Source organism: Symbiobacterium terraclitae (assembly GCF_017874315.1).
Lineage (GTDB): Bacteria > Bacillota > Sulfobacillia > Symbiobacteriales > Symbiobacteriaceae > Symbiobacterium > Symbiobacterium terraclitae.
The window spans coordinates 114,732-158,868 of sequence record NZ_JAGGLG010000005.1 but is presented as its reverse complement, the minus strand read 5'-3'; the positions used below and the strand labels follow the sequence as shown (position 1 = coordinate 158,868).

The window sequence follows — 44,137 nt, the reverse complement described above, 5'->3', positions numbered from 1 at the left end:
TTCCATTGTAACAGAAGGGCGGCTTCTTTTGTATTTAGACAAAAAGAAAAGGGGGCTGTCCCTAAGTCATCCTCGATGACTTTTGGGACAGCCCCTTCGTGCTATGTTCCAGACTGCCGCCTATCCCGGCACCAGCGCCAGGTAGACGCCCACGGGATCCTGAATCACGGCGTAGGTGAACTCGCCGCGCACGGCCTTCACGACCTTGCCGCCCTCCTCCTCGATGCGGCGGAGGCTCTCCTCGAAGTCGCCCACCGGGAGGTAGAGCATCCAGACGGGCGGCAGGTCAGCGTTCGCGCCGCGGGCGTGGCAGATGCCGGCCGCCCCCTTCCCGTCGCTGCCCAGCATCGCGTAGTCGGCGTAGGGCTCGTCTCCGTCCTTCATCAGGATCTCCTGCACCGACCAGCCGACGACTTCTTTGTAGAAGTCACGGGTGGCATCTGCGTTGGGAACCGTCAGGTCGAGCCAGGCGATGCAGCCCACGGGACCGTCCTCGTCGGCGGCGGGGGGCACCGCCTCGGCCGGGATCACCGGGATGAGCCCGAAGGCCGCCCCGTTCGGGTCGAGCACGACCCCCCACTGGCTGCGGCCGCTGTCGTCCTTCATGTGCATCAGCACCTTGCCGCCCAGCTCGGCCGCACGCGCCACGCTGGACCCCACGTCGGCCACCTGGATGTGCGGCATCCACTGGAGCGGGAGGCTCTCGTACTCAGGGGCGCGCCGGCCCAGTCCGATGATGGGCAGGCCCAGGTTGTTCATGAGATCCTCGGCGCGCCAGAGCGGGCGCTCGCCCGTGCTGAGCACGCGGCTGTAGAAGCGCATTTCCTTCTCGTGTTCGGGAACCGCGATGTCGGCGCTCATGACCCCTCCGACGCGTGGGACGAACCGTTCGCTCATCGTCTTCCACCCCGTTCGCTGGCGTTGGCGACAACGGCCACACTCCTACATTCCTGATCGCCGCCTGAATAACCTGCCCTGGCAGGACCATCCTGAATCGCGGTGCGCCTCCCGACCCGCACAGGCTCGTCCGGGAGCAAACGCGCACTCCACCCTGCCGCACGGAGAGGTTGACAGACTTCGGCGCCACCTCTATTCTAGCACTAGAATAGAGGTGGCGCCCGTGACCAATGCTGAGGTTGCGATTCTCTCCCTCGTGGCCGAGCAGCCGCGCCACGGCTACGAGATCGAGGCCGTCATCGAGGAGCGCGGCATGCGGGAGTGGACCGAGGTCGGTTTCTCCTCGATCTACTACGTGCTGAAGAAGTTGGAGGCGCGCGGGCTCGTGAAGCGGACCGGTGCCGACACGGGCAGCCGGGGGCCGGCCAGGGTCACCTACCGGGCCACGGCGGCGGGGCACGCCGCCCTCCGGGCCGCCACGCTGGCGGCGCTGTCGGTGCCGCAGTCGGGGAACTCCCCGTTCCTGCTGGGCCTGGCCAACCTGCCCGTGCTCTCGCCGGACGAGGTCCGGGAGGCGCTCGCCCGCTACCGGGCGGCGCTGGAGGGGAAGCGGCGGGACCTGGAGGCCCGCCGGTCCGGGGCCGGCCCGGGCGCCCCCTTCTTCGTGACCGCCATGTTCGACCGCTCGCTCGCGCTCATCGCCGCCGAACTGGAGTGGCTCGCCGCATTCGAATCCCAGTATGCCCGGGAGGAGGACCCCGCCATGGCCCAGCCCGTCAGCCCCGAGAAGGTGCTCTACAGCGCCAGGAGGGAGCCCGAGATCGTCGAAGTCCCGGAGACTTGGTGCCTCACCCTGACCGGTTCCGGCGCGCCGGAGGGCCCTGCGTTCCAGCAGGCCGTCGAAGCGCTCTACGGCCTGGCCTACACCCTGAAGTTCCAGCTGAAGGGAGAGGGGAGAGACTTCAAGGTGCCGCCCCTCGAGGGCCTATGGTGGGTCGACCGGCCGGAGGAGTTCGCCCGGACGCCCCGGGAGCAGTGGCAGTGGCAGCTGCTCATCCGCATGCCGGACGGGCTGACCGAAGAGAAGGTCTCCGTCGCCCGCGCCCAGGCGGCGGAGAAGAAGAAGAACCCCCGAATCCGCGATGTGCGCTTCGAGCGGTTCGCTGAGGGCACCGCGGCCCAGGTGCTCCACGTGGGGCCGTTCTCGGAGGAGGGCCCTGTGATCGCGCGGCTGCATGCCTTCATCGCCGAGAAGGGGTACCGGCTCCGGGGCCGCCACCACGAGGTCTACCTGTCCGACTTCCGGCGGACCGCGCCGGAGAAGCTGAAGACCATCCTGCGGCAGCCCGTGGAGCCGGCCACCTAGGAACACGGGGCCGTTCCTAGAGCTTGAGTTCCACCTGCGCCCTGCCGCGCAGATACAGCCGGAAAACCGCGAGGGCGATCAGAACCCAGGAACCCATGAAGATCAGGGTGGATGATGCCCCCTTCCACTCCGTCAGGAATCCGAGAAGGGCGGCACCCAGCGGCACCAGCGAGCGATGGAGGGCGACGCTCGTCCCCGTGACCCGTCCCTGGAGGTGGTCGGGCGTCAGCGTCTGCCTGACCGTGTGGTAGCCGATGTTGCCGACGGTCACGCTGAACGTGACCAGAGCGAGGCTCAGGGACAGCGCAGCGTCTGACCGGGCCATCCCCATGGCCGCCAGAGCGAGCGCAGCCACGCCTATGATGTCGACGACACGCATCTGCAGCCGGCGCACGAGCACGGGCGAGAGGATGCTTCCGAAGACAGCCCCTGCGCCGGCTCCGATGAGTACCAGCCCGGTTCTGCCCGCACTGGCGTGGAACTCCGTCCTGAGCTTCAGGAGTGTAACGATGATGACGCTCCCCAATATGACGTTGAGTGCGCCCACAAACAGAGTAAACGCCCAGATGGTGCGGTTCCCTACCAGGAACCGCAGTCCTTCGCGGGTCTCGGACCAGACGGCCCCGCCCCTCGGCGCCTCGGCCGGTCGCGCGGGGACGAAAGGCAGCGCGATCCACAGCGCACCGAATGAAAGCATGTCAACGAACAGTGATCGGATCGCGCCTAACCCGTTGATCAGGAGGCCCGCCAGCGCCGGCCCGACTGCAGCTTCGGCGGCATGGCTGAGCTGCAGGGCTGCGTTGGCCTGCGACAGATGGGCTTTCGGAACGACCCGGGGAATGGACGAGTACCAGGAGGTCCACTTGAGCCGGTGGAGCGACAGGGAAAGGAAACCGACAAGGCATAACAACGGAAAGCTGAGCCGCCGACCGAACTGCGCGGTCGGTACCAGGAGGAGGACCAGCGGTCCCAACAGGGCTACCAGGGCGAGCGTACGCCGCGGTCCCAGCCGGTCCGCCAGCACGCCTGCTGCGATCCCCGTAACTGCGGTAGCGGAGCTCTCGATGGCGCGGAAGACGCCGACCTGAAAGGCCGACTCCGCGAGGTTGAACACCAGCCACGGCAGTGCGACCGAGTAGATCTGGTCGCCGAGGCCCGTAACCAGTTGTGCAGCAGACATCACACCCACCGACTGCCGGTAGTTGGGAGACGCTGTCGATTCGTTCACGATGTCGCCTCACATCCCCGCGGCATGGCTTGTCCGCCCGCCGATCACCACGAAGTCGTGCACAATATTGTGCACCAACCACCTGTATTATGCGCCTTAATACCCCCGGTTGTAAAGCGTGAACATTCCGTCTTGAGGCGACGCCGGGTTCAACACGACGCCGCCTTCTCGGGCTCCGCTTCCGCCAGGACTCCGAAGGGCGGCGTCCACGCGGTCAAGTCAACGAGCGGGTTTCCGGGACGACCGACAGGCATCCCGGAAACCCGCTCGCCTAGTTCATCACCCGGCCGCCGTCCACGACCACCGTCTGGCCCGTGACGTAGGCCGCGGCGGGGGAGAGCAGCCAGCAGACCACCTCGGCCACCTCCGCGAAGGTGCCGAGACGCCGGAGCGGGGTCTGTGCCTTCATCGCCTCCAGCGCCGGCGCCGGCAGGGCCCGGGCCAGCGGCGACTCAATGGGACCCGGCGCCACGCAGTTCACCCGGATGCCCAGGGGCCCCCACTCCCGGGCGGCCGACCGGGTGAGCCCCACCAGTCCTGCCTTCGCCGCGGCGTAGGCGGGGCCGAACGCGCCGCCGTTGAAGCTGACCACCGAGCCCACGTTGACGACCGCGGGCTCCCGGCCGGCCCTGAGCAGCGGCAGGGCCGCCCGCATCACGTGGAAGGGCCCGCTCAGGTTGGTCGCCAGGACCTCCGTCCACTCCGCCGCCTCGATCTGCTCCCAGGGGCGCACCGGCGCCACCCCGGCGTTGTTGACCAGCAGGTCCAGCCCGCTCCAGGCGTCGGCCACGTGCGCCACCAGCTCCTCCGCCTCCTTCGGGCGGGAGAGGTCGGCGGCGAGCAGCAGCGCCCGCCGGCCGGCGGCGCGCACCGCCTCTGCGGTCTGCGCGGCGCCGGGCAGGTCCCGGTGGTAGTGGACGGCCACGTCGGCCCCGGCCTCCGCCAGCCGCCGGGCCACCGCGGCCCCCAGCCCCTTGGAGGCCCCGGTCACCAGGGCCCGCTTGCCGTTCAGTTCCATGGAATCTCCGCCTCCCGGTATGCCTTCGCCGTGAAGAGGAAGTCGGCCAGGCGGCCCTTGTGGGGCGCCCCGGGCTCGGTGTGCCAGGGCGGGATCGGGCCGACGAAGAGCTTCTGGATCGTGGTCTCCGTCAGGCAGCGCCCCGCCAGTGCCCGGTCGCGGGTGAGCAGCGTCACCGCCAGCGAGCCCCGCAGGAGCGGCAGCGGGTCGGCGCCGGCGGGCAGCTGGGCCGCCGTCGCCCACGGGGCGGGCAGCTCGACGCCGAAGCGGGGGTCCGCGGGGTCGACGCCCAGCAGCAGCGCGGGGCGCACGAAGGTGAGGCCGTCGACCTCCACCGTCTCCGCCGGGGTCTGCTGGGCGGCCGCCGGATCCTTCCAGGCGGGCACCCGTGCCTCCGGGTCCAGCGGGTCCAGGAGCGGCAGCCGGTCCAGCCGGTCGGCGACCGCCTCCAGGAGCCCGGGGGCCTCGCCCCGCAGCAGCAGGGCGCTGGCGCAGGTGCACTTGCGCCCGCCGTCGTGGAGGATGCAGTCCACGAGGAATGAGACCATCCCATTCCCCGTCGGCGCCCGCACGGCGCCGGCGTCCACCAGCACCTTGGACCGGCCCGGACCGTTGAAGAGCACCCTGGGGTCGCGGCCCAGCAGGGCTGCCAGGGCGGGGCCGCCGTAGGCGACCGTCCGGTCGCAGTGCTCCACGAGCGCGGGCACCAGGTCGTGCCCGCCGGGCAGGAGGGCGACCCGCTCCGCCGGGAAGCCCGCCTCCCTGAGCGCCAGCAGCACCCGCCAGGGGGTGAACGGGTCGTCGGCGCCGGGGCGGAGGGCCACGGACCAGCCCATCGCCAGGGCCAGCACCCACGTCAGGTGGACCGCCGGGTGGTTGGAGGGGGCGACGAAGCCAAGCACCTGCCCGGCCGGCACCCAGCCGCAGGACTTGCCCGGGGCCGGCTCCAGCCGGTGGGTGAGGAAGGGGTCCAGCCCGCCCCCCGGCGACTGCCAGCGCAGGGCGTCCCGCACGTGGACCATGCCGCTGGCCAGTTCGGTGAGAGCCTGCCGGCTGTCTGCGATGGGCGCACCGGTGGCCAGGGTGACCAGGCGGGCGTGCTCGTCGGGCGAGCAGCCGCCCAGCCCGGCGGTGGCCAGCAGCCGGCCTGCCGCGGCGATGGCGTCCCAGAGGGCGGTGAGGTCCCTTCCCGGCTCCGCCGCCGCCCGCAGCTCCGCCACCGCCCGGTGGACCATCAGCGACGGGGCGGACGCCACCCGCGCCAGCGGCGCGCCCCGGTAGTCCCGGAGCAGGCGGGCATCCAGGCTGGCGCGCTCGCGCCCGGCCCGCCAGAGGGGAATCTCGTACACCTCAGTACACCCCCTCGACCCTGGCGCCGCCCCCGTCCAGCGGGGCGACCTCGGCCACGTGATCCCAGAGGGCGCCGCCCTCCCAGTCCACCCGCACGGCCCGGTCGCGCTCCAGGTGCCACGGCAGGAAGAGCTCGCGCGTGAGCAGGGAGATGCGCACCTGCCCGGCCTCGCCCGGCGCCACCCGCCGGGCGGGATCCCGGGGGTCGACCACCCGCACCACCGCGTCCGGGCCCGGCGGGGCGAAGACGCAGCGGTGGGCGTCGCCCTCCCGGCGCGGCCGCTGGCAGGCGATGCCCATCAGGGTGTTGCCGTACCAGCCCACCAGGCGGGCGTCGGGCAGCAGCTCCTCCTCCAGCAGCCGCAGCCCCTCGGAGGAGAGCGAGGTGCCGAACCAGATGATGCCCTTCACCTGCGCAGCCAGCAGGGCGTAGGTTTCGGGGCGCTCGCACAGCGCCTGGAGGAGGGGGGGCGTGGTGGAGAGCACCTCCACCGGCTGGCCCTCCAGCACGGCCAGCGCCTGGTCCACCAGGTGGGCCGTGTAGCGGCGTGCCTCGTCCGGCCGGCCCTCGCGGTAGAGCCGCTTCACCCAGCGGGGGTCCAGGTCGACCGTGAAGTAGAGGAAGTTCCGCAGCCGGGCCAGCCGGGCCACGTTGGTGCCGACCAGGTGCGGACCCGTGGGCCCCAGGTGGAGCCAGCCCTTCCGGCCGTCGCCCCGGGGGAAGCCGTGGTCGTCCAGCATGCGGTCGACCCGCCGGATGCCGCGGGTGCGCTCCGTCGCGTCGACGATGCGGGTGGGCGGTCCCGTGGTGCCGCCGGTCTCCCACACGTCGAAGGGCTCCCGGCAGCCCCGGGGGATCAGCTCCCAGGCCGGGATGCGCCGCCACTCCGCCGCCACGGCGGGGAAGCGGGCGAGGTCCTCCAGCCCCTGCACCTCGGCCAGGGGGTCGAAGCCGAGCTCGGTCGCCTTGCGAAGCCAGTACGGGCAGCCGGTGGCGGGGTCGAAGTGCCAGCGGACGATCGCGCGGACGTGCGCGTCAAGCGCGGACGGCGTCATCATGCCGCATCACCTCCTCGGGCGGGGGGAGCGCGGCGCCGGCCGCGGCCAGGGCCCGCTGCGCCTTGGCCATGCACTCCTGCCACTCCGCCGCCGGGTCGCTTCCCGGCACCAGCCCGGCGCCGGTGCGCACCAGGGCCGTGCCGCCGTGCAGGGCCATGCTGCGGATGGTCAGCCAGAGCTGCAGGTCGCCCCCGGGCAGCACCGCGCCGACGGCCCCGGCGTACCAGCCCCGGGGGACCGGCTCCAGCCGGTCGATGAGCGCCCGCGCCTCCGCCCTGGGGATGCCGCCCACGGTCCCGGCGGGGAAGCAGGCCGCGACCAGGTCGGCCGGCGTCGCGCCGGGCCTGAGCGTGCCGGAGAGGCGGGAGGCCAGGTGCACCAGGCCCGGGTGCCGCTCCAGCTCCATGAAGGCGTCGACGGTGACGCTGCCGGGGATGCAGACCGCCAGCAGGTCGCGGCGCGCCTGCTCCACGGCCACCCTGTGCTCCTCCCGATCCTTGGGGCTGGCGGCGAGCTCCGCCGCGCGGTCGGGGGTCCGGGTGCCGGCCAGCAGGTGCATGCGGGCCCGGCGGCCCTCCAGGATCACCAGCGGCTCCGGCGAGAGGCCCACCAGCGCCTCCGCGCCCGGGCCGCCGTGGATGAGGAAGGCCAGCCCGGCCGAGGCGCCGGCCGTCAGCCGCCGGTAGACCGACAGCGGAGACAGGGAGCACGGGGCGGCGAAGGGGACCGACAGGATCACCTTGGTCACGCTGCCGGCGCCCATCGCGGCGAGGGCCTCGCGCACGGCGGCAGCGTAGTCCCTGTACGGCCAGAGGGGGACCGCCCGGACCGGGCCTGTCGCAGGATCTGTGGCGGGCGGGGCTGCCGGCGCGGCACCTGTGGCGGTGGGGCTGGAGGCCGCATGGGAGAGGCCCGCGGCAGGCGGGAGTGCAGCGGAGAGGCCCACTCCTTCTGGGGGCGCAGCGGAGACGTCCGTGCTGGGTGGGGTCACAGCGGAGACGGGCGCGCCAGGTGGGGGACCAGACGGGCGGCCGGTCTCGGGCGTGAGCGCAGCTGAGCGGGCGGTCACGGTGACGGCGGGCAGGGCCCCCCGCACCCAGAGCTCGCCCCCCTCCCTGTCGAAGAGCGCCGCACTGCCCGGGATCCAGAATCGTCCCTGCCCGTCCCAGTCCAGCCGGCCCACCGCCGCGGCCAGGAGCGGCGGGGCGTCCTCGGGCAGTCCGACCCGCTCCGCTGCCCTGCACGCCTCGGCGATGCTCCCGGCCCGGGCGGCCGGCGCCCACGCCACCAGGGTGACCCTGCGGCCCTGCCACGTCAGCCCGTCCAGGAGCGCCACGGGGCCGACACCCAGCGTCCCGGCCAGGTCAGCCGGCGTCCAGGGGGGCAGGGGCAGGCGGCGGACGTCCTCAGGCCGGGCCATACGGACCGCCCCCTTCGATCGCCAGGGCCCGGACCGGTGCCGCCTCGGCGCCGATCACCTGCATGGGCGCGGCCATCAGCCACACGATCGGTCCGGTGAGAGCCTTGAGGTTGCAGAGGTACTCGAGGATGGGTATGCCGGCCTCCAGCAGCCGGCGGTGTACCGGGAAGGCCCGGTCGCCCGGCTCCTCGGTGAGGAAGTCCAGCCCCACCAGCACCGCGCCCTGCTCGACGCACCAGTCTGCGGCGCTGGGGGCGAGGTAGGGGGGCTTCTGCCAGAAGTCTGGGTCGCCCCAGTGGCGGTCCAGGTAGTCGGTGCGCAGCAGGAGCCTGAGGCCGGGCCGCATCAGCCCCCGGGCGGCCGCCGCGAGGTCGTCCGCGGTCACGGCCTCGTAGAGTCCCCGGTGGGTGAGGTCGAGCACCAGCGCCGGCCCGATGAAGAGGCCGGGGTCCAGGTCGCTCACGTCCTTCCCCCCGGGCACGAAGTGGCTGGGCGCGTCCACGTGGGTGGCGTTGTGGGGGTTCAGCACGAACTGGCTGAAGCGCCGCCCGTGGCCCGTGGGGTCCGTCTCGGGCGTCATCAGCGGGCGGATCTCCACCTCCTTGTACCAGGAGGTTCCGTACGCCGGCATGCCGTGGCTGTAGCCCAGGGACAGATCGATCACGCGCATGGGGCGGGAGCCACCTCCTCGACGGTCGGCTATGTCGGGGGCCGCACCCGTGCCCGCCGGAGGGGCCGGTCGGCCGCTCGCCCATTCTATGCAGGCGCGGCGGCGGCGGTCCCGCGCATATGCATGTGCGAGGAGGGGATGGTGCCGTGGCGGTGGAGGTGGGGCTGCTGCTTCCGGGGGAGTGGGCCTGGCTGGCGGCGCGCTCCGCGGAGACCGCCCTCGCCCACGTGGAGCCGGCGCTGTGGGCGTGGACGAACCCGGCCGCGGTGGCGGCGCGGGTGGAACAGAACCTGCGGGCGCTGCTTTCCCAACCCGGGAGCGCCGCGCTCGTGGCACGCGCGAGCGGCAGCCCCGTTGGCTACCTGGTGGTGGCGCTGATGCCTGACGAGCTCACCGGGGTGCCGACGGGGCTGTTCTACGACATCTACGTGGAGCCCGCCCACCGGGGAACGGGGGTCAGCAGCCGCCTCACCGCCGCCGGTGAGGCGCACTGCCGCGCATGCGGGGTGCGGGTGATCAGGCGGTACATCCATCCCGAGAACACGCCGTCGCTGCGCCACGCCCTGCGGGACGGCTGCCGGGTGGAGCGGCTGGCGCTGGTGAAGGTGCTGTGAGGCTGCCTGGGCGGGCCGATGTCCCGGGGGCGCATGCCGGTGGCTCTGGCGTGGTGGTGGTGGGGAGGCAGCGTGCTGGTGGCGGGCCGCGGCCCCGGGGGAGCTTCGCGGGGTAGCCCTCAGCGGCGGCTTCGGCGATGTGCCGATCGCCGGTAGCAAGCGTGCTGGCGGGCACTCTCCGCAGAGATGCCGATGGGCTGGCGTCATGGGCGCTCCCATGGCGGGTGCTTTCCGCCGGCAAGGCTACGGCGGGGGGCTGCGCGGCGCCTTGCCGAGGCCCTATGGCCGGGCGGCAGAAATATGGGGAAAATTTCCCCATATTTTTCACGAAATGCAGGGAACTCCTCCCCCTATCGCGGGCTTCTGGCACCCAGTTCAGCCGTTTAGGACACCTTTCCGGGCTCGGACGGGGGCAAATGGACAGGGTTTGCCGGGGCTCGGCAAAGGTGTAGCGCCGCTCAAGTTGACATAATGGGCAATATGGGGAGATTTTCCCTGTATCTCGTGAAAATTATGGGGAGCAGTTCCCCCTATCTGCTGCGGTGGCATCGGCCCCGGGCGGGCGTCCTATCCCACCGTTGCCCGGGTTTTCCCCGGCCGCACGGCGGCGTCCCCCCATGAGGCGCGCAGAACGAAAGGAAGTGGTGCAGTGCTTGACCATCGCTCGGCGGGCCTCTCCGACGAGCAGGCGGTGGCGATCTACCGCTGGATGCTCCTCACCCGGCGGCTGGACGAGCGGCTGAGCCTGCTCCAGCGGTCGGGCGCGATCCCGCTGGCCGTCTCCAGCCGCGGGCACGAGGCGGCGCAGGTAGGGGCGGCGACGGCTTTCACCCGGGGACAGGACTGGTGGTTCCCCTACTACCGGGACCTGGGGGCGGTGCTGGTGGCCGGCAGCACGCCGCTGGACGTGATGCTCTCCGCCTTCGGCCGGGCGGCGGACCCGTCGTCGGGCGGGCGCCAGACGCCGTACAACTGGGGCGACCGGCGGCTGAACATCGTCGCGCGGTCGGCGCCGGTGGGGGTGCAGATCCCCCAGGCGGTGGGGGCGGCCCAGGCCGCGGTCCGGCGTGGCGACCGGGTGGTGGTCTACTGCAGCTTCGGCGAGGGAGCCGCCTCGCAGGGCGACTTCCACGAGGGGCTGAACTGGGCCGCCCTGTACCGGCTGCCCGTCGTCTTCCTCTGCCAGAACAACGGCTGGGCGATCTCCGTGCCGGTTTCGCGGCAGCTGGCCGGGGGCAGCGTGGCGGCGCGGGCGGCGGGTTACGGGATCGAGGGGATCTGCCTGGACGGGGGCGACCCCTTCGCCGTTCACGCCGCGGTGCGCCGCGCCGTGGCCCGGGCGCGGGCGGGCGGCGGGCCGGCGCTGATCGAGGCCCGCGTCCACCGGATGGATGCGCATACCTGCGACGACAACCACACGAGGTACCGGTCTCCCGAGGAACTTGCGGAAGTGCAGCGTGCCGACCCGCTGCCGCGGGTGGCGGAGTACCTGCGGCGGGTGGGGCTGCTGCGCGAGGGCGGCGAGGCCGCGCTGGAGCGGGCGGTCGCCGCGGCGATCGACCGGGCCGAGGAGCAGGCCCGCGCGGCGCCCCTGCCGCCGCCGGAGCACGCCCTTGAGCCGTGACAGGCACGTGCTTCGGTGCCGCCACAGATGGACGGCGTGCCTGCGACGGCGAACTCGACGGGGAAGGCGGTAAGGACGGGGGTACGGGGGTGGCGGCAAGGACGGGGGTACGGGGGTGGCGGCAAGGACGGGGGTGGCGGGCTCGGCGGGGACGGCGGGCGTGCGCGGGGCGGCGATGCGCCACGTGCGGTTGGCACGCGGGGGGTGGCGTGCGCGGGGCGGCGATGCGCCGCGTGCGGCTGGCCCGGCAGCGGCCGGGGGTGAGCAGCACGGCGATGCGCCCGTGGCGCTTGACACGGCCCCCATCACACCCGCACCTGCTCCAGCGCCTCCTTTACCTTGCTCAGGAAGCCGATCATCTCGGCGCCGTCCACGGCACGGTGGTCGGCCGTCAGGGCGAGGTACATCATCGGCCGCACAGCGATCTGGTCGTTGTCGAGCACCACGGGGCGCTTCTTGATCGCCTCGAAGGCCAGGATGCCGACGTTGGGCGGCTGGATGATGGGGGTGCCGAACAGCGTGGCGCCCCACCGGCCCGTGTTGGTGATGACGAAGGTCTGGCCCGACATGTCGGCGGGCGAGGCGAGGCCCGCCTTCGCCTTCTGCGTCTGGATGTAGATGTCCCGCGCCAGCTCCCAGAAGCTCTTCCGCTCGGCGCCCTGCACGGACGGGAGGAGGACGCCGCCCGGCACGCTGGTGGCGATGCCGAGGTTGATGTACCGCGGGATGATGAACCCCTGCGGGGTGAGCATGGCGTTCATGATGGGGTACGCCTTGAGCGCCTGGATGGTGGCGCTGGCGAAGAAGGGCAGGTATGTAAGCGGAAGCCCCAGGTGGCGGGCCGCCAGCGGCTTCAGCGCCTCGCGCACCTCGATCAGGCCCGTCGCGTCCACCTCGGCCACCACCGTGACCGGGGCCGTCGCCCGCTGGGCGTGCTCCAGGTTCAGCATCGAGACCCGCCGCAGGTGGCTCAGCGGCAGGGTGACGAACGGGGGAAAGGGTGACCCTCCCATCGCCAGGGGGTTGTCGGGGGTGGCGCCGGGCAAGAGGAGCGGCGCCCCCTGAAACAGGCTCGCTGGCATCGGCACGACTGTTCCTCCCTCCCACCGGAATGCTGCACCAGCATATGCCGCCGCCGGCCACACGCTCCTGCGCGGCCCGACGAACAGCCGGAAGCCCGGCGCACTGTCGGGGATCCGCAGGTGTACGCTGTCACAATAGACCGGCTCTTGAACTCCGATTGAAAACATCAGGAGTCGCGAAGCCTTACAGCCGTAAGGCTCCGGCAGGATTGGCCCGAAGGCCGGGCGTAATCAAATAACCGAACGCGCAGCCCCCGGTGGAATGTGCGCTCCGGAACAAGCGGGGAGGGCTTAGATGGTCGAGAAGCCTGTGATCTTCATCGTCTCGGACTCAGTGGGGGAGACGGCCGACCTGGTCACGCGCGCCGCACTGGCGCAGTGGGGCCGGACCGGCGTGGAAATCCGCAGGTTTCCCATGGTCGACGATTCCTTCTCACTCCGGGAGGTGATCGATGCTGCTCGCCAGCAGCCCACTCTGATCGTCTACACCATCATCGTTCCGGAAATCCGACAAGAGCTCCAGCGGCTGGTTGAGATGTGGAACATCCCGTCGGTGGACATCATGGGCCCCATGCTCGAGGAGATGTCCAAGCTGCTCGGCGCACCCGAGAAGCTGGAGCCCGGGCGCATGCACCGTCTGGATGATGAATACTTCCGCCGTATCGAGGCGGTCGAGTTTGCGGTGAAGTACGACGACGGCAAGGACCCCCGCGGCTTCCTGCGGGCGGATGCGGTGCTGATCGGCGTCTCCCGCTCCTCGAAAACCCCGGTGTCGATGTACCTCGCACACAGGCGGTACAAGGTGGCGAACCTGCCCCTGGTCCCCGAGGTAAGCCTGCCCAAGGAGCTCTTCCTCGTCCCGCCTCACAAGGTGGTTGGCCTGCGGGTCAGCCCCGAGAAGCTCCATCAGATCCGCGAAGAACGAGTCAAGACCATAGGCCTGAGATCAGATGCCAACTACTCAAGCATGGCACGAATTCTCCAGGAGTTGGACTACGCCGAGTCTGTCTTCAAGAAGGTCGGCTGCGCGGTGATTGATGTGACGAACAAGGCGGTTGAAGAGACGGCGGTCCGGGTCCTGGAAATCATCAACCGAGGGGTGAATTTCGGTGACTAGGAAGTCGGTTTACCTTTTCGAAGAGGGCCGGGCTGACATGCGCATGCTGCTGGGCGGCAAGGGCGCCAACCTCGCCGAGATGACGGTGATCGGTCTGCCGGTGCCTCCTGGCTTCACGATCACCACCGAGGTCTGTCGGGAGTACCAGACCACCAAGAGCCTGACCCCCGAGGTCATCGAGCAGATCGACGCGGCGCTGGCTGCGCTCGAGAAGAAGATGGGCAAGCGCTTCGGCGACGCCACCAACCCGCTGCTCGTCTCCGTCCGCTCCGGTGCGCCGGTCTCCATGCCGGGCATGATGGACACCATCCTCAACCTCGGCCTCAACGACGAGACCGTCGAGGCCCTGGCCCGGGCCACCAACAACCCGCGGTTCGCGTGGGACTCCTACCGGCGCTTCATCCAGATGTTCTCCAACGTCGTGCTGGGCATCGGCCTGCACAACTTCGAGGCCATCCTCGATGAGCACAAGAAGCGCCACGGCTTCACGCAGGACATCGAGCTGCAGGCTGAGCACTTCAAGGCGATCGTGCCGGAGTACAAGGCGCTGGTCGAGAAGACCATCGGCAAGCCCTTCCCGATGGATCCGCGGGCGCAGCTGATGGCCGCGATCAACGCCGTGTTCGAGTCCTGGGACAACCCCCGGGCCCAGGTCTACCGGCGCATCAACAAGATCCCCGAGACGCTGGGCACGGCCGTCAACGTGCAGGCGATGGCCTTCGGCAACATGGGCGACGACTCCGCCACCGGCGTCTGCTTCACCCGCAACCCGAACTCCGGCGTCAAGGAGTTCTACGGCGAGTACCTCCCCAACGCCCAGGGCGAGGACGTCGTGGCCGGCATCCGCACGCCGTACCCGATCTCGCACCTGAAGGAGACCATGCCCGAGGTCTACGATCAGCTCTTCAACCTGTGCGAGCTGCTCGAGTCCCACTACAAGGACATGCAGGACATCGAGTTCACGGTCGAGCGGGGCAAGCTCTACATGCTGCAGTGCCGCGCCGGCAAGCGCACCCCGGTCGCCTCCATCAAGATCGCCGTCGACCTCGTCAACGAGGGCAAGATCTCCAAGGAGCAGGCGATCCTGCGGGTCGAGCCGGACAAGATCAACAACATCCTCCACCCGGCCATCGACCCCAAGGCGAAGCTCGACATCCTGGCCACGGGTCTCGCCGCCTCGCCTGGCGCCGCCTCCGGCGTCTGCGTCTTCGACCCCGACCGGGCCGTCAAGCTGGCGGGCGAGGGCCAGAAGGTCATCATGGTCCGGCCTGAGACCTCGCCGGACGACATCCACGGAATGGTCGTCTCCCAGGGCATCCTCACCTCCCGCGGCGGCATGACGTCGCACGCCGCCATCGTCTCCCGCGGCATGGGCAAGCCCTGCGTCGTCGGCTGCGAGGCCATCAAGATCGACCTCGAGGCCCGGCAGTTCACCGTGAACGGCCGCGTGATCCGTGAGGGCGACGTCATCTCCATCGACGGCGCCACCGGCAACGTGATCGCCGGCGCCGTGCCCGTGGTCGACCCCGAGCTGTCGCCCGAGTTCCGCACGCTGCTCACCTGGGCCGATGAGATCCGGACCATGGGCGTGCGGGCCAACGCCGACACCCCGCAGGATGCCCTCCGGGCCCGCGAGTTCGGCGCCGAGGGCATCGGCCTCTGCCGCACGGAGCACATGTTCGGCCAGGGCGGCCACCATCCGGAGCGGATGGTCGTGGCCCGCGAGATGATCCTGGCCGAGGACAAGGAAGAGCGCATGGCCGCCCTCGAGAAGCTGCGCGTGATGCAGCGCGAGGACTTCTACGAGATCTTCAAGGCCATGGATCCCCATCCCGTCACCATCCGCCTGCTGGATCCGCCGCTCCACGAGTTCCTGCCGGACGAGGAGGACCTGGCCATCGAGGTCGCCCTGCTCCGGGCGAAGGGCGGAAACGCCGAGGAGCTGCGGGAGAAGGAGAACCTGCTGCGCAAGGTGCGGGCGCTCTCCGAGATGAACCCGATGCTCGGCTTCCGCGGCTGCCGCCTGGGCATGATCTACCCCGAGATCTATGAGATGCAGGTCCGGGCGATCTTCGAGGCCGCCGCGCAGTGCAACAAGGAAGGCATGAAGGTCGAGCCCGAGGTCATGCACCCGCTGGTCGGCATCGTCACCGAGTTGGCCTTCCTGCGGGAGATGACCGACCGGGTCGCCCGGGAGGTCATGGAGGAGACCGGCGTCACGTTCAAGTACATGGTCGGCACGATGATCGAGGTGCCGCGCGCCGCCGTCACGGCCGACGAGATCGCCGAGCACGCGCAGTTCTTCTCCTTCGGCACCAACGACCTCACGCAGACCACCTTCGGGTTCTCCCGCGACGACGCCGAGGGCAAGTTCCTCGCCCAGTACGTGGAGCGGAAGGTCCTGCCCGAGAACCCGTTCGTCAGCATCGACCGCAAGGGCGTGGGCAAGATGGTGGAGATCGCGTGCGAGCTCGGCCGCAAGGCCCGGCCCGAGATCAAGCTGGGCGTCTGCGGCGAGCACGGCGGCGATCCGGCCTCCATCGAGTTCTTCCAGAGCGTCGGCCTGACCTACGTCTCCTGCTCGCCCTACCGGGTGCCGGTAGCCCGGCTGGCGGCCGCCCAGGCTGCGGCCAAGGCCAAGGGCGAGAGGGCCACTTCCAGCACGGTGTAGTCGCGACCTGCAGCGACTTGCGAGCGGGGCCCGTCTCCTGAGCGGGGAGGCGGGCCCGCCCCGTATCTGGCGGCGGCGGCGGACGTCTTTGAAGGTGAACGGTCGGGAGCCGCGGCCTCGTGATCCTCCGAACATATGGCAGGAATCGGAGAAGCACCTGTCGAAAGGGAAAGCTAACGCAAAGCACCCTCGCCGCCGCCCTGATGCTCGCGCTCGGTGGTCCAGAGGGGTTTTCTATTGCGGGATGATGGGGTGGTGATCGGTGTCCCGATTCGACCAGGCGTTCAAGGACGAGGTGCGGGCCAAGAACGACATCGTCGAAGTGATCTCGGCCTACGTCAAGCTTGAGCGGCGGGGCAACCGGTACGTCGGGCTCTGCCCCTTCCACAGCGAGAAGACCCCGTCCTTCCACGTCATCCCGGACCGGCAGTTCTACCACTGCTTCGGGTGCAAGGCGAGCGGCGACGTGTTCACCTTCCTGATGGAGCGTGAGCACCTCACCTTCTACGAGGCGCTGGTCCAGCTGGCCAGGCGGGCAGGCATCCCGCTGCCCCAGGAGGAGCGCACGCCGGAGGAGGAGCGCGCCTACCGGGAGCGCCGCGACATGTACGCCGCCCTCGAGCTGGCGGCTCGCTTTTATCACCACCAGCTCTTCTCCGAGGCCGGCAAGGAGGGGTTGGACTACCTGCTCCGGCGCGGGCTGACCGAGGAGACGATCCGCCGGTTCCGCCTGGGCTGGGCGGTGGGGCGGGGCGCGCTCTACCGGGCGCTGCGGGGGCGGTTCCCGGCGGAGATCCTGCAGCGCGTCGGGCTGATCGTGCCCCGGCGCGACGGCGAGGGCTACATGGACGCCTTCTTCGAGCGGGTGATGTTCCCCATCACCGACCTGGCCGGCCGGGTGATCGGCTTCGGGGGACGGATCCTCAGCGGCGAGGGCGCGAAGTACAAGAACACCGCGGAGACCCCGCTGTTCTCCAAGCGGCACGTGCTCTTCGGATTGGATCAGGCCAAGGAGGCAATGCGCGCGAGGAATCAGGCTATCCTTGTAGAAGGATATATGGATGTCATCATGCCTCATCAGGCGGGCTTCCAGAATGTGGTCGCCCCCCTGGGCACGGCCCTCACCGACGAGCAGTGCAGGGTGCTCCGCCAGCAGGCCAGCCAGGTCATCGTCGCCTTTGACATGGACACGGCGGGGCAGATGGCCACGCTGCGCGGCCTGCAGAAGCTCTACGACACCGGCTGCGACGTCAGGGTCCTGCGGATCCCGGACGGGAAGGATCCGGACGAGTTCATCCGGACCCACGGCCCGCAGGCGTTCGCCGCAGCCATCGACCAGGCCGTGCCGCTGATCGAGTTCCGCATCGACCTCGTGCTGCCCCGGTCCGGCCAGGCGACGCCCGAGGCGAAGGCCAAGGCGGTGGAGTCCGTCGCCCAGGTACTGGCCGACGTCAAGGACGAGGTGCTGCGCGAGGCCTACGTCGACCAGGTGGCGGAGCGGCTCGCGGGCGACAACCCGCTGGCGAAGCCCGACCTGAAGCTGGCCATCGATCGGCAGATGAACCGACTGCTCCGGCGGGGATTCCAGCATAATCTGCCAGATACCAGGAATAATAGAAGGGGTCCGGGAGAGCCTGTTACGCCCGGACCGTACCGTCGTCTGGCGGCACAGCCGCTGGTCACCCCCGAGGAGGGGGTGCACCGGGCCGAGCGCGCGCTGCTCTACCTCCTGCTCGAGCACCCCGGCCTGGTGGGGCTGGTTGAAGGGGAGCTGGGCGCCGAGCCCTTCGCCGATCCCCGCCACAAGCAGATCTACGCGGCCGCGCGGCAGCTGGTCGCCGGGGCCGGTGCCCGTCCGGGCGGCCTGATCACCCGCCTGCTCGACGAACTGCCTGATCCGGAGGCGAAGAGCCTCCTCACCGAAATGGCAGCCAAACCGATGCTGACCACCGATCCGGAAAAGGAAGCGGCAGACTGCATCGAGAAGATAAGTAAGCATAGAGATTCGAGGAGAAAAGAGGACTTGGAGAACCTGATTAGGGCCGCAGAGTCAGCGAAACAGAGGGTGGACCCGGCCATATGGAACGAGTACGTGGCGCTTGCGCGTAAGCTCAAGGCGTCCCGATCTTGAGGCGGCAGCGGAAGGGGGGAAGTCATCATGGAGTCCAAGGAAGCGAAGGTGCAGACCGCGCGTGAGCTGGTCAAGGAGCTCATCGCGAAGGGCAGGCGCAAGGGCAGCCTCAGCTACAGCGAAATCGCCGACTTCCTCCAGGGGATCGAGCTGGAGCCCGAACAGATGGAGGAGATCTACGACTCGCTGGTCGAGGCGGGCATCGAGGTGGTGGGCGACCGGCCGGACGAGGCCGTGGACGAGGACGACGTCGCCACCCTCGTGGAGGCCGACGCGGTGCCGGCGCCTGACAGCGAGCCGGACGGCGAACCCGCGCCGGACGAAGAGGTAGAGATCGACCTTTCTGTTCCCGAAGGGATTGCCATTGATGACCCGGTCCGCATGTACCTCAAGGAGATCGGGCGCGTGCCGCTCCTGACGGCGGAGGAAGAGGTCGAGTACGCCGAGCGCATCGAGAAGGGCGACGAGGAGGCAAAGCGCCGGCTGGCCGAGGCGAACCTGCGCCTGGTCGTCTCCATCGCCAAGCGGTACGTGGGCCGGGGCATGCAGTTCCTCGACCTGATTCAGGAGGGCAACCTCGGCCTGATCAAGGCCGTCGAGAAGTTCGACTACCGCAAGGGGTTCAAGTTCTCCACCTACGCGACGTGGTGGATCCGCCAGGCGATCACGCGGGCCATCGCCGACCAGGCCCGGACCATCCGCATTCCGGTGCACATGGTCGAGACCATCAACAAGCTGATCCGGGTGACCCGGCAGCTGGTCCAGGAGCTGGGCCGCGAGCCGACCCCGGAGGAGATCGCCGAGCACATGGACATCTCGGTGGAGCGGGTACGCGAGATCCAGAAGATCGCGCAGGAGCCTGTCTCGCTGGAGACCCCCATCGGCGAGGAGGAGGACTCGCACCTGGGGGACTTCATCGAGGACCACGAGGCTCCGGCCCCGGCCGAGGCGGCTTCGTTCACGCTGCTGAAGGAGCAGCTGGAAGAGGTGCTGGAGTCCCTGACGCCCCGGGAGGAGAAGGTCCTGCGGCTGCGGTTCGGTCTGGACGACGGCCGGGCCCGCACGCTGGAGGAGGTCGGCCAGGTCTTCGGCGTGACCCGTGAGCGGATCCGGCAGATCGAGGCGAAGGCGCTGCGCAAGCTGCGCCATCCGAGCCGGTCCAGGAAGCTGAAGGACTACTTGGACTAATCGTGACGTGGAACCGCCCCTGCCAGACCGGCAGGGGCGGTGCTGTTGTACGCCCGGCATGGGCGTCAGGTTATCGACGGAAGTCCGACCCGAGTCAGGTAGTTCGGCTCGGTCGCCGAGTCACAGGGGTCTGCCTACGTGTGGCCCCTCGTCCACCTGAGATGCACCGAAACCGGAACGCCACTCGGGATGCTCCGATCCTCGGGTGGCCTTCGACGACTTCGGATTCTCGATTGTACCCATCCAGGACTTGCCGCCGTCGTCACTGCGTAGAATGGCAGTCGTGCTGTGCTGGCTATCGCTCATGACCAGCCAGCCTTGTCGCCTGAGACAGGCGGTGCTCCGCCCATGGTTGCCCGTACCACCTCCAGGCGGCCACCGGCCGGTGAATATACCGCTACCCAGGCCGTATCAGCCCACGCTTCAAGAGCGACCGGATACCCACCAGGGCCTGGCGGAGCCTCTGGCGCTTCCGCCTCAAACGGCCACGGCTATTGCGGCGGGGCCGCTTGGCCACAGCCCTGCCAATCTGACGGGCGTCGCCCCACCGGGCGGCGCCTCCTGCGCGTTTTCGGGCATGAGGGGCCGGCTGCGGCGGTGAACGGTCGCCGGTGTTCAGTGAATGGCGCGCCATTCAGCCCGCCCGCGGGCAGTGGGCTGGTCCGCCCGGGGCGAAACTGCCACGATTGAGCGATGAACCGCACCGGGCGGCATGTGAACGGTGGTGCAATCGGGGGCAGGTCCACGGAATTTCATCCGGCAGCCGAAACGGGCCGTTCGTCGCCCGCCCGGCGACCGTCGTGTGCAACTTTTCTATACTATCGCTACGATAAAGTTGGTCGAAAGGCGGTGGATTCTCCTGTGCTGACCCTTGAGGGCCTGTCGATCACCGGGGCGATGGGCGAGCGCTACGGCGAGGTGCTGACCCCGGAGGCGCTCGCATTCCTGGTGGAGCTGCACCGCCGGTTTTCGGCCAGGCGGGACGAGCTGTTGGAGCTGAGGCGGGAGCGCCAGGAGCGGCTCGACAGGGGGGAGCTGCCCGACTTCCTGCCCGAGACCCGCGCCATCCGCGAGGCGGAGTGGACCGTGGCCCCGTATCCCCCCGACCTGGCGGACCGCCGGGTCGAGATCACCGGGCCGGTCGACCGGAAGATGATCATCAACGCCCTCAACTCCGGCGCCCGGGTGTTCATGGCCGACTTCGAGGACTCCACCTCGCCGACGTGGGCCAACATCATCGAGGGCCAGATCAACCTGATCGACGCCGTGAACGGCACGATCTCGTACACCTCCCCGGACGGCCGGGTCTACCGGCTGAAGGAGAAGGTCGCGACGCTCTTCGTGCGGCCCCGGGGCTGGCACCTGCCCGAGCGGCACATCGCGATCGACGGGCGTCCGGCCTCGGGCAGCCTGGTGGACTTCGGTCTCTTCTTCTTCCACAACGCCCGGCGGCTGCTGGAGAAGGGGAGCGGGCCTTACTTCTACCTGCCGAAGCTGGAGAGCCACCTGGAGGCGCGCCTCTGGAACGACGTCTTCTGCTTCGCCCAGGAGTACCTCGACATCCCCCGCGGCACGATCAAGGCCACCGTGCTGATCGAGACGATCCTCGCGGCCTTCGAGATGGATGAGATCCTCTACGAGCTGCGGGAGCACTCGGTGGGCCTCAACGCCGGCCGCTGGGACTATATCTTCAGCTGCATCAAGAAGTTCCGGAACCGGCCCGACGTGCGCTTCCCCGACCGCAGCGCGGTCACCATGACCGTCCCCTTCATGCGCGCCTACACCGAGCTGCTGGTGAAGACCTGCCACCGGCGCGGCACCTTCGCCATGGGCGGGATGGCGGCCTTCATCCCCAGCCGGCGCAACCCCGCGGTCAACGCCGTGGCGCTGGAGAAGGTGCGGCAGGACAAGGAGCGGGAGGCGAACGACGGCTTCGACGGCACCTGGGTGGCCCACCCGGACCTGGTGCCCGTGGCGACCGCCGTCTTCGACGAGGTGCTGGGCGGCCGGCCGAATCAGATCGACCGGCAGCGGCCGGACGTCTCCGTGACGGCGGCCGACCTCCTCAACTTCGCCGCGACGCCGGGGGCCGTCACCGAGGAGGGGCTGCGGCTCAACCTGAACGTCGGCATCCAGTATATCGAATCCTGGCTGCGCGGGGTGGGGGCGGCGGCTATCCACAACCTCATGGAGGATGCCGCGACGGCCGAGATCTCCCGCTCGCAGGTCTGGCAGTGGCTGCGGCAGCGGGCGGCGCTGGCGGACGGGCGGCGCGTCACCCCGGAGCTGGTGCGCCAGCTGATGGACGAGGAGCTGGAGCGCATCCACCGCCAGGTGGGCTCGCGGGCCTTCACCTGCGGCCGGTTCCACGCCGCGCGGCAGCTCTTCGAGGCGGTGGCGATGAAGGAGGACTTCCCGGAGTTCCTGACCCTGCCGGGTTACGCCCTGATCTGAACCGCACACAGGACGAGGAGGAGGATGACGGGATGCGCACAGACGACAGGGTTCGGCGCGAGGCGGCCGAACTGGAGCGGGAGTGGGCGACCAGCCCCCGTTGGGCAGGCGTGGAGCGGCCCTATTCGGCCCGGGACGTGGTGCGGCTCAGGGGTTCCTTCCAGGTGGAGTACACGCTGGCCCGGCGGGCCGCGGAGAAGCTCTGGCACCTCCTGCACACCGAGGATTACATCCCGGCCCTCGGGGCCCTGACGGGCAATCAGGCGGTGCAGATGGTCAAGGCCGGGCTGAAGGCGATCTACCTGTCCGGCTGGCAGGTGGCGGCGGACGCCAACCTGGCGGGGCAGATGTATCCCGACCAGTCGCTCTACCCGGTCAACTCGGTGCCGGCGGTGGTGCAGCGCATCAACAACGCCCTGCGTCGGGCCGACCAGATCGCCTGGTCGGAGGGCAGGTGCGACATCGACTGGATGGTGCCGATCGTCGCCGACGCCGAGGCGGGCTTCGGCGGCCCCCTCAACGCCTTCGAGCTGATGAAGGCGATGATCGAGGCCGGCGCGGCCGCGGTGCACTGGGAGGACCAGCTGGCGTCGGAGAAGAAGTGCGGCCACATGGGCGGCAAGGTGCTGGTGCCGACGAGCCAGCACATCCGCACGCTGGTGGCGGCCCGCCTGGCCGCGGACGTGATGGGCGTGCCCACGCTCATCGTGGCCCGCACCGACTCGCTGGGCGCGACCCTGCTCACCAGCGACATCGACCCGCGGGACCGGGAGTTCCTCACCGGCGAGCGGACCGTGGAGGGCTTCTACAAGGTGCGCAACGGCATCGAGGCGGCCATCGCCCGGGGCTTGGCGTACGCCCCGTACGCGGACATCATCTGGTGCGAGACGGCCACACCGGACCTGAACGAGGCCAGGCAGTTCGCCGAGGCGATCAAGAGGGCCTACCCCGACAAGCTGCTGGCCTACAACTGCTCGCCCTCCTTCAACTGGAAGCGCCACCTGGACGACGCAACCATCGCCCGGTTCCAGCGGGAGCTCGGCGCCATGGGCTACAAGTTCCAGTTCATCACCCTGGCGGGCTTCCACGCCCTCAACGCCTCGATGTTCGAGCTGGCCAAGGGCTACGCCGCCGAGGGGATGACGGCCTACGTGCGGCTGCAGGAGAAGGAGTTCGCCATGGAGCGGGACGGCTACACGGCAACCCGGCACCAGCGCGAGGTGGGCACGGGCTACTTCGACGAGGTGTCGCAGGTGATCTCCGGCGGCAACTCGTCCACCCTGGCGCTGCGGGGCTCCACCGAGGAGGCGCAGTTCACGGTAGCCGACTAGTGTCCCGATCGCAAGATTGCAGCGGTGAGACGGGGCAGCGCGGGTTGCGGCCGAGATCATTCCCACAAGATCTCGTCCGCACGCGCTGCCCGTCCTCGCCTGCGTGAATCTGCCGCGGCAGGGTCCCTGCGGCCACTGCTGGACTGAAATGGAAATTCCCAAGGTGAAAAATGATGGTTGACTTCATCGCGCTACCGGGGTAAAATACGAGCGTGTCCATTCCGGCGTAGCTCAGCGGTAGAGCGTCCGGCTGTTAACCGGAGGGTCGTAGGTTCGAATCCTACCGCCGGAGCCAGTCGAGACAGGCGGTTCGGCCGCCTGTTTTTTCTGTTCGCCCCTTCGCCCTTGTTGAAAGTGAGCGGGTCGCGTAAAATGGCTTATGCGGGCCCTTAGCTCAGCGGTCAGAGCTGCCGGCTCATAACCGGTTGGTCGTAGGTTCGAATCCTACAGGGCCCACCAACGATGAGAAAGCGGATCACCCGGAGGGGTGGTCCGCTGTGACTTCAGAGGCCGTGGCCCCAGGACTGTTTCCGCAGTCCCGGGGCCTTACCGTCTTGCTCACCTGGCGGGGTGTGACTTCGGATTGGGTCTCACCGCGGCATGCACCCATGCCTCTGACGTGGCCGTTGGACAGGTCAAGTCCCGGCCGGCATACTCGGTACGGATCTTGGCATCCATTGGTTGGGCGAAAGAGCGACGCCTCAGGGCCGTTCGTCCCTCAGTGAGAACAACACTCGATTGGTGTACCCGTTATCCTCACATCGAAGGGTTACGGCCAAGTCTTGCAAGAGCTGGATGATCTCGCTCTCTGACAGACCCGTCGTGTCGAAAGGAGTCCCTCCCGTGGGATTATGCTTCTCTCCCGGAGCAACCTCGCCCATGCCCCATCCCCGGTTCGATTCCCGAATCAGGCGCTTCTTCAGCTCTTCCGGCCACCAGTCAATCCACCACTCTGCTTCCTTGCAGGTCTCTGTTCCGGCGTTTACAACGCTTACCGAAAACGCCACCTCTGTTTCGTCAGTTGTGATCCGCACAATGCGCATCGTCGCATCCGCGAGAAGGTGTACTCCAGTGAACACGGGTTCTTTCGGCATCGAGCATCCAGCAAGCAAAATAGCAAGAAGTACGCACGCGATCCCCTTACCCAACCTCATTCGGGCTCCTCCCACACAGCTGAAATATGCAAGAGCAACTACTCGGGTGGTACGATGCGGCCTTGCAAGCGCCACAACCATGGTCCTGCATGACGCGGTTCGCGGAAGCGCCCAGCAAATATTGTAATGAGTCGTCGATTACGTGCAAGACAGCCCCGGGATTTGGAGGATTCGCCGCTGGCAGAGGGAACCGGTGGTGCGGGGTAGAATGATTGGGCGAAGGTCAGGGGCAAGGGGGACGTGAGCGAGTCTGCGCGACGGGAGGCTGACGACGGTGAAGACGGAACCGGAACTGCACGCACCGATCCTGCTCTGCGACGAGCACGGGCGACTCAACCCGGACGCCGTGGGCTGGTCGCGCCGCCCTCTGCACCGCTGCAACCTGCGTGGCCACTGGCTGCGCAAGAAGCGCTGGAACTACTGGGCGATCACCACCGACACCCACCTCTTCTCGCTGACGCTGACGCACCTCGACTACGCCGCCCTGGCGTTCGCTTACTTCCTCGACTTTGCCACGCACGAGTTCATCGAGCAGACGGTCCTGCACCCCTTCGGGAGGCGACTGGTCCTCCCCGAGGGCGTGGAGGGGGACGTGCTCTTCGAGGATCCGAGGCTCCGCATGCTGATGGCCGACGACGGCACGAACGTCCGCCTGGTGACGGAGAGCCCTGACTTCGGCGGGATGTCCCTGGAGGCCAGCTTCACCGTCATCCGCCCGCCCGGCCAGGAGTCCGTCAACGTCGTCATCCCGTGGAGCCGCAGCCGGTTCCAGTTCACCTCAAAGCAGGAGGCGCTGCCCGCACGGGGCGAGGTGCGCCTGGGGGACCGGCGGATCCCCTTCGACGGCTTCGCCTGCCTCGACTTCGGCCGGGGCGTCTGGCCCTACCGGGGCTTCTGGAACTGGGCGGCCGCCTCCGGGGTCCAGGGCGGCCGTACCGTGGGCCTGAACCTGGGCGGCGGCTGGACCGACGGCACGGGGATGAACGAGAACGGCTTCGTCGTGGACGGGCGTGTGACCAAGGTCCACGACGACCTGCGCTTCGAGTACGACCCCGCCGACTTCATGCGCCCCTGGCGCATCCGCACCCGGGCCACGGATCAGGTGGACCTGCTCTTCGAGCCGTTCTTCGAGCGGGTGGCCAAGACCGACGCGCTGATCGTGCGCTCCGAGGTTCACCAGATGATCGGGCGCTTCAGCGGCAGTGTGACGACGGTCGACGGCGAGCGCATCGCCATCGACCGGATGGTCGGCTGGGCAGAGGAGCACCGCGCCCGCTGGTGAGCGGGCGGCGGCAGCGGCCGTCCGCACCCGCCAGCGCACCTCCAGGCGGGTCTGCTTCTTGACCCGCGGCACGGCGATGATGTGATACGGCTGGGTCGTGGCCTGCGTGACCGGGCGGCCCGGGGCGGGGCGCACCTCCACGGCCGAGACCCGCAGGCTCTCCCCCTGCAGCGCCGCCTCCACGATCTGCAGGCTGTACCCTCCCGTGGGCCGCTCCCCCGCGAAGAGGGCGACCACCGACCTGCGGCCGAAGTCGACCGGAGGCATGGCGGGGGGCGGGTCGAAGCGGCTGGCGTGGCGCCGCCACAGGGCCTCCCACTCGGCGAGGCTGGTGATGAGTGCGGCCTCCTGGGACGTGATGCCGCTGTGGCTGCCCCTTGCCAGCGTGGTGAACCCCTCGCCGCCGGCGGGGGTGCCGCAGCCGGTCAGGGCGAGGGTCAGGGTCAGCAGTACGAGCGGCCAGCTCAGCAGCCGCCCGGCGGGCCTGGCCGTCTGGTTCACAGCTCTGCCTCCCTTGTCCCTTTTGCACAGCTTTCCCGAAGTCCGGCGCGTCGAACCGGGCCGCCCCGGCGAACCCTAACGCGCGATGGGAGGACTGCCGCCCGCATGCTTCAGCTGCCGCCCCGACTCGCCGCCGTGGCCCGCCATGTGCCGCAGGGCCAGACCTTTGCCGACATCGGAACCGACCACGCTTATCTGCCCGCCCACCTGGTGGCCGCGGGCCACGTGCCGCGCGCTGTCGCCGGCGACATCCTGCCCGGGCCACTGGCCGCAGCGCGCAACACCGTCGACGCGGCGGGCCTCGCCGACCGCATCGACCTGCGGCTGGGTCCTGGCCTCTCCGTGCTCGCCCCGGGCGAGGCCGCCTGCGTGGCCGTCTGCGGCATGGGCGGCCCGCTGATCGCCCGCATCCTGGAGGAGGGGCCCCTCGCGGGGGTCCGCCGGCTCGTGCTGCAGCCGATGGGGGGCGAGGCGCAGCTGAGGCGCTGGCTGGCGGCCAACGGCTGGAAGCTGGTGGCCGAGGAGATCGTGGAGGACGGCGGGCGGCTCTATCCGGTGCTGGTGGCGGAGCCGGGCGAGATGGCCCTCAGCCGCGCCGAGGAGGAGGTCGGGCCGTTGCTGCTCCGGCAGGGAGGGCCGCTGGTGCGGCGCCACGTGGCGGAGAAGCTGGCCCTGGCCCGGCGGGCCCTGGAGGGCGCGCAGCGGTCGGACCGGCCCGCGGCGAGGGCGCGGGCGGCCGAACTGGCCGGCCTCGTGCGGCTGCTCGCCGAGGCTGCCGAACGCCTGGGCGAGGCGCCCGGTGGCGGCCCCCCCGGCGCTTCAGCGGAGACCATCGGTCATGTATAATTTAGGAGATCGCAGACCTGTGGAGGTGCTGCCGGTGACGACCGTCGCGAAGATCGCGGCCTATGTTGAGGAACTGGCCCCGCTCGAATGGGCGGAGTCGTGGGACAATGTCGGCCTGCAGGTGGGCGACCCCGCCGCGCAGGTAGAGCGGGTGCTGGTCGCCCTTGAGCTGACCGACCCGGTGCTGGAGGAGGCCGAGCGCGCGGGGTGCGACCTGGTGGTGGTCCACCACCCGCCCATCTTCCGGCCGCTGAAGGCGCTGCGGTTCGACGGCGCGGCTGCGCGGCGGCTGCAGCGGCTCATCGTGAAGGGGATCGCCCTGTACGCCGCCCACACCAACCTCGACCAGGCGGCCGGCATGACCAACGACTCCCTGGCCGCCGCCGCCGGACTCTCCGAGCACCAGGTGCTGAAGCGGGCCGGCGAGGAGCGCTTCCTGAAGCTGGTGGTCTTCGTTCCCCGGGGCCACGAGGACGCGGTGCTGGAGGCGCTGGCCCGGGAGGGCGCGGGCCACATCGGCAACTACAGCCACTGCACATTCCAGGCCCCCGGCACGGGCACGTTCCTGCCCCTGGAGGGCACCAACCCGTACATCGGGCGGCAGGGCCAGCTGGAGCGGGCGGAAGAGGTGCGGCTGGAGACCATCGTGCCCGAGTCCGCCGCGGCCCGGGCCGTGCGGGCGATGATCGCGGCCCACCCGTACGAGGAGGTCGCCTACGACCTCTACCCGCTGGCCAATCCCGGGCGGGTGCGGGGCCACGGCCGCATCGGCCGGCTGGCGCAGCCGGTGACCCTGGCCGCGCTGGCCGAGCGCCTGAAGGCCGCCCTGAACACCCCCACCGTGCGGGTGGTGGGCGATCCCGGGCGGCAGGTCGCCACGGTGGCGGTCGGCGCCGGCGCTGGCTCTGACCTGATCCGCCCCGCCGCGGCGCGGGGGGCCGACGTGCTGGTGACCGGCGACGTGCGCTACCACGAGGCCCAGGACGCGCTGGACCTCGGGATCGCCGTGGTCGATGTCGGCCACTACAATGCCGAGGCCATCGCCGTCCGGCCGCTGGCCGCCTACCTGCGGGAGCGGCTCCGGAAGGACGGCGCGGCGGTCGAGGTGAGGGAGGCGCAGTCGGGCGGCGACCCGTTCCGCTTTATCTAGGAGGTGGCCCCTTGTCCGGGACTCTATTGGAGCTAAAGGATGTCGTCGTACTCCACCGCACCGATCCCACCGGACCGTTCGGACTCTGGAGTGCCAAGCCGGTACGTGCGGTGGACGGGGTGAGCCTGTCCATCTCCAGGGGGGAGACCCTGGGACTGATGGGCGGCAGCGGCGCCGGCAAGACGACGCTGGCCGAAGCCGCCACCCTGCGCCGGCCCGTCGACCGGGGCGGCGTGTTCATCGAGGGGAAGGACGCGCGGCAGCTGGACCGCAAGCGGGCGCGCCGCCGCCTGCAGATGGTGCGGCAGGACGCCCGCGACTCGCTGGAGATGGCCCAGACAACCCGCAAGCAGCTGCAGGAGCTGATGCGCCTCTGCGACCTGCCCGACGGCGAGGCCCGCATCGCTGCGGCGATGGAGCGGGTGGGGCTGCCGCCGGGCGAGTTCCTGGACCGGACGCCCCAGCAGATGTCGGGCGGGCAGCAGCAGCGGCTGGCGATCGCCCGGGCCCTGGCGGTGAACCCGGTGCTGATCGCCCTGGACGAGCCGGTCTCGGGCGTCGACCCGCAGCTGCAGGCGGAGATCCTGCGGCTGCTGGCGGAGGTCCAGCGGAAGCAGGGCACCGCGTACCTGTTGATCTCCCAGGACGTGCGGGTGATCTCCCGCCTGTCCCACCGGGTGGGGATAATGCACAGCGGCCGGCTGCTGGAGCTGGGTCCGGCGGAGCAGGTGCTGACCGGGCCCCGCCACCCCTTCAGCCAGCGGTTCCTGGGGCGCACCGCCGAGCCGCTGCCGCCGGAGGAGGACGCCGCCGGCCGGGTGCTGCAGGGCTGCCCGTGGGCTCCGCACTGCCCGGCGGCCACGGAGCGGTGCCGGAAGGAGCGGCCTGCGATGCGGGAGGTGGCCCCGGGCCACCTGGTCGCCTGTCCGGAGGTGTGATGCGGGACGAGTAGCAGCAGGCCCCCGGCGCCACTCGACGTCGGGGGCCTGTAGTCGTTCACGCGAAGCGGATGTGGATCTGCACGATCTCCGACCGGGTGCCGACGCGGATCGGCGGTCCCCAGGTGCCCCACCCCTGCGACACGACGAACTGCGTGCCGCCCTTCTGCAGGTAGCCCCAGTCCACCTCGAAGATGCGGTCCGTCAGCAGCCGCCCCGGCCAGACCTGGCCGCGGTGCGTGTGGCCCGAGACCTGCAGGTCGACGCCGGCCGCCACCGCCTCGTCCAGCCGGTCGGGCTGGTGGTCCATCAGCAGGATGGGGCGGGACGGGTCGACGCCCTGCAGCACCTGCTCCAGCGGTGCGGGGCCGCGGGAGCGGTCGTTGCGCCCGACCAGGTAGAAGGCGCCGTCCACCTCCACCCACTCGTCCACCAGCATGCGGACGCCGGCCTGCGCCAGGGCTGCCCGGTACGCCGGCAGGTTCTCGGCGCCGTCGTCGTGGTTGCCGAGCACGCCGTAGACGCCCAGCGGCGCCTGAATCTGGCGCAGCACGGCCGCCATGTCCCGGGCGACGAAGGGCCGGAAATCGTCGTCGATGATGTCGCCGGCCAGCAGCACCAGGTCGGGCTGCAGCCCGTTCACCCGGTCCACCAGCCCCTGGAGCCGGCCCTTGCCGATGATCGTGCCCAGGTGGGTGTCGGAGACCAGGACGACGTTCAGCTCCCGGTAGGGCCCGGCAGGCTTGGGGATGGTCAGCTCGTACCGGGTGACCACCGGTGTGCGGGCCGCCCACGAGCCGTACAGGAGCACGGCCGCGTACGCCAGCAGGACCGCGGCACCGGTGCCCCTGACCAGGTTGAGGTCGGGGACCAGCCCGGGCGCCGCGAGGCGCACGCCGCGGATCAGGATCCGCACCAGGTCGATCAGCAGCAGTGCGGGCATGACGTAGACGAGCGCCGTCATCCACCACGCGCCGACGCGGGCGAGGAGCTCGGTCGCCCGGAGCGGCAGCCATGCGCCGGCCATGCGGCTGACCGGGAAGGCCAGCGCCAGGAAGGCCACGGCTGCCCAGTAGAGCCCCGTCGGCACCGGTCGGGGCAGCACCGCCGCCAGCCACTGGGCCGTGCGCAGACCGATGTACCAGCCGATGCCTCCGTACAGTGCCAGGAACAGAACCACGAACATGTACAGGTACATAACTCCACTCCCGACCGGCTCGAAATCTCCTACATGTTCTCCAGAGCGCCCATCAGCGCCTCCAGGGCGGCGGCGTTGGCCTCCGTCCGGCGCGCCACCTCCCCGAGGACCGCGGGGTCGCGGGTGAACCGCGCCGTCTCCTCCGGCACCCCGCGCACGTACGCCAGCAGGCGGCCGACGTCCGCCCGCAGGCTCGCCCAGTCGAAAGGCCGGCCGGACGCGGCGCACTCCCGGGCCTGGTCGGCCTGCTGCCGCCACGCCTCGAGCGACCTGCCCGCCTTCGACCGGAAGCCCGACCGGGCGAGAGGCCGCACGAAAAGCGGCAGCCGCCGGAAATCGGCGTCGGTCTCGGCCAGCAGCGCCCGGAGGCGGTCGAGCTGCTCGACGAGCGCCGGAGCACCGGCCGGCGACCGGGCGGCGCCGGTCGCCCCCGCGCCCCCGACCAGAGGGGCCGCGCCGGCTCCGATGAGACCTGCGCGTTCCAACACCTCGTACCCCGAGACCACCTGGCCGTGGTACTCGCCGGCCAGCCGGGACACCAGGAAGGCGACGGCCACCCCGGCGTGCTCCACGGGCATGAGGCCTGCGTAGGAGGGGTGCAGCGAGACCCGCCTGAACTCCGTCTCGCTCATGCCCAGCAGCGGTGCGAGCCCCGCTGCGGCCTCGAGCAGCCCCGGCGTCTCCACCATGCCCGGTGCCAGGGCGACGACCCGGGGCCCGTCCTCCCCGACCTCAGCGGCCAGCGACTGCGTGAAGCCCACCAGCCCCTGCTTGGACGCGCTGTAGGCGCTCAGGCCGGGCATGGCGTCTGCGGAGACCAGGTTGACCAGGACGCCCTGCCTCGCCGAGCGGAGGGCAGGCAGGAACGCCCGGGCGAGAAGGAACGGACCGCGCAGATTGACGGCCAGCACGCGGTCCCACAGGGTCGGGTGCATCTCCTCCACCGGCGCGACGGGACAGAGAGCCGCGTTGCAGATGAGCAGGTCGGGCCGGCCCATCTCGGCGCCGACCTGGCGGGCGAGGTGCGCCACGGCGTCCCCGTCCGCGACGTCAGCCGGGTAGAAGCGGGCCGCCCCGCCTGCCCGGCGGATCTGTGCCGCCGTCTCCTCACCTTCCGCGGCCACGTCGACGACCGCCACCTGCGCGCCCAGGTGCGCGAGCGCGCAGGCTGCTGCCCGGCCGATGCCCCTGGCTGCGCCGGTCACCACCGCGAGCCGCTCGCTCAGTTCGCCGGGACGCAGCCCGGCGGCGTGGAGATCCCGTTCCACGTTCACCCCTCCCCGAGGGGAACGATTCGCCCGCCCCGGCTGCAATCCCTCCGTGGTGCGGCCGCACCGCCCGGCGCGGCCGCAGCAGCCGCTGCCGGTGCGGAAATGCTATCGGGCAGGATGGAACTCGCAGGCCGGCGAAGAGCAGGTGTGAGGGGAAGGTGAACGCCGTGGTCTACCTGGGCATCGACATCGGCGGCACGGGCATCAAGGCCGCCATCGTCGACGCGCGCGGCAACATCCTCCAGCATGGCGAGACGCCCACCGGCGCCTCGGAGGGCGCGGCCGGCGTGCTGGAGCGCGTCCGCCGGCTGGGGAGCTCGCTGATCGAGCGGGCCGGAACCCAGGTTGTGGCCTGCGGGGTGGGGTCGGCGGGCCGGATCGACCACCGCCGGGGACACGTGATCTTCGCAAGCGAGAACCTGCCGGGTTGGACCGGCACCGACCTGGGGGCGGAACTCCACCGGGCCTTCGGGCTGCCGGTGTTCGTGGACAACGACGTCAACGCCGCCTCGCTGGCCGAGGCCTGGATCGGCGCCGCCCGCGGGGCCTCCGACTTCCTGATGCTGACGCTGGGCACCGGGGTCGGCGGGGCGATCACCTTGGGCGGGCGGCTGTGGCGGGGCGCGCGCTGCGGGGCGGGAGAGGTGGGACACATGGCGCTCTACCCCGGCGGCGAGCCGTGCCCCTGCGGCGGCGTGGGCTGCGCCGAGCGCTACGTGTCGGCCAAGGCGCTGACGCGGCGGGCCAACGAGGCGCTGGCGGAGGGCAGGCCCTTCCGCGGCATCCGCGACGTCATCTCCGCCGCCACCAGCGCCAGCGGCCACAGGCAGGCGGCCGCCCGGCAGGGGGTGGAGCGCTGGACCGCCGACCTGGCGCTCTTCCTGATGAACCTGCAGATGGCCTTCGACCCGCAGCTGATCGTCGTCGGCGGCGGCATCGTCCGGCTGGGCTACTGGTGGGACCGCCTGGTGCAGACCGCCGCCCGGGAGTGCCGGGCGCGGTCCGCGGCGATCCGCCTCCGGCAGGCCCGGCTGGGCCCCGACGCCGGCGTGGTCGGGGCCGCTCGCCTGGCGATGCTCGCGCGCCCGCTCCGGCGGGTCTACCCGCCCGCAGCCGGCGGCTCGGCGCGCGACGGATCGGTCGTCCGGCCGGCCGGGGCATTCGAGTAGCCTCCCTTGATCCGGTCCCAGAGCCGCCGATAGGCCTGTTCGGTCTCGGAGATGGGCAGCAGGGCGATCCCCCGTTCGCGCTTGGCCAACCGGATCACGTGCTGGACCTCGGCCTGGGCCTGCTGCAGGGCGGAACGGGCCAGGTCCAGTTCCTCCAACGTGCGGGCTTCGCGGAACATCTGGCGCGCGTTCTCCACGCGCTGCAGTGCTGCCCGCATCAGCGCGTGGTGATCCGGCTCCCGGTGCTCGTCTTTGCGCGCCAGAAAGCCGATGAGCCTGAGGGCTTTCTCCAGCACCGAAACACCCCCCGTATGACGTAGCCGGAGCGCATCGCCCACCATATAATACGTTGTCTGGCATTATTTGGTTTCCGTTACCATCTTCACTTGCATCAGGGTTCCGGAAGTGGTATATGTGGTATAGACCAGTGGTTCGGGAACAGGAGGGATTGATCTGGCCAGGCTGAAGGAGGAGCCCGCTCCGCTGTACCACCAAATCAAGAACTGCTTGCTGGATGATATGAAAGCCGGTCGGTTGAGGCCGGGGGACCGGGTACCCTCTGAACGTGAACTGAGCGACCGGTTCGGGGTGAGCCGCATGACGGCCCGGCAGGCCCTGGTCCAGCTGGAAGTGGAAGGGTACCTGGTGCGCGAGCAGGGCAAGGGCAGCTTCGTGGCCAGCCCCAAGATCGTGCAGCCGCTCACGCTGGTCAGCGGCTTCACGGAGGACATGCGCCGGCGGGGGCTCCGCCCGGCGACCCGCGTGCTCTCGGCCGCCGAGGTTCCCGCGGACTCGCGGGTGGCAGCGGCCCTGCAGTGCAGGGAGGGGACGCCCATCTACCGCCTGGAACGACTGCGTCTGGCCGACGACGAGCCCCTGGCGCTGGAGATCTCGCACCTGACCGTCGACGCCTGTCCCGGGGTCCTGACGCTGGACCTGGAGGGCCAGTCGCTCTACGACCAGCTGCGCAACCGGTACGACCTGCAGCTGCTCCGGGCCACCCAGACCCTGGAGGCGGTGCCGGCCGAGGAGTGGCAGGCGGAGGTGCTCAACGTGCGGCCCGGCACCCCGCTGATGCACATGGAGCGACTCGTGCACGATCAGTGGGACAGGCCGGTGGAGCTGGTGCTCTCATACTATCGAGGGGACCGCTACCGGTTCGTCGCCGAGCTTCGCACCCAGGGGGAGAATGGACATGGACACTGACCACCTCGTGACAGAGAGCAGGCTGGAAGCATCGCGGAACATCGACCAGGTCTCGACCGAGGAGATGGTCCGCATCATCAACGAGCAGGACAAGCTGGTCGCCCTGGCCGTGGAGCAGGAGCTGCCGCGGATCGCCCGGGCCATCGACCTGATCGCGGCCCGCCTCCGGGAGGGCGGCCGCCTCTTCTACGTCGGCGCCGGCACCAGCGGCCGCCTCGGCGTGTTGGACGCCTCGGAGATCCCGCCGACCTACGGCACGCCGCACGATCTCGTGCAGGGGGTCATTGCCGGGGGCCCCGAGGCGGTCTTCGTGACCCGCGAGGGGGCTGAGGACTCCCGGGAGCAGGGCGTGGCCGACATCGCCGCACGGGTGAAGGCCGGGGATGTGGTGGTGGGCATCGCCGCCAGCGGCCGGACGCCGTACACGGTGGCCGCCGTCGAGGAGGCCCGGCGCAGGGGGTGTGCGACGGTCGCCGTGACCAACAACCCCGGCTCCGCGCTGGCCGCCGCCGCGGACGTCGCGATCGCGCCGGTGGTCGGCCCGGAGGTCGTGATGGGCTCCACCCGCATGAAGGCGGGCACCGCCCAGAAGATGGTGCTGAACATGCTGAGCACCGGAGCCATGATCCGGCTCGGCAAGGTATATACCAACCTCATGGTCGATATGCAGGCGTCCAACGAGAAGCTTCGGCAGCGGGCCGTCCGCATGGTCGCCCTGGCCGCCGAGACCGACGAGGAGACGGCCGGGCGCGCACTGAGCGCGGCGGGCGGCTCCGTGAAGCAGGCCATCGTGGCCCTGGTGGCCGGCGTGGACCCGGCTGCGGCCCGCGAGGCGCTGGAGCGCGCCGGCGGCCTCGTGCGGAAAGCCATCGCGCTGGCGCAGGAGAGGTAGCGAAGAAGCAGACACAGGAGATGACCGGTCTATGCAGAGGTGGCTGAAGGGCGCGCTCATCCTCCCTGACAGGGTGGTGCCGAACGGGCTGCTGGCCTGCGAGGACGGCAGGATCACCGGCGTCTGGGACCTGGAGGCCGACGCCGGGGCCCCCGCGGTGCCTGACGGGGCGGAGGTGGTGGAGCGCGGCTACATCGCGCCCGGGTACATCGACATCCACGTTCACGGCGGCGGCGGCGGGGACTTCATGGACGCGGATCCCGAGGCCGTGGTCGCGATCACGACCTGCCACGCCCGGCACGGGACGACCGGGCTGCTGGCCACGACGCTGACGGCCCCGGAGGAGGAGTTGATCAGGGCCTTCCGCGCCGTGAAGGCCGCGCCGCGCCGCGGCGCGCAGATCCTGGGCTTCCACGTGGAGGGCCCCTTCATCAACATGCAGTACAAGGGGGCCCAGAACCCGGCGTACGTGCGCTCCGCCTCGGTCGCGGAGATCGACCGCTGGCTGGCGGAGGGCCGGCCCGACGACCGCTGGCACGTGACGCTCGCGCCCGAGATCGAGGGCGCCCTCGAGGCGATCCGCCACCTGGCCGGCCGCGGGGCGGTCGTCAGCGCAGGGCACACGGACTGCACCTACGACCAGCTGAAGGCCGGCGTGGAGGCGGGGGTCTCCCACGTCACCCACCTCTTCAACGCCATGCGCGGCCTGCACCACCGGGAGCCCGGCACCGTGGGCGGCGCCCTGTCGCTGCCCGGGGTCACGGTGGAGATCATCGCCGACGGCGTGCACGTGCACCCCGCCTCCATGCAGGTGGCCGTGAGGGCGCGCGGTGCGGAGAACGTGCTGCTGGTGACTGATGCCATGCGGGCCGCCGGCCTCGGCGATGGCGAGTTCACGCTGGGCGGACTGCCGGTGACCGTGAAGGACGGCGCGGCCCGGCTGCACAGCGGCGCCCTGGCCGGCTCGGTGCTGACCATGGAGCGGGGCGTGCAGAACCTCGTGGACATGGTCGGCCTAGACCTTCCGACCGCGGTGGCCATGGCCTCGCTCCATCCGGCCCGCAGGCTCGGGCTGGAGGCGCGCAAGGGCTCGCTGGCCGTCGGCAAGGACGCCGACCTGCTGATACTGGACGACAAGCTCGAAGTGATGACAACCATAATCGGTGGAGAGGTGTTCTACGATGCAAGGTAACCGGTATCCGCTGACGGTCGAGGTGTTCCCTGACTACGCCGCGATGTCCGGGCGCGCCGCCGAGATCGTGGTCGAACTGCTGCAGGAGAAGCCCGACGCCGTGCTGGGGCTGCCCACCGGCTCGACCCCGCTGGGGTTCTACGACGCCCTGGTAGCCAGCGGGGTCTCGCTGGCGCAGGCCCGCACGTTCAACCTCGACGAGTACCTGGGCCTGCCCCGCACCCATCCGGAGAGCTATTACTCGTTCATGAAGCGGGCGCTCTATGACCGGTCGGACCTCCGGCCCGAGAACTGCCACATCCCCGACGGCAACGCCCCGGATCCCCACGAGGAGTGCCGCCGCTACGAGGAGGCCATCCGCGCCGCGGGCGGGCTCGACATCCTGGTGCTGGGCGTGGGTCACAACGGGCACATCGGCTTCAACGAGCCCGGTTCGCAGTGGGACGCGCGGACCCGTGTGGTCAACCTGGCCGAGAGCACCCGGCGCGCCAACGCCCGCTTCTTCAACAGCCTGGACGAGGTGCCCCGCCAGGCCATCACCATGGGTATCGGGACGATCCTGGAGGCCCGCCGGATCCTGCTGCTGGCCAGCGGCCAGGAGAAGGCGCCGGCCGTGCGGGACATGGTGGAGAGCGCCCCGACCCCGGACGTGCCGGCCACGGCCCTGCAGCTGCATCCCAACGTCACCGTGCTGCTGGACCGGGAGGCGGCCGCGCTCCTGCACCGCTAATCCCTACCCGTGCGCAGAGCTATAAGCATAGCGAATTCAGCGGATACCGGCTTGCAATCGGCGGCACTATTGACGTATACACCCCCCAGGTCTACTATCATCGGTGGTAATCACTTTGTGCCACCAGGTACGTGGGACAGAGCTGAGAAGAGGTGTCACGCAGCATGGGCCGCCAGACCATCGAGGTCGGCTGGGACTACGAAGTGCCAGTGGATGAGGTTGAGATGTTTCGCAGCGAACGTGCCCGTGAACTGGAGGGCTACTACGGCGTACCGGCTGAAAGCCTGACCGACCTGGAGGTCGCCAGGTACATGGTGCGGAGCAGCCACCCGTCGACCCGATACCTGAAGAACGAGCAGAGGGAGCTCGTCTTCCACGACTGAAGCAAGCGCAAAGGCCGCCCCGGTTACGGGGCGGCCTTTGAAATTGCCTCAATCTGGGCATGCTATAGGATAGCATTGCCGGGGGAGGTAAGCGTTTCCATGGAGATCCTGCGCAACCTGTACCGTCGCCGGCTGCGGACCGGGCTCACGGTGCTGGGCATCGCGGTGGGGATCCTGGCCTTCACCGTGATGGGCGCGATGGCCGAGAAGTTCAACCGGCTGATCGACGGCGGCGAGGCCTACTTCGCGCGCCGCATCGCCATCCACTCCACGGGAGGCCTCCTGCGGCTCAACCTGCTGGGTCCGGAGGAGATCGAGGTGATGAAGCGCACCCCGGGGGTCCGCCACGTCGAGACGCAGATCATGATGGCGCTGGACGAGACGGCGGGCTTCGAGCTGGCGCCGCGCTTCCTGGTGGGCATCAACCTGCCCAACTTCGCGCGCGCCCAGCTGATCGCCGGGGACGCGGCCCGGTTGCGGCTCGCCCGGGGCAGCTGGTGGCGCCCCGGCGACCGCAGGGTGACCGTGCTGGGCAGCGCAGCCGCGCACAAGATGAAGCTGGACGTGGGCGACATCATGACGGCCCGGGGCGAGGCGTTCAAGGTCGTGGGCATCCTGCAGGAGACGCTCTCGGTGCCCGACGGCTGGGCGCTGATCCCTGAGGAGGACGCCCGCGACCTGCTGATGAGCGACTCCGCCCTGCTGCGGGAGATGGGGCTGGACAGGGTGTGGACCAACGCCTACGCCCTGGTCGACCCCGGCATGGGTGAGGAGATCACCGACGTGCTGGCCCGCAGCCTGCGCAAGGGCTTCCTGCTGCACTCGCCGGAGCAGCTGGCCCGGGCGGCGGGCACCGCCTCGAACCTGCTCAACACGGCCATACTCGGCTCGGGGGCCATCGCAGTCATCGTAGGGGCGCTGGCGGTGATCAACACGATGTTCTTCGCCGTGGGCGAGCGCACGCGCGAGATCGGCATCAAGAAGGCCATCGGTGCGGGCCGCTGGGCGATCCTCGGCGAGTTCCTGGCCGAGTCGGTGCTGATCGGCCTCCTGGGCGGCCTCCTCGGCCTCTCCGTCGCAGCGGTGCTGAACGGGCACGCGGCCGCCGAGGGGACGCCGGTCTTCCTGCTCACGCCGCGCCTGGCGTTCGGGGCGCTGGGGTTCGCCACGCTGCTGGGGGGCGCCGCAGGGGCCCTGCCGGCCTGGCGCGCGGCCAACCTCGATCCCGTGGAGGCGCTGCGGGCCATCTAGGAGGGGATGGGAATGAGCACACAGCCGCTGCTTGTGGCAGAGGGCCTGGTGAAGATCTACCCCATGGGCGTGCGGGCGCTGGACGGCGCCAGCCTCACCGTGGGCCGGGGGGAGATCGTGGGGATCATGGGGCGGTCGGGCAGCGGGAAGTCGACCCTGCTGCACATCCTGGGCTGCCTGGACAGGCCCGACGCGGGCCGGGTGTGGATCGACGGGGTGGAGGTGACCCGCCTGGCGGACGCCGCCCTGCCGGCCGTGCGGCTCCGGCGGCTGGGCTTCATCTTCCAGGCGCACAACCTGGTGCCGACGCTGACCGCGCTGGAGAACGTGGCCCTGCCGCTCCGGTACCTGCGGCCGCGCCCGGCGAACCCGTACGAGCGGGCCCGGACGATGCTGGAGGCCGTGGGGCTGGGCGACCGGCTGCACCACCTGCCGGGCCAGCTCTCCGGGGGCCAGCAGCAGCGCGTGGCCATCGCCCGGGCGCTGGTGAACAACCCGGCGCTGGTGCTGGCCGACGAGCCCACGGGGGCCCTGGACTCGCAGAACGCGCGGGCCCTGCTCCGCCTGATGCGCCGGCTGGCCCAGGAGCGGGGGCAGACCTTCGTCGTGGTCACCCACGACCCGGTGGTCGGCCAGGTCTGCGACCGCATCTACCGGATGGAGGACGGGCGGGTGCTGGCAACGGCTGCGGGCTGAGCGGGCCCTGCGCTGACGGCGAAAAAGACTGAACATTGTAGACGTTGATGTCATCTGTGCGGTACGGTCTGGGGCAAAGGAGGGATACCCCATGCGCAGGATCGTACCGCTGTTCCTCGTCTGCTCCCTGATGCTCGCCTCGGCCTCCGTGTCCCCTGTTCAGGCCGCCCGCCCGCCGGAGGGCGCCGCAGCCGCCGCCGCGGCCGCTCCCCCGGCGCCCACCCGGGTCGGCATGACCCTCGGTGCCGGCGACTGGTACGTCGGCGCCACGCCGCCCAACGTCGACCCCGCCAAGCCCGTCCTGGTCTTCGTGCACGGCAAGGGCGGCTCCGCCTCCGTCTGGTGGGATGAGACTACCTACCACGGGACCAACGACATGTACGCCTACGCCTACAACAACGGCTACCGGACGGCGTTCGTCTCCCTGCACCCCGAGGGCACCATGTGGGCGAACGGCCAGCTGCTGAGCAGCCTGCTGAACAGCATTACCAGCTACTTCGGCGTGAACCGGGTCACCATCGTCGCCCACTCGAAGGGCGGTGTTGACGCCAACGCCGCCTCGGTCCACTACGGCGCCGCCCCGAAGATCCGCGAGGTGATCACGCTGGGCACGCCGCACCGCGGCACGCCGGTCGCCGACCTGGCCTACTCGGACTGGGCCGGCTGGCTCGCCGAGTTGCTCGGACAGCGGACCGACGCCGCCTACGTGATGCAGACCGGCTACATGGACTACTTCCGTTCCGTCACCGACGGGCTCGACCCCGCCGTGCGCTACTCGACGGTGTCGGGCTACAAGTGCGGCCCCGTGTTCACGGCCCTCTGGCTGGGCTGCATGTACATCTCCGGGGAGGATGACGGCCTGGTTCCCGTCTGGTCGGCGGAGAAGCCGGGCGGCACCCACCTGCGGACGGGCTACTGGGACCACGACGAGATCCGCATGGGCAGCCGGGTCTGGAGCACCATCGCCCCGCGGCTGACGGCCGCCGGCTCCCCGGGGGAGAGGGCTGTGGCCGCACCGCAGCCGTACGGCGGCGAGGCAGCGCCGGGCAACCTGATCCTCCGGGGCGGCCCGGTGAGCGGCGGCTCCGCCGCGGCCAGCTTCCCGGTGGAGCGGGGCGTGACGGCGGTCACCTTCCACGTCCTGGGCTCCTCCGCTGACCTCTCGGCCAGCCTGGTGGCCCCCGACGGCACGGTGCACCCGGTGAAGCTGACGGGCCGGATCGATGAGGGCGAGGTGCTGGCCGGCGCCTGGATCGGCAGCGCAGAGGTGCAGCGGCCCCAGGCCGGCGAGTGGCGGCTGGAGGTCACGGGTGCAAAGGAAAGCGCCTACCTGATGGTCGCCGCGCTGGAGGGCGGCGTGCAGGCGGTACTCGACCGGGGCGCGGGCGTCTCGCTGCCGGGCGAGTCCCGGCCGGTGACCCTCAGGCTGTTGGGCCCGGCGGTGGCGGAGAGCCGCGCCGAGGCCAGGCTGGTCCGGGACGGCGCAGCGGCCCTGGGGCACGCGGAGTTCCGCTCCGAGGGGGGCCGCCACGTGGCGCTGGTCGAGGCGCCTGAGGAGGCCGGCGTCCACGCCCTCTCGGTGACGGTGACCGGCACGCTGCGCGACGGCTCCGCCTTCGAGCGCAACCTGGTGACCAGCTTCGCGGTGTTCGACGCCGGCCCGTAAGCCAGGGGGCCGGCCCCGGTCGGGCCGGCCCCTTCTACTTCGCACCTCCGGCCACCATGTGGTCCACGGCGGCGGGAACCTCCAGCAGGCTGTGGACGATGGCGTCGGGCATGCAGTCGTCCAGCTCGCAGTGCGGGTGGGTGTGCCAGCGCCTGTCGATCGCCAGCCGCTCCTCCAGCCAGTCCCGCCCAGCCGCCGGCCGTTCCCAGGGCGGCAGCCTGAGGAGCGCCTCGGGCATCTCGGTATACCCCGGCGCCCCCGGCTGAACCACATAGACCGCCTGCCAGCCGGCGGCCTTGGCGCCGGCCACGTCGTGCGGCAGCACGTCGCCCACGTGAACGTACGGGCCCGGGCCATAGCCTTCCGCGGCGCGGTAGATGCCGGGTTGGGGCTTGCCCGCCCCCGCCGCGTCGGGGGTGACCAGCGCCGTGAACCGGTGCAGGAGGCCGAGCGCCCGTTGCACGGGCTCCTGGTAGCGGCGGAAGCCGTTGGTAACCGAGACCAGCACGTGTCCCCTGGCCAGCAGCGCGTCGAGGCACTCGGCGGCGCCGGGGTAGGAGGAGATCAGCCCGTCCACCTGGCAGTAGTGCTCCACCAGCCCGGGCACGTCGATCCGCCCGGGGTAGCCTACCTCCCGGGCGACGGCGAGGGCGATGCCGTCCCAGTCGTGCGCGCCCACCATGTCGCCCTCCGCCAGCCGGCGCCGGTGTTCGGCGACGATGCGCCCCAGCACCGCCCGCTCGGGATCGGCCTCGGAGACGTACGGGGCCAGCTCCCGGGCGATGTGGGCGAAGACGCCGTCGGGGCGCCCCAGGCGGAAGGGGTTCTTCTGCAGTACGCCGTCCAGATCAAACGAGATGAGCGCCACGGAATCACCTCATGTCAAGCCGTTGACACCGCGCCATATTGCCGGCCGGTCAGCTGCGCTTGCCCCACTCCACGATCACGTCCGGCTGGCCCGAGGCCCTGTTGGCGGCGCGGGCGGCCACGAAGAGCAGGTCGGAGAGCCGGTTCAGGTACTTGAGCAGCGCAGGGTCCACCGGCTCCCGTTCCGCCAGCGACACCAGCTGGCGCTCGGCCCTGCGCACCACCGTGCGGGCCACGTGCAGCGCCGCGGCCGCCCGGCTCCCGCCGGGCAGGATGAAGTTCCGCAGGGCGTCGAGCCCCCGCTCCAGCTCGTCGATGTCGGCCTCCAGCCGCGCCACCATCTGGTCCGTCACCCTCGGCTGTTCGCCCCGCTCCCGGTCGGGCGGCGTGGCCAGGTCTGCCCCCACGTCGAACAGCTCCCGCTGGACGCGCAGGAGCAGGGCCCGCAGCGGGCCGGCCCCGGCCGGTTCCAGGAAGGCCACCGCCAGCCCGATGTGGGCGTTGGCCTCGTCGACCGTGCCGTAGGCCTCCACCCGCAGGGCGTTCTTTGGCACCCGCTCTCCCCAGCGCAGGCTCGTCTGGCCCCCGTCCCCGGTGCGCGTGTAAATCCGCATTGCGCTCACCTCCGTCACAAGTCTACCATGTACGGGGAGGACTCGCCGCCAATTTGGTTAACCTGAGGTCGTAAATCTTTAGGGGAGGCGTTACCGAGTTGACCCGAGAGGAAGCCTGGAAGCTCGTCACTGAACACGTGCAGAGCCCCCGGCTGCGGGGCCACCTGCTGGCCGTGGAGGCCTGCATGCGCCACTTCGCAGCCCACTACGGCGAGGACGAGGAGACCTGGGGCCTCATCGGCCTCCTGCACGACTTCGACTACGAGCGCTACCCCCAGACCCCCGACCACCCGCTCCAGGGCGAGCGGATCCTGGCCGACCTCGGCGTGCCCGAGGACATCCGGTACACCATCTGCTCCCACGTGGACGCGGTGGCCGACCGCTACCCGCGCCGGTCGCTGCGGGACAGGGTGCTCTACGCCGTGGACGAGCTCTCCGGCCTCGTGGTGGCCACCGCGCTGGTGCGGCCGTCGAAGTCGATCCACGACGTGGACGTCGCCGCGGTGCGCAAGAAGATGAAGGACAAGCGGTTCGCGGCGGGCGTGAACCGCGACGACGTGGTGCGCGGGGCGCAGGAGCTGGGCGTGGAGCTGGACGAGCTCATCGGCATGGTGATCGCCGCGCTGCGGGCGGCGGCCGAACCGCTGGGCCTCACGGGAACTGCGGCGAGCGGGCAGTGACCGCGTCATTCGCGGGCGGGTGGGGCGTATCCTTCGTCGTGAAGGACTCTGGCGAGGGAGGAGTGCTCCATGCGCCACGTGAACGCCCTCTGCCTCAAGCTGGCCGCCTACATCCTGATCTTCAGCTTCACCCTGCCGGCGCACGGGCGCCTGGCACTGCCCCAGTCGCTGATCATGGCGGCTGTTCACACCCTGGTGCTGTGGCTGGTCGACCTGGTCGCCCTGCCGCGCTTCGGCCGGGTGCCCGTGCTGGGGGGCGACGCCGCCGTCCTGCTGGTGGGCTCGCTGCTGCTGCTGCGGGCGATGAACGCAGCCCCCCGCGTCGGGGGGCTGCTGGTGGCGATTCCGCTGGCCTTGCTCTTCGAGCTCTGGTTCCACCATCACCTGGTGGAAAACCGCTTGTTGGAAGGGTGATTCTAGCGCGATTCGACAGGGATTCGACACTGAGGTGCGGAACAGAAAAAGGTAGCCAAAAGCCTGTATCCGCACGACGGGAAAGGATGAATGATACTTGCGCCTGGAGGAGTTTACGTTTCTGCCTGCGGACGTGAGGGAGAAAGCCCTGCGGTTCCTGGCCAACATGATCGGCGACCCGTGTGCGCCTCCGGAGCGCTTGCTGGCCGACCTGGAGGCGGCCCTGGGACGGGCGGAACAGAACCAGTCCTTCATCTACCTGCGCGGCGAGCAGCCGACGGAGGATGACCGTGAGGCCGACGCGATCCTGTTCCCCACGGGGCTGACCACGCCGACCGGCGAGGATATCTCCGCCAAGTGTGTCCTCAACAAGAACCCCAACCGCCAGCCCTGGTTCGGCCTCTTCTTCCAGGCGGCACGCCGGGAGGGCTTCGTCATCGGCGACCTCTACTTCCGCACCTGGGCCGACGGCGCCCGGTTCCTGGAGGAGATCGCGGAGTTGGCCATCCCCGAACGGTGGAGCTACAGCCAGTACCAGTCGAAGCAGCAGCACCCCATCCTCAAGTCCTACATTGAAAAGACCTTCGAGCGGCTGAAGCAGCAGGGCTACATCCTGCGCGAGGAGAACCTGCTGCTCTTCAACACGGGGCTGATCAACCGCTACTTCCGGGAGATCTACGTGCTGGGCGAGGTCGACCCGGAGTTCCCCCAGCGGGTCATCAACCCCAGGGCGGTGCTTGAGAACGACCGGCTGGTCCTGGACGTGTTCAAGAACCGGAAGCCGCCGATGGCAACCTTCTTCGAAAAGATCACGGAC

General features: G+C 70.3%; 39 protein-coding genes, 2 tRNA genes and 1 pseudogene (1 of these 42 running past the window's edge). 27 read left to right on the top strand and 15 right to left on the bottom strand.

Annotated features, from left to right (window positions below; translation table 11 throughout):
- Positions 1 to 120: 120 nt before the first annotated feature.
- The gene (locus J2Z79_RS04755) at positions 121 to 861 is read right to left on the bottom strand and encodes a VOC family protein (protein ID WP_209465717.1); all 741 of its coding nucleotides are present in this window, start codon (positions 859 to 861) and stop codon (positions 121 to 123) included.
- Between the two features lie 259 nt (positions 862 to 1,120).
- Here J2Z79_RS04755 and J2Z79_RS04750 point away from each other — a divergent pair, with 259 nt between their 5' ends.
- The gene (locus tag J2Z79_RS04750) at positions 1,121 to 2,263 is read left to right on the top strand and encodes a helix-turn-helix transcriptional regulator (protein WP_209465716.1); all 1,143 of its coding nucleotides are present in this window, start codon (positions 1,121 to 1,123) and stop codon (positions 2,261 to 2,263) included.
- 16 nt (positions 2,264 to 2,279) lie between these two features.
- Here J2Z79_RS04750 and J2Z79_RS04745 read toward each other — a convergent pair whose 3' ends face one another.
- The 6 genes from J2Z79_RS04745 to J2Z79_RS04720 all read right to left on the bottom strand — a co-directional run bounded on the left by J2Z79_RS04745 (position 2,280) and on the right by J2Z79_RS04720 (position 9,008).
- Positions 2,280 to 3,491: an MFS transporter gene (locus J2Z79_RS04745; protein ID WP_209465715.1), complete on the bottom strand. Its 1,212-nt coding sequence runs from the start codon at positions 3,489 to 3,491 to the stop codon at positions 2,280 to 2,282.
- A 271-nt stretch (positions 3,492 to 3,762) separates the two neighbouring features.
- Positions 3,763 to 4,509: an SDR family NAD(P)-dependent oxidoreductase gene (locus tag J2Z79_RS04740; RefSeq protein ID WP_209465714.1), complete on the bottom strand. Its 747-nt coding sequence runs from the start codon at positions 4,507 to 4,509 to the stop codon at positions 3,763 to 3,765.
- Positions 4,500 to 5,858: an aldehyde dehydrogenase family protein gene (locus J2Z79_RS04735; RefSeq protein ID WP_209465713.1), complete on the bottom strand. Its 1,359-nt coding sequence runs from the start codon at positions 5,856 to 5,858 to the stop codon at positions 4,500 to 4,502. Before J2Z79_RS04735 ends, J2Z79_RS04740 begins: the two co-directional genes overlap by 10 nt.
- Position 5,859: 1 nt before the next feature.
- On the bottom strand, positions 5,860 to 6,918 hold the full coding sequence (locus tag J2Z79_RS04730; protein ID WP_209465712.1) for a phenylacetate--CoA ligase family protein: 1,059 nt from the start codon (positions 6,916 to 6,918) through the stop codon (positions 5,860 to 5,862).
- Positions 6,896 to 8,338, bottom strand: coding sequence for a chorismate-binding protein (locus tag J2Z79_RS04725; protein WP_209465711.1), 1,443 nt, complete (start codon positions 8,336 to 8,338; stop codon positions 6,896 to 6,898). Before J2Z79_RS04725 ends, J2Z79_RS04730 begins: the two co-directional genes overlap by 23 nt.
- Positions 8,325 to 9,008 carry a cyclase family protein gene (locus J2Z79_RS04720; protein ID WP_209465710.1) on the bottom strand — a complete coding sequence of 228 codons (684 nt, stop codon included), beginning with the start codon at positions 9,006 to 9,008 and terminating at the stop codon, positions 8,325 to 8,327. Before J2Z79_RS04720 ends, J2Z79_RS04725 begins: the two co-directional genes overlap by 14 nt.
- Positions 9,009 to 9,154: 146 nt before the next feature.
- Between J2Z79_RS04720 and J2Z79_RS04715 the strand changes: the two genes are divergently transcribed.
- Both J2Z79_RS04715 and J2Z79_RS04710 read left to right on the top strand, forming a co-directional pair.
- Complete coding sequence (locus J2Z79_RS04715; protein ID WP_209465709.1) at positions 9,155 to 9,622, top strand: GNAT family N-acetyltransferase; 468 nt, start codon at positions 9,155 to 9,157, stop codon at positions 9,620 to 9,622.
- Between the two features lie 649 nt (positions 9,623 to 10,271).
- Entirely contained in the window at positions 10,272 to 11,246 is a 975-nt protein-coding gene (locus J2Z79_RS04710) for a thiamine pyrophosphate-dependent dehydrogenase E1 component subunit alpha (RefSeq protein ID WP_209465708.1), read from the top strand.
- Between the two features lie 305 nt (positions 11,247 to 11,551).
- Here J2Z79_RS04710 and J2Z79_RS04705 read toward each other — a convergent pair whose 3' ends face one another.
- Complete coding sequence (locus J2Z79_RS04705; RefSeq protein WP_245302168.1) at positions 11,552 to 12,328, bottom strand: 2-oxo acid dehydrogenase subunit E2; 777 nt, start codon at positions 12,326 to 12,328, stop codon at positions 11,552 to 11,554.
- A 295-nt stretch (positions 12,329 to 12,623) separates the two neighbouring features.
- Between J2Z79_RS04705 and J2Z79_RS04700 the strand changes: the two genes are divergently transcribed.
- From J2Z79_RS04700 to J2Z79_RS04665, 8 genes are all read left to right on the top strand, one after another.
- Positions 12,624 to 13,445 (top strand): pyruvate, water dikinase regulatory protein, encoded by an 822-nt coding sequence (locus tag J2Z79_RS04700; protein ID WP_209465706.1) that lies wholly within the window; start codon positions 12,624 to 12,626, stop codon positions 13,443 to 13,445.
- A complete protein-coding gene (gene ppdK / locus J2Z79_RS04695; RefSeq protein WP_209465705.1) occupies positions 13,438 to 16,116 on the top strand; it encodes a pyruvate, phosphate dikinase in 2,679 nt (892 codons plus the stop codon). The genes J2Z79_RS04700 and ppdK overlap by 8 nt, the downstream gene beginning before the upstream one ends.
- A gap of 262 nt (positions 16,117 to 16,378) precedes the next feature.
- Complete coding sequence (gene dnaG / locus J2Z79_RS19095; RefSeq protein ID WP_209465704.1) at positions 16,379 to 18,247, top strand: DNA primase; 1,869 nt, start codon at positions 16,379 to 16,381, stop codon at positions 18,245 to 18,247.
- A 27-nt stretch (positions 18,248 to 18,274) separates the two neighbouring features.
- Complete coding sequence (gene rpoD / locus J2Z79_RS04685) at positions 18,275 to 19,435, top strand: RNA polymerase sigma factor RpoD (RefSeq protein ID WP_209465703.1); 1,161 nt, start codon at positions 18,275 to 18,277, stop codon at positions 19,433 to 19,435.
- 861 nt (positions 19,436 to 20,296) lie between these two features.
- Positions 20,297 to 21,889 (top strand): malate synthase A, encoded by a 1,593-nt coding sequence (gene aceB, locus J2Z79_RS04680; RefSeq protein ID WP_342589414.1) that lies wholly within the window; start codon positions 20,297 to 20,299, stop codon positions 21,887 to 21,889.
- A gap of 32 nt (positions 21,890 to 21,921) precedes the next feature.
- Positions 21,922 to 23,220, top strand: coding sequence for an isocitrate lyase (gene aceA, locus J2Z79_RS04675; protein ID WP_209465701.1), 1,299 nt, complete (start codon positions 21,922 to 21,924; stop codon positions 23,218 to 23,220).
- A 220-nt stretch (positions 23,221 to 23,440) separates the two neighbouring features.
- Positions 23,441 to 23,515: transfer RNA gene (locus tag J2Z79_RS04670), tRNA-Asn, on the top strand.
- An 88-nt stretch (positions 23,516 to 23,603) separates the two neighbouring features.
- Positions 23,604 to 23,679: transfer RNA gene (locus J2Z79_RS04665), tRNA-Ile, on the top strand.
- A 242-nt stretch (positions 23,680 to 23,921) separates the two neighbouring features.
- On the opposite strand, the gene J2Z79_RS04660 is transcribed toward J2Z79_RS04665, so the two are convergent.
- Positions 23,922 to 24,374 (bottom strand): hypothetical protein, encoded by a 453-nt coding sequence (locus J2Z79_RS04660; RefSeq protein ID WP_209465700.1) that lies wholly within the window; start codon positions 24,372 to 24,374, stop codon positions 23,922 to 23,924.
- Positions 24,375 to 24,648: 274 nt separating this feature from the next.
- Between J2Z79_RS04660 and J2Z79_RS04655 the strand changes: the two genes are divergently transcribed.
- Complete coding sequence (locus J2Z79_RS04655) at positions 24,649 to 25,656, top strand: DUF2804 domain-containing protein (RefSeq protein WP_209465699.1); 1,008 nt, start codon at positions 24,649 to 24,651, stop codon at positions 25,654 to 25,656.
- 78 nt (positions 25,657 to 25,734) lie between these two features.
- On the opposite strand, the pseudogene J2Z79_RS19260 reads toward J2Z79_RS04655, so the two are convergent.
- Positions 25,735 to 25,923: pseudogene (locus J2Z79_RS19260) on the bottom strand (protease complex subunit PrcB family protein); the annotation flags it as partial.
- 339 nt (positions 25,924 to 26,262) lie between these two features.
- On the opposite strand from J2Z79_RS19260, the gene J2Z79_RS04645 reads away from it, so the two are divergent.
- Genes J2Z79_RS04645 through J2Z79_RS04635 form a run of 3 tightly spaced genes read left to right on the top strand, consistent with a single transcriptional unit; the run spans position 26,263 to position 29,091 of the window.
- Positions 26,263 to 27,003, top strand: a complete 741-nt coding sequence (locus J2Z79_RS04645; RefSeq protein WP_209465698.1) for a tRNA (adenine(22)-N(1))-methyltransferase — start codon at positions 26,263 to 26,265, stop codon at positions 27,001 to 27,003.
- A 19-nt stretch (positions 27,004 to 27,022) separates the two neighbouring features.
- Positions 27,023 to 28,153 carry a Nif3-like dinuclear metal center hexameric protein gene (locus J2Z79_RS04640; protein ID WP_342589413.1) on the top strand — a complete coding sequence of 377 codons (1,131 nt, stop codon included), beginning with the start codon at positions 27,023 to 27,025 and terminating at the stop codon, positions 28,151 to 28,153.
- Positions 28,154 to 28,164: 11 nt separating this feature from the next.
- Entirely contained in the window at positions 28,165 to 29,091 is a 927-nt protein-coding gene (locus J2Z79_RS04635; RefSeq protein WP_209465696.1) for an ATP-binding cassette domain-containing protein, read from the top strand.
- A 58-nt stretch (positions 29,092 to 29,149) separates the two neighbouring features.
- Here J2Z79_RS04635 and J2Z79_RS04630 read toward each other — a convergent pair whose 3' ends face one another.
- Both J2Z79_RS04630 and J2Z79_RS04625 read right to left on the bottom strand, forming a co-directional pair.
- On the bottom strand, positions 29,150 to 30,289 hold the full coding sequence (locus J2Z79_RS04630) for a metallophosphoesterase (protein ID WP_245302122.1): 1,140 nt from the start codon (positions 30,287 to 30,289) through the stop codon (positions 29,150 to 29,152).
- Positions 30,290 to 30,318: 29 nt separating this feature from the next.
- Positions 30,319 to 31,557: an SDR family NAD(P)-dependent oxidoreductase gene (locus tag J2Z79_RS04625; RefSeq protein WP_209465695.1), complete on the bottom strand. Its 1,239-nt coding sequence runs from the start codon at positions 31,555 to 31,557 to the stop codon at positions 30,319 to 30,321.
- A 161-nt stretch (positions 31,558 to 31,718) separates the two neighbouring features.
- Between J2Z79_RS04625 and J2Z79_RS04620 the strand changes: the two genes are divergently transcribed.
- Entirely contained in the window at positions 31,719 to 32,729 is a 1,011-nt protein-coding gene (locus J2Z79_RS04620; RefSeq protein ID WP_209465694.1) for an ROK family protein, read from the top strand.
- Here the strand turns inward: J2Z79_RS04620 and J2Z79_RS04615 are convergent.
- Entirely contained in the window at positions 32,660 to 33,025 is a 366-nt protein-coding gene (locus J2Z79_RS04615) for a hypothetical protein (protein WP_209465693.1), read from the bottom strand. The genes J2Z79_RS04620 and J2Z79_RS04615 overlap by 70 nt on opposite strands.
- A gap of 151 nt (positions 33,026 to 33,176) precedes the next feature.
- Here J2Z79_RS04615 and J2Z79_RS04610 point away from each other — a divergent pair, with 151 nt between their 5' ends.
- The 8 genes from J2Z79_RS04610 to J2Z79_RS04575 all read left to right on the top strand — a co-directional run bounded on the left by J2Z79_RS04610 (position 33,177) and on the right by J2Z79_RS04575 (position 40,745).
- Positions 33,177 to 33,935: a GntR family transcriptional regulator gene (locus J2Z79_RS04610; protein ID WP_342589416.1), complete on the top strand. Its 759-nt coding sequence runs from the start codon at positions 33,177 to 33,179 to the stop codon at positions 33,933 to 33,935.
- A complete protein-coding gene (gene murQ / locus J2Z79_RS04605; protein ID WP_209465691.1) occupies positions 33,925 to 34,827 on the top strand; it encodes an N-acetylmuramic acid 6-phosphate etherase in 903 nt (300 codons plus the stop codon). The genes J2Z79_RS04610 and murQ overlap by 11 nt, the downstream gene beginning before the upstream one ends.
- Positions 34,828 to 34,858: 31 nt before the next feature.
- Positions 34,859 to 36,019 carry an N-acetylglucosamine-6-phosphate deacetylase gene (gene nagA, locus J2Z79_RS04600; RefSeq protein ID WP_209465690.1) on the top strand — a complete coding sequence of 387 codons (1,161 nt, stop codon included), beginning with the start codon at positions 34,859 to 34,861 and terminating at the stop codon, positions 36,017 to 36,019.
- A complete protein-coding gene (nagB, locus tag J2Z79_RS04595) occupies positions 36,009 to 36,749 on the top strand; it encodes a glucosamine-6-phosphate deaminase (RefSeq protein ID WP_209465689.1) in 741 nt (246 codons plus the stop codon). The genes nagA and nagB overlap by 11 nt, the downstream gene beginning before the upstream one ends.
- Before the next feature lie 164 nt (positions 36,750 to 36,913).
- Positions 36,914 to 37,132 (top strand): hypothetical protein, encoded by a 219-nt coding sequence (locus J2Z79_RS04590; protein WP_209465688.1) that lies wholly within the window; start codon positions 36,914 to 36,916, stop codon positions 37,130 to 37,132.
- Between the two features lie 99 nt (positions 37,133 to 37,231).
- Positions 37,232 to 38,383: an ABC transporter permease gene (locus J2Z79_RS04585; protein ID WP_209465687.1), complete on the top strand. Its 1,152-nt coding sequence runs from the start codon at positions 37,232 to 37,234 to the stop codon at positions 38,381 to 38,383.
- Between the two features lie 12 nt (positions 38,384 to 38,395).
- Entirely contained in the window at positions 38,396 to 39,079 is a 684-nt protein-coding gene (locus J2Z79_RS04580; RefSeq protein WP_209465686.1) for an ABC transporter ATP-binding protein, read from the top strand.
- Between the two features lie 91 nt (positions 39,080 to 39,170).
- Positions 39,171 to 40,745: an esterase/lipase family protein gene (locus J2Z79_RS04575; RefSeq protein WP_209465685.1), complete on the top strand. Its 1,575-nt coding sequence runs from the start codon at positions 39,171 to 39,173 to the stop codon at positions 40,743 to 40,745.
- A gap of 34 nt (positions 40,746 to 40,779) precedes the next feature.
- Here the strand turns inward: J2Z79_RS04575 and J2Z79_RS04570 are convergent, their stop codons facing one another.
- The gene (locus tag J2Z79_RS04570) at positions 40,780 to 41,613 is read right to left on the bottom strand and encodes an HAD family hydrolase (RefSeq protein ID WP_209465684.1); all 834 of its coding nucleotides are present in this window, start codon (positions 41,611 to 41,613) and stop codon (positions 40,780 to 40,782) included.
- Between the two features lie 49 nt (positions 41,614 to 41,662).
- Positions 41,663 to 42,226, bottom strand: a complete 564-nt coding sequence (locus J2Z79_RS04565) for a cob(I)yrinic acid a,c-diamide adenosyltransferase (protein ID WP_209465683.1) — start codon at positions 42,224 to 42,226, stop codon at positions 41,663 to 41,665.
- Between the two features lie 98 nt (positions 42,227 to 42,324).
- Between J2Z79_RS04565 and J2Z79_RS04560 the strand changes: the two genes are divergently transcribed.
- The 3 genes from J2Z79_RS04560 to J2Z79_RS04550 form a co-directional block, all read left to right on the top strand.
- Complete coding sequence (locus J2Z79_RS04560) at positions 42,325 to 42,906, top strand: HD domain-containing protein (RefSeq protein ID WP_245302118.1); 582 nt, start codon at positions 42,325 to 42,327, stop codon at positions 42,904 to 42,906.
- 69 nt (positions 42,907 to 42,975) lie between these two features.
- On the top strand, positions 42,976 to 43,320 hold the full coding sequence (locus tag J2Z79_RS04555) for a DUF2512 family protein (protein ID WP_209465682.1): 345 nt from the start codon (positions 42,976 to 42,978) through the stop codon (positions 43,318 to 43,320).
- Positions 43,321 to 43,417: 97 nt separating this feature from the next.
- On the top strand, positions 43,418 to 44,137 hold the 5' portion of the coding sequence (locus J2Z79_RS04550) for a DUF3825 domain-containing protein (protein WP_209465681.1). Its footprint extends 384 nt past the window's final position; only the first 720 of its 1,104 coding nucleotides appear in the window; the start codon lies at positions 43,418 to 43,420; the stop codon falls past the right edge of the window.

Bases quoted from the DNA above. Each gene is read 5' to 3' on its own strand.
- J2Z79_RS04755 (WP_209465717.1), bottom strand. From the start codon at position 861: ATGAGCGCCGACATCGCGGTTCCCGAACACGAGAAGGAAATGCGCTTC.
- J2Z79_RS04740 (WP_209465714.1), bottom strand. From the start codon at position 4,509: ATGGAACTGAACGGCAAGCGGGCCCTGGTGACCGGGGCCTCCAAGGGG.
- J2Z79_RS04730 (WP_209465712.1), bottom strand. From the start codon at position 6,918: ATGATGACGCCGTCCGCGCTTGACGCGCACGTCCGCGCGATCGTCCGC.
- J2Z79_RS04725 (WP_209465711.1), bottom strand. From the start codon at position 8,338: ATGGCCCGGCCTGAGGACGTCCGCCGCCTGCCCCTGCCCCCCTGGACG.
- J2Z79_RS04720 (WP_209465710.1), bottom strand. From the start codon at position 9,008: ATGCGCGTGATCGATCTGTCCCTGGGCTACAGCCACGGCATGCCGGCG.
- J2Z79_RS04705 (WP_245302168.1), bottom strand. From the start codon at position 12,328: ATGCCAGCGAGCCTGTTTCAGGGGGCGCCGCTCCTCTTGCCCGGCGCC.
- J2Z79_RS04700 (WP_209465706.1), top strand. From the start codon at position 12,624: ATGGTCGAGAAGCCTGTGATCTTCATCGTCTCGGACTCAGTGGGGGAG.
- rpoD (WP_209465703.1), top strand. From the start codon at position 18,275: ATGGAGTCCAAGGAAGCGAAGGTGCAGACCGCGCGTGAGCTGGTCAAG.
- aceA (WP_209465701.1), top strand. From the start codon at position 21,922: ATGCGCACAGACGACAGGGTTCGGCGCGAGGCGGCCGAACTGGAGCGG.
- J2Z79_RS04660 (WP_209465700.1), bottom strand. From the start codon at position 24,374: ATGAGGTTGGGTAAGGGGATCGCGTGCGTACTTCTTGCTATTTTGCTT.
- J2Z79_RS04645 (WP_209465698.1), top strand. From the start codon at position 26,263: ATGCTTCAGCTGCCGCCCCGACTCGCCGCCGTGGCCCGCCATGTGCCG.
- J2Z79_RS04630 (WP_245302122.1), bottom strand. From the start codon at position 30,289: ATGTACCTGTACATGTTCGTGGTTCTGTTCCTGGCACTGTACGGAGGC.
- murQ (WP_209465691.1), top strand. From the start codon at position 33,925: ATGGACACTGACCACCTCGTGACAGAGAGCAGGCTGGAAGCATCGCGG.
- nagA (WP_209465690.1), top strand. From the start codon at position 34,859: ATGCAGAGGTGGCTGAAGGGCGCGCTCATCCTCCCTGACAGGGTGGTG.
- nagB (WP_209465689.1), top strand. From the start codon at position 36,009: ATGCAAGGTAACCGGTATCCGCTGACGGTCGAGGTGTTCCCTGACTAC.
- J2Z79_RS04590 (WP_209465688.1), top strand. From the start codon at position 36,914: ATGGGCCGCCAGACCATCGAGGTCGGCTGGGACTACGAAGTGCCAGTG.
- J2Z79_RS04585 (WP_209465687.1), top strand. From the start codon at position 37,232: ATGGAGATCCTGCGCAACCTGTACCGTCGCCGGCTGCGGACCGGGCTC.
- J2Z79_RS04580 (WP_209465686.1), top strand. From the start codon at position 38,396: ATGAGCACACAGCCGCTGCTTGTGGCAGAGGGCCTGGTGAAGATCTAC.
- J2Z79_RS04575 (WP_209465685.1), top strand. From the start codon at position 39,171: ATGCGCAGGATCGTACCGCTGTTCCTCGTCTGCTCCCTGATGCTCGCC.
- J2Z79_RS04565 (WP_209465683.1), bottom strand. From the start codon at position 42,226: ATGCGGATTTACACGCGCACCGGGGACGGGGGCCAGACGAGCCTGCGC.
- J2Z79_RS04555 (WP_209465682.1), top strand. From the start codon at position 42,976: ATGCGCCACGTGAACGCCCTCTGCCTCAAGCTGGCCGCCTACATCCTG.